Annotated in this window: 48 protein-coding genes and 1 pseudogene (2 of these 49 cut by a window edge); 29 read left to right on the top strand and 20 right to left on the bottom strand. The window is 67.2% G+C overall.

All coding sequences use genetic code 11. The annotated features are described in order from the left end of the window. Positions 1–440 carry the 5' end (the start) of a helix-turn-helix domain-containing protein gene (locus ACFQ4H_RS05165; RefSeq protein WP_377567502.1) on the bottom strand. The gene continues 1,132 nt to the left of window position 1, outside the view, so only the first 440 of its 1,572 coding nucleotides appear in the window; its start codon is at positions 438–440; the stop codon falls past the left edge of the window. A gap of 299 nt (positions 441–739) precedes the next feature. Between ACFQ4H_RS05165 and ACFQ4H_RS05160 the strand changes: the two genes are divergently transcribed. The 4 genes from ACFQ4H_RS05160 (at position 740) to ACFQ4H_RS05145 (ending at position 3,598) form a co-directional block, all read left to right on the top strand. After that, positions 740–1,000, top strand: a complete 261-nt coding sequence (locus ACFQ4H_RS05160) for a DUF6244 family protein (RefSeq protein ID WP_377567500.1) — start codon at positions 740–742, stop codon at positions 998–1,000. A gap of 312 nt (positions 1,001–1,312) precedes the next feature. Beyond that, entirely contained in the window at positions 1,313–1,753 is a 441-nt protein-coding gene (locus ACFQ4H_RS05155; RefSeq protein ID WP_377567498.1) for a hypothetical protein, read from the top strand. 301 nt (positions 1,754–2,054) lie between these two features. Then, complete coding sequence (locus ACFQ4H_RS05150) at positions 2,055–2,474, top strand: globin family protein (protein ID WP_377567496.1); 420 nt, start codon at positions 2,055–2,057, stop codon at positions 2,472–2,474. After that, positions 2,471–3,598, top strand: coding sequence for an FAD-binding oxidoreductase (locus tag ACFQ4H_RS05145; protein ID WP_377567494.1), 1,128 nt, complete (start codon positions 2,471–2,473; stop codon positions 3,596–3,598). The genes ACFQ4H_RS05150 and ACFQ4H_RS05145 overlap by 4 nt, the downstream gene beginning before the upstream one ends. Before the next feature lie 228 nt (positions 3,599–3,826). Here ACFQ4H_RS05145 and ACFQ4H_RS05140 read toward each other — a convergent pair whose 3' ends face one another. Next, on the bottom strand, positions 3,827–4,096 hold the full coding sequence (locus tag ACFQ4H_RS05140; protein ID WP_377567492.1) for a hypothetical protein: 270 nt from the start codon (positions 4,094–4,096) through the stop codon (positions 3,827–3,829). Between the two features lie 37 nt (positions 4,097–4,133). Between ACFQ4H_RS05140 and ACFQ4H_RS05135 the strand changes: the two genes are divergently transcribed. Further along, positions 4,134–4,619 carry a glycine-rich domain-containing protein gene (locus ACFQ4H_RS05135; RefSeq protein WP_377567490.1) on the top strand — a complete coding sequence of 162 codons (486 nt, stop codon included), beginning with the start codon at positions 4,134–4,136 and terminating at the stop codon, positions 4,617–4,619. 483 nt (positions 4,620–5,102) lie between these two features. Here ACFQ4H_RS05135 and ACFQ4H_RS05130 read toward each other — a convergent pair whose 3' ends face one another. Further along, on the bottom strand, positions 5,103–6,710 hold the full coding sequence (locus ACFQ4H_RS05130; RefSeq protein ID WP_377567488.1) for a CocE/NonD family hydrolase: 1,608 nt from the start codon (positions 6,708–6,710) through the stop codon (positions 5,103–5,105). Positions 6,711–6,938: 228 nt separating this feature from the next. On the opposite strand from ACFQ4H_RS05130, the gene ACFQ4H_RS05125 reads away from it, so the two are divergent. From ACFQ4H_RS05125 to ACFQ4H_RS05115, 3 genes are all read left to right on the top strand, one after another. Further along, the gene (locus ACFQ4H_RS05125; protein ID WP_377567486.1) at positions 6,939–7,430 is read left to right on the top strand and encodes a helix-turn-helix domain-containing protein; all 492 of its coding nucleotides are present in this window, start codon (positions 6,939–6,941) and stop codon (positions 7,428–7,430) included. Positions 7,431–7,726: 296 nt separating this feature from the next. Further along, positions 7,727–8,500: an SGNH/GDSL hydrolase family protein gene (locus ACFQ4H_RS05120; RefSeq protein ID WP_377567484.1), complete on the top strand. Its 774-nt coding sequence runs from the start codon at positions 7,727–7,729 to the stop codon at positions 8,498–8,500. 91 nt (positions 8,501–8,591) lie between these two features. Further along, positions 8,592–8,777 (top strand): hypothetical protein, encoded by a 186-nt coding sequence (locus ACFQ4H_RS05115; RefSeq protein ID WP_377567482.1) that lies wholly within the window; start codon positions 8,592–8,594, stop codon positions 8,775–8,777. A gap of 121 nt (positions 8,778–8,898) precedes the next feature. Here the strand turns inward: ACFQ4H_RS05115 and ACFQ4H_RS05110 are convergent, their stop codons facing one another. Beyond that, complete coding sequence (locus tag ACFQ4H_RS05110; RefSeq protein WP_377567480.1) at positions 8,899–10,341, bottom strand: M28 family peptidase; 1,443 nt, start codon at positions 10,339–10,341, stop codon at positions 8,899–8,901. Between the two features lie 452 nt (positions 10,342–10,793). On the opposite strand from ACFQ4H_RS05110, the gene ACFQ4H_RS05105 reads away from it, so the two are divergent. From ACFQ4H_RS05105 to ACFQ4H_RS05095, 3 genes are all read left to right on the top strand, one after another. After that, a complete protein-coding gene (locus ACFQ4H_RS05105; RefSeq protein ID WP_377567478.1) occupies positions 10,794–11,096 on the top strand; it encodes a hypothetical protein in 303 nt (100 codons plus the stop codon). Between the two features lie 2 nt (positions 11,097–11,098). Next, the gene (locus tag ACFQ4H_RS05100) at positions 11,099–11,497 is read left to right on the top strand and encodes a globin family protein (protein WP_377567476.1); all 399 of its coding nucleotides are present in this window, start codon (positions 11,099–11,101) and stop codon (positions 11,495–11,497) included. Positions 11,498–11,672: 175 nt separating this feature from the next. Beyond that, positions 11,673–13,289: a glycosyl hydrolase family 18 protein gene (locus ACFQ4H_RS05095; RefSeq protein ID WP_377567474.1), complete on the top strand. Its 1,617-nt coding sequence runs from the start codon at positions 11,673–11,675 to the stop codon at positions 13,287–13,289. Between the two features lie 139 nt (positions 13,290–13,428). Here the strand turns inward: ACFQ4H_RS05095 and ACFQ4H_RS05090 are convergent, their stop codons facing one another. Next, positions 13,429–15,273 (bottom strand): glycoside hydrolase family 15 protein, encoded by a 1,845-nt coding sequence (locus tag ACFQ4H_RS05090; RefSeq protein WP_377567472.1) that lies wholly within the window; start codon positions 15,271–15,273, stop codon positions 13,429–13,431. Further along, a complete protein-coding gene (locus ACFQ4H_RS05085) occupies positions 15,270–16,241 on the bottom strand; it encodes a TIGR03885 family FMN-dependent LLM class oxidoreductase (RefSeq protein ID WP_377567470.1) in 972 nt (323 codons plus the stop codon). Before ACFQ4H_RS05085 ends, ACFQ4H_RS05090 begins: the two co-directional genes overlap by 4 nt. A 230-nt stretch (positions 16,242–16,471) precedes the next feature. Between ACFQ4H_RS05085 and ACFQ4H_RS05080 the strand changes: the two genes are divergently transcribed. The 5 genes from ACFQ4H_RS05080 to ACFQ4H_RS05060 all read left to right on the top strand — a co-directional run bounded on the left by ACFQ4H_RS05080 (position 16,472) and on the right by ACFQ4H_RS05060 (position 21,489). Next, on the top strand, positions 16,472–17,662 hold the full coding sequence (locus ACFQ4H_RS05080; protein ID WP_377567468.1) for an FUSC family protein: 1,191 nt from the start codon (positions 16,472–16,474) through the stop codon (positions 17,660–17,662). Between the two features lie 77 nt (positions 17,663–17,739). Beyond that, a complete protein-coding gene (locus tag ACFQ4H_RS05075; RefSeq protein ID WP_377567466.1) occupies positions 17,740–18,255 on the top strand; it encodes a 2'-5' RNA ligase family protein in 516 nt (171 codons plus the stop codon). A 125-nt stretch (positions 18,256–18,380) separates the two neighbouring features. Continuing rightward, the gene (locus ACFQ4H_RS05070) at positions 18,381–18,905 is read left to right on the top strand and encodes an Rv0361 family membrane protein (RefSeq protein ID WP_377567464.1); all 525 of its coding nucleotides are present in this window, start codon (positions 18,381–18,383) and stop codon (positions 18,903–18,905) included. Positions 18,906–19,007: 102 nt separating this feature from the next. After that, entirely contained in the window at positions 19,008–20,414 is a 1,407-nt protein-coding gene (locus tag ACFQ4H_RS05065) for a class II 3-deoxy-7-phosphoheptulonate synthase (protein WP_377567462.1), read from the top strand. A 46-nt stretch (positions 20,415–20,460) separates the two neighbouring features. Then, positions 20,461–21,489 carry a threonine aldolase family protein gene (locus ACFQ4H_RS05060; protein WP_377567631.1) on the top strand — a complete coding sequence of 343 codons (1,029 nt, stop codon included), beginning with the start codon at positions 20,461–20,463 and terminating at the stop codon, positions 21,487–21,489. Positions 21,490–21,879: 390 nt separating this feature from the next. Here the strand turns inward: ACFQ4H_RS05060 and ACFQ4H_RS05055 are convergent. Together ACFQ4H_RS05055 and pknB are read right to left on the bottom strand one after the other, a co-directional pair. Continuing rightward, positions 21,880–22,734, bottom strand: a pseudogene (locus ACFQ4H_RS05055) (deoxyribonuclease IV); the annotation flags it as partial. Position 22,735: 1 nt separating this feature from the next. Continuing rightward, on the bottom strand, positions 22,736–24,724 hold the full coding sequence (gene pknB / locus ACFQ4H_RS05050) for a Stk1 family PASTA domain-containing Ser/Thr kinase (protein ID WP_377567460.1): 1,989 nt from the start codon (positions 24,722–24,724) through the stop codon (positions 22,736–22,738). A gap of 144 nt (positions 24,725–24,868) precedes the next feature. On the opposite strand from pknB, the gene ACFQ4H_RS05045 reads away from it, so the two are divergent. The 3 genes from ACFQ4H_RS05045 to ACFQ4H_RS05035 are packed head-to-tail and all read left to right on the top strand — an operon-like array spanning position 24,869 to position 25,900. Continuing rightward, a complete protein-coding gene (locus ACFQ4H_RS05045) occupies positions 24,869–25,219 on the top strand; it encodes an Rv2175c family DNA-binding protein (protein WP_377567629.1) in 351 nt (116 codons plus the stop codon). Between the two features lie 13 nt (positions 25,220–25,232). Continuing rightward, positions 25,233–25,562 (top strand): lycopene cyclase domain-containing protein, encoded by a 330-nt coding sequence (locus ACFQ4H_RS05040; RefSeq protein ID WP_377567458.1) that lies wholly within the window; start codon positions 25,233–25,235, stop codon positions 25,560–25,562. Continuing rightward, positions 25,559–25,900, top strand: a complete 342-nt coding sequence (locus ACFQ4H_RS05035) for a lycopene cyclase domain-containing protein (protein WP_377567456.1) — start codon at positions 25,559–25,561, stop codon at positions 25,898–25,900. The genes ACFQ4H_RS05040 and ACFQ4H_RS05035 overlap by 4 nt, the downstream gene beginning before the upstream one ends. A 32-nt stretch (positions 25,901–25,932) precedes the next feature. Here ACFQ4H_RS05035 and mptB read toward each other — a convergent pair whose 3' ends face one another. The 3 genes from mptB to ACFQ4H_RS05020 form a co-directional block, all read right to left on the bottom strand. After that, positions 25,933–27,585 carry a polyprenol phosphomannose-dependent alpha 1,6 mannosyltransferase MptB gene (mptB, locus tag ACFQ4H_RS05030; protein WP_377567454.1) on the bottom strand — a complete coding sequence of 551 codons (1,653 nt, stop codon included), beginning with the start codon at positions 27,583–27,585 and terminating at the stop codon, positions 25,933–25,935. Between the two features lie 143 nt (positions 27,586–27,728). After that, positions 27,729–28,811 (bottom strand): polyprenyl synthetase family protein, encoded by a 1,083-nt coding sequence (locus ACFQ4H_RS05025; RefSeq protein ID WP_377567452.1) that lies wholly within the window; start codon positions 28,809–28,811, stop codon positions 27,729–27,731. A gap of 164 nt (positions 28,812–28,975) precedes the next feature. Further along, the gene (locus tag ACFQ4H_RS05020) at positions 28,976–30,343 is read right to left on the bottom strand and encodes a helix-turn-helix domain-containing protein (RefSeq protein WP_377567450.1); all 1,368 of its coding nucleotides are present in this window, start codon (positions 30,341–30,343) and stop codon (positions 28,976–28,978) included. Positions 30,344–30,722: 379 nt separating this feature from the next. Between ACFQ4H_RS05020 and ACFQ4H_RS05015 the strand changes: the two genes are divergently transcribed. From ACFQ4H_RS05015 to ACFQ4H_RS04995, 5 genes are all read left to right on the top strand, one after another. Further along, positions 30,723–30,995, top strand: a complete 273-nt coding sequence (locus ACFQ4H_RS05015; protein WP_377567448.1) for a hypothetical protein — start codon at positions 30,723–30,725, stop codon at positions 30,993–30,995. A 20-nt stretch (positions 30,996–31,015) separates the two neighbouring features. Then, on the top strand, positions 31,016–31,933 hold the full coding sequence (gene metF / locus ACFQ4H_RS05010) for a methylenetetrahydrofolate reductase [NAD(P)H] (protein WP_377567446.1): 918 nt from the start codon (positions 31,016–31,018) through the stop codon (positions 31,931–31,933). A gap of 48 nt (positions 31,934–31,981) precedes the next feature. After that, positions 31,982–32,662 carry a CDP-alcohol phosphatidyltransferase family protein gene (locus ACFQ4H_RS05005; RefSeq protein WP_377567444.1) on the top strand — a complete coding sequence of 227 codons (681 nt, stop codon included), beginning with the start codon at positions 31,982–31,984 and terminating at the stop codon, positions 32,660–32,662. A gap of 224 nt (positions 32,663–32,886) precedes the next feature. Beyond that, the gene (locus tag ACFQ4H_RS05000; protein WP_377567442.1) at positions 32,887–33,267 is read left to right on the top strand and encodes a hypothetical protein; all 381 of its coding nucleotides are present in this window, start codon (positions 32,887–32,889) and stop codon (positions 33,265–33,267) included. Positions 33,268–33,420: 153 nt separating this feature from the next. After that, positions 33,421–34,314, top strand: a complete 894-nt coding sequence (locus ACFQ4H_RS04995) for a polysaccharide deacetylase family protein (RefSeq protein ID WP_377567440.1) — start codon at positions 33,421–33,423, stop codon at positions 34,312–34,314. 38 nt (positions 34,315–34,352) lie between these two features. On the opposite strand, the gene ACFQ4H_RS04990 is transcribed toward ACFQ4H_RS04995, so the two are convergent. Beyond that, the gene (locus tag ACFQ4H_RS04990) at positions 34,353–35,174 is read right to left on the bottom strand and encodes a hypothetical protein (protein WP_377567438.1); all 822 of its coding nucleotides are present in this window, start codon (positions 35,172–35,174) and stop codon (positions 34,353–34,355) included. A gap of 378 nt (positions 35,175–35,552) precedes the next feature. Here ACFQ4H_RS04990 and ACFQ4H_RS04985 point away from each other — a divergent pair, with 378 nt between their 5' ends. Continuing rightward, positions 35,553–36,407 (top strand): RICIN domain-containing protein, encoded by an 855-nt coding sequence (locus ACFQ4H_RS04985; protein WP_377567436.1) that lies wholly within the window; start codon positions 35,553–35,555, stop codon positions 36,405–36,407. A gap of 55 nt (positions 36,408–36,462) precedes the next feature. Here the strand turns inward: ACFQ4H_RS04985 and ACFQ4H_RS04980 are convergent, their stop codons facing one another. Together ACFQ4H_RS04980 and ACFQ4H_RS04975 are read right to left on the bottom strand one after the other, a co-directional pair. Continuing rightward, positions 36,463–37,944, bottom strand: coding sequence for a phytoene desaturase family protein (locus ACFQ4H_RS04980; protein ID WP_377567434.1), 1,482 nt, complete (start codon positions 37,942–37,944; stop codon positions 36,463–36,465). A 159-nt stretch (positions 37,945–38,103) separates the two neighbouring features. Continuing rightward, positions 38,104–38,529, bottom strand: coding sequence for an HflX-like GTP-binding protein (locus ACFQ4H_RS04975; RefSeq protein ID WP_377567627.1), 426 nt, complete (start codon positions 38,527–38,529; stop codon positions 38,104–38,106). A gap of 98 nt (positions 38,530–38,627) precedes the next feature. Between ACFQ4H_RS04975 and ACFQ4H_RS04970 the strand changes: the two genes are divergently transcribed. Further along, the gene (locus tag ACFQ4H_RS04970; RefSeq protein WP_377567432.1) at positions 38,628–40,169 is read left to right on the top strand and encodes an FAD-dependent monooxygenase; all 1,542 of its coding nucleotides are present in this window, start codon (positions 38,628–38,630) and stop codon (positions 40,167–40,169) included. Here ACFQ4H_RS04970 and ACFQ4H_RS04965 read toward each other — a convergent pair. After that, entirely contained in the window at positions 40,156–41,070 is a 915-nt protein-coding gene (locus ACFQ4H_RS04965) for a hypothetical protein (protein ID WP_377567430.1), read from the bottom strand. The genes ACFQ4H_RS04970 and ACFQ4H_RS04965 overlap by 14 nt on opposite strands. 1,373 nt (positions 41,071–42,443) lie before the next feature. Between ACFQ4H_RS04965 and ACFQ4H_RS04960 the strand changes: the two genes are divergently transcribed. From ACFQ4H_RS04960 to ACFQ4H_RS04950, 3 genes are all read left to right on the top strand, one after another. After that, positions 42,444–45,896, top strand: a complete 3,453-nt coding sequence (locus ACFQ4H_RS04960; protein WP_377567428.1) for a LamG domain-containing protein — start codon at positions 42,444–42,446, stop codon at positions 45,894–45,896. A gap of 202 nt (positions 45,897–46,098) precedes the next feature. Next, positions 46,099–52,629, top strand: coding sequence for an RHS repeat-associated core domain-containing protein (locus tag ACFQ4H_RS04955; RefSeq protein ID WP_377567426.1), 6,531 nt, complete (start codon positions 46,099–46,101; stop codon positions 52,627–52,629). A 1-nt stretch (position 52,630) separates the two neighbouring features. Then, positions 52,631–53,068 (top strand): DUF7919 family protein, encoded by a 438-nt coding sequence (locus ACFQ4H_RS04950; protein ID WP_377567424.1) that lies wholly within the window; start codon positions 52,631–52,633, stop codon positions 53,066–53,068. 872 nt (positions 53,069–53,940) lie between these two features. Here the strand turns inward: ACFQ4H_RS04950 and ACFQ4H_RS04945 are convergent. From ACFQ4H_RS04945 to ACFQ4H_RS04925, 5 genes are all read right to left on the bottom strand, one after another. Continuing rightward, positions 53,941–54,768 (bottom strand): class I SAM-dependent methyltransferase, encoded by an 828-nt coding sequence (locus ACFQ4H_RS04945; protein WP_377567422.1) that lies wholly within the window; start codon positions 54,766–54,768, stop codon positions 53,941–53,943. A gap of 72 nt (positions 54,769–54,840) precedes the next feature. After that, a complete protein-coding gene (locus ACFQ4H_RS04940; protein ID WP_377567420.1) occupies positions 54,841–55,338 on the bottom strand; it encodes a cupin domain-containing protein in 498 nt (165 codons plus the stop codon). A gap of 64 nt (positions 55,339–55,402) precedes the next feature. Continuing rightward, a complete protein-coding gene (locus ACFQ4H_RS04935) occupies positions 55,403–56,569 on the bottom strand; it encodes a glycosyltransferase family 2 protein (RefSeq protein WP_377567625.1) in 1,167 nt (388 codons plus the stop codon). Between the two features lie 38 nt (positions 56,570–56,607). After that, positions 56,608–57,390 carry a carotenoid biosynthesis protein gene (locus tag ACFQ4H_RS04930; protein ID WP_377567623.1) on the bottom strand — a complete coding sequence of 261 codons (783 nt, stop codon included), beginning with the start codon at positions 57,388–57,390 and terminating at the stop codon, positions 56,608–56,610. Continuing rightward, positions 57,387–57,671, bottom strand: the 3' portion of a protein-coding gene (locus ACFQ4H_RS04925; RefSeq protein ID WP_377567418.1) for a GNAT family N-acetyltransferase. Its footprint extends 267 nt past the window's final position; the window shows 285 of its 552 coding nt (coding positions 268–552); the start codon falls outside the window, past its right edge — the gene reads right to left on this strand; the stop codon is at positions 57,387–57,389. The genes ACFQ4H_RS04930 and ACFQ4H_RS04925 overlap by 4 nt, the downstream gene beginning before the upstream one ends.

Genomic DNA, 57,671 nt, shown 5'->3' with positions numbered 1-57,671 from the left:
GTCGTTTGTTGCCGATCACGGCGTGACGTCTCGCTGTCCGGATGATCGGGCAGCTTGAACCAGAGTAGGTGGGCGGGGATGCCGAGGAGTTGTGCCCAGTGGGTGAGTCGGTCGAGGTGGATCATGGGTGGGTTGTTTTCGGCTCGGCTGAGTTGGGCCTGGTTGATGCCGAGCCAGCGGGCGACGATCTCCTGGGAGAGTGGGAGTCGGCCGTGGTAGGGGTGGTGTCGGTAGGCGCGGATGACTTTGCCGAGGTGGCGTTCGGTGAGGGCCTGGCGGACGGGTTCGTGGTCCCAGAAGCTCTCCGGCACCTCGGGTGGTGTGGTCAGCTGGTCGCGTTCGGCGGCCTGGCAGGGGGCGCAGCGGCCGGTGTCGTTGTCGCGGGCCAGGCGGGTGCCGCAGCGGGGGCAGTTGGTGTGTGTTGCCGGCGTCCTCGTCATGGTCGTGCGGCTCCGTCTGTTGTGGTCTAGGGCTGAGTCCATCCATTCAACCTGGCGAGTAATGGAGTGGTATACGCATTGCGCATATCGGCTATGCTGCGACGAGATCAGAAGACGGGGTGTCACGCGCGGCATTGCCCGCAGGCGGTTGTCTTTGGCTTGAGCTGCTCAAGCGTCGTGCGGAGTCGTTCGACGTGGCACAGGGTGAGCAGCCCTCCGACGAGGGGCGCATGCGGTAGGACGAACTGCGTCGACTGATCGTGTCCGGGAGCGTCGAACGTTGGCTCGGGGGAGGGCATGTGAGCGCGGGACAGATCATTGCCCAGTTGGCCGCTGCGTCGCAGAAGTTGGACGAGGCACAGGCCAAGCTTCTGGCGGCGAGACAGGATGCCGCCGAGGCACGAACGCTTGTAGCGTCTGCGTTGCAGGGCAGCTCTGGGCAACTCGTTGGACAGATCGACGGCCTGGTTGATGCGCTGGGGCAGATCGTCAGCCGGGCACCGGCGACCAAGGAGCAGGTGCGGATGACGATTACGAAAGTTCAAGCACTGGGAAACTAGAGGGGGGTGGTGGTAGCGAATCGAGCCAGTCACCCACGACACCGCAGTTCCCTGCCCGCAATGCCTCCTCGGCATCGAGAGCACGACGTGATGCGGCTCAACGCAGCTTCATAGGTCCGCGACCAAGGCGCGAAACTGTCAGTGCGGAGGCGCTTGGGTTCGGTGCGGCAATGGGTAGTGCTTTGTGGGCTACCGTTACGGAGATCATGCCAGTGCAGGCGAAGGCAATCGTTGGAACACTCCTGGGTGTCGCCGCAGCGAGTAGTGCGGCCAAGGCATGGCTCAACAAGCTAGATGAGCAGAAGGAGCAGGATGAAGATCAGCAGCCGAGTTGAGCCGTTGGTCCGAAACGCGATTCACGCCGCAGTGAAGCGAGACTTCTTGAAGCTTGAGGAAGCGCTGAAGTCGTTCCCGGACGATCGGGCAGTGCAGCAAGGTGTGGAGCTTGCCCTGGCTGTCACGCTCTACGTCATGCGGGACATCCACCAGGGCAAGCCGAGCGACGAAGAGACCGTGGCGGTGGCTGTTGAGATTGCCCGTGCGGAGGCGTGGGCTCGACCGACGGAGGAAGAAGTCTCTACCTTCCTTCTCAGGCTGATGAACGGTCAGCGGTTCGCCGAATCGGTGCCGATAGAAAATGTGATCATCCTTGCCTTCGTGTCCGTCGCCAACCTTCTAGCCTCCTGTCATCGGGACGATGAGAATTGGTGGGACTATCTGGACCGGGCGGAAGCAGCTCTGGAGGCTGCGTGAGTGGTGACTTCGCTAGCGGCGGCTGAGCTGACCGTGTACTCGCCATGATCGCCTGGTGTGCTTTATGCGCGCCTGGATTTGGTTTCGCCAACCAACTCGCTGAGTGATGGCCCGCCACTTGGCGTGAACATTTAGATCGTCTGTAGCCGGGCATGTCGGTTTTATCTGGCCGTTGGAAAAGTGGTCCGTGGCCCGGGGCGGGTGTCGGCTCCGGTGGCGGTTCTCCCCAGATTGCTGCGCATGTCGCTGTTCCCGCCCGCTCCGGTGCCGTTCCAGTTTCCCCAGGTGCAGGAGTGTCCTTGTGATTGCTGTGGAGGGTGGGCTGCCGCCCGCTGATGGTCAGGGCCGCGCGATGTCAGGTGGTGGCGCTTATCCGGCGGGGGCGAGCGTGTTCGACCGGATCGGTCCGAGGGGAGTGGGGGATGTCGTCGCCCGTTGGCTGCGGCTGGTGGCTGCGGACACGGAGCTGTCCCCGTACCTGATAGGGGTTGATCTGCCGAGGTTGGGTGGGCATCTGGCCCTGCAGTTGACGGTGGCGTTGGGTGGTCCGGTCGGGGACATCGCCTGTTCGACGGTGGGGGTGTGGCACGGCTTCGGCCTGTCGGAGAGCCAGCACCGCCGGGTCGTTGCCTATCTGACGGGGACGTTGCAGACGATCGGCGTTCCGCAGGAAGTGGCGGAGCAGGCCGGGCGCGCGTTCACGGGGAAGGCCGACTCGTGAGCGCGGACGATCAGGATTTGTTGACCGCGTGGGCCGCTACGGTGCACCAGGCCGATGCGGCGGCCGACTATTTCTGGCACCTGATGGAGGAATGCCGTCCGGGGATGATCCCCCGTGACGACGCCGACCCGTTGTTCGCCGGTCTCGGTCGGCTGGTCAGTGGTGGTGACGATGCCGCCGGCCGGGCGGCGTTGTTGGCGGTGCTGGGTCGGGCCTATCGTCAGCTGCGCCTGTTCGCGCCGCATCACCCGTTGCTGGGCGAGGCGATGGCGGCCACCCTGGCCCACCACACCCCGGAGCTGTGGACACCGAAGCTGGCGGTGACCTGGGAGCGGCTGTATGGGGCGACCATTCGGATGCTGTCGCAGGTGGCGCGGCGGATCGCGGGTGACCCGGCCTGGGTGCCGGCCGAGGTCGTCGACTGTGACCGGCCCGCCGATGGCATCGCCATTCTCACCGTACGTCCGCAGCGGCGGCTGTCGTTCCGGCCAGGTCAGGCGGTGCCGGTGAGCGTGCCGCAGCACCCGGGACGGTGGCGCTGGTACGCCCCGGCGAACGCTCCCCGGCTGGACGACACGATCGAGATCCATGTCCGGGCGGTACCGGGCGGAAGCGTGTCGAACGCGTTGGTGCAGGCGACCCGGCCGGGACAGTCGCTGTGGCTGGGCGCACCCTACGGCTCGGGGTTGCTACTGGCCCCGGACTCGACGGCGGACCTGCTGCTGATCGCCGGTGGTACGGGACTGGCACCGCTGCGGGCCCTGGTCGAGCAGGTCGCCGCCGAAGGGGTCGACGGTCGACGGGTGACCCTGGTGGTCGGGGTACGCACCTTCATCGAGCTGTACGACGCGACCAACCTGGACAAGTTGCAGTGTGCCCATGACTGGTTGACGCCGGTGGTGGCGTTCTCCCACGACCCGACCGCCGAGCCCGGTGAGGTGGGTGACGCGCTCAGTATCGCCCTGCCGCACCATCGACCCGGGCAGAAGGTGTACGTCTGCGGGCCGCCGGCGATGACCCGGGGTGCGCTGCTGCGGCTGCTGGCCGCTGGCGTCCCAGCCGATCGGATCCACCTGCCCGACGAGTACGACAGCGCCGGTCATGGGCACCTACCGCAGCCGTAACAGCGTGACCTGTCCGCTGACCCCGGACGAGATCCGCGCGCTGGTGATCGCTCGTACCCGGATTGGTCGACGCGGTTATGAACCGGACCAGGTCGACGGCATCCTGGCCCGTGTCGCCGAGGAAACAGCGCAACGCTGTCGACAGCTCGACCAGTTGTACGCCGAGAACGAACGCATCAAGAACGCGCTACGTACCTGGCAGAGCAGACAGGCCATGGCCCGGCCGGCTCATTCACCGCCGCAGCCGCCGCCGCAGCCGCCTCCGCATCCACCGCCACAGCTGCTAGAGGAGCTTCCGCCCGCGCCACCGCCGCCACTGCCACCGCCACCGGCATCCCACTTGCTCTGATCGCGCGTTTGCTTGGTATCGACGTAGATGAACAGTACGATTCCGCTGACTATGCCCAGGCAGAGTGTTGCCTCTATGTAGTCCTTGCCGCCGATGAGTCCGCCGAGGATGAAGACACCGAGCCAGATCAGGAACGCCTTCTTCGCCATCGATACAGTGAATCCTGTTTCTGGGTGGGAGGTAAGAGTGGTCTGGTTACGCCGAAGCATCCGCATCGACCGCGTGACCCGGGCCGTCGACGACCTGGACCTGCCCGACGCCGTCTTCAAGACGTGCCCCTACCAACCCCGCGAACTCGTCGAAACCGGCCTACGGCAGTGGCTGCGCTGCTGTGGCGCGGCGATGCGCGACAACCGGATCATCGGCATGCCCTCGTACGCCGTCGACGAGGCATGGCACGGCTTCATTCTGTGCACCGCGCGATACACGGCGTTCTGCACGGCGGCGTACGGCCGCTACCTGCACCACCACCCGGAGGGCGGTGCCCCGCCAGGCACGGCTGCCGTGGCGGGACCGATGCACGATCAGTTGGGCCGGACCGTCGTCGCCTGGTCGATGGCGGCCCGGCCCGGCGAGCGGTGCGTGCTGTGGGACCTGGACGCACAGGTCGGCGTCCCCGAACCGTGGGGCATTCCGGCCGCGCGGGTCGCCGAGATCGAGGCGCGGCTCTAGACGAGTAGTTCCGGTCAGAGGTCGATGTTCGGGCATGGGGAGGGCATAGGGAGAGGGCGTCCAGTCCGGTGTCGCGTAACTGTTGTTGTTTCCGCCGTCGATGCCGGGGGCGAGGACGGCTACTGGCTGTCGAGTTGGGCGCACAAGCGGGGCAAGCCGTTGCGACATCGGTGGTCAGGATTCGCACGAGGCGGCCGACCGCTACGGGATCGAACTAAGGGCAGGCTGCTGGCGACGGCGTACGTCGTCTCGGGAAGTTCCACGTCCAGGGCGATGTCCATCCGCGAGAGCGCCGGCCAGGTGCCGGGGCAGAAAGGCGGGAGCGTAGACGAGGCAGCTCGACAGCCTCCCCTGACCGCCGGGAACTGGCCAGCTTTCGGAACTACTCGTTCAGCCGGTACCTGTATCGCTACCGATGACGTGTCCGCCGCCCGTCGTGGTGAGCCGGGCGGCGGACACGGTCGCGGTTGCTGCTGGCGGTGGCTACACCAGCGGTACGTCCAGGTACGACCCGCCGCCGATGGTGATCGTGCCGCCCGCTGCGTTTTCGTCGTAGTAGAGCGGGTCGACGGTGTCGACGACGAGGGTGAGGGAGTGGCCCGCCGGCAGGTTGTAGGCGGTCGCCGTCAGGTTGACGTCGACGCTGCGGCTGCCGGAGCCGGTGCCCAGCCAGGTGACCGGCGCGTGGGTGATCAGCTTTGCGTTGCCGAGCAGGTCAAGGTCGTAGAGGTAGGCGACCAGGGTGCCCCGGGCAGCGGCGCCGGTGACTTCGAGGTGCAGTTTCGGGATGCCGCGGATGCGTTGGGTGGTGGACGGACGCTGCGCGGCCCAGACTCCGGCGCGGAGGCGGTCCACGCTGGGCAGCCAGACCTCCGGCAGTTTGCCGGTGAACGCGGCGACCCCGTTGGTGAGGAGCACGACGCCACCGTTGGCGGTGGTGTCGCGGTCGGTCGGCAGACCCTTGCTCCAGCCGCTGCTCGGTGCCCCGCCGAGCAGACCGGTCCCGTCGATCCAGCGGATCTCGCCCAGTCCGTAGCGCCGGGTCTGCGGTGCCGGCCAGTTCGGGTACGTCTCGACAGCGGCGTTGTGCGGGCGCAGCAGGACCGGTGGTTCCTGGCTGATGCCGGTGTCGATGCCGGCCAGGTGCTGGTCGAACCAGCGGTACACGTTGGTCCAGACCTCGTTCTCCAGGCCGAGGATGCCGGTGAACTCGGCGATCGCGTGGTCGCCGGGGCGCAGTTCCAGACGTTTCGGGCCGGTTAGCCGGCCGTAGAAGTCGATGAGCTGGTTCGGTGGGAAGAACGAGTCGCCCCAGGCGTTCGCGATCAGCACGGCGGGCTGGTTCGCGTTGATCTCGTTGAGGTAGCTGGCTGCGGAACGGACGCCGGCCCAGGTGATGATCTCGTCGATGTTGCGGTTGGCGGCGAAGTCGTTCAGTTTGCCGGTAAGTTCCGGTCCGGCGTTGCCGAGTAGGTCGGCGGCGAGTTTGAGGAGTCCGCTGGACTGCTGATGGCGGGTGGAGTCGGCGTAGAGGGAGTAGGTGAGGTCGGTCCAGCCGCTCATTACGGCCACGGCGCGGATGCGCGGGTCGAAGGCCGAGCCGAGCAGGCTCAGCCCGGCGCCGTAGGAGATGCCACCCGCACCGATGCGGGTCGGGTCCGTGCCGGTGTTCGCGATGGTCCAGTCGATCACCTTGGTGAGGTCGGCCATGTCCTTCGGGCCGGCGGTGTCGATCTCACCTCCGGAGGACCACCAGCCTCGGGGCGTGTATGAGACGACGACGTAGCCCCGGGCGGCGAGGGCCTTCGCCTGGGCCAGGTATTCGAGGTCGTTGAGACCCCAACTGGCGGGGAAGATGATGGCCGGGTACTGGCCGGTGGTGGCCGGGGCGACCACGTTGGCCTTCAGGACCACGCCGACACCGGTGATGTTGACGAAGCGGACACCGGTGGTGGGGACGGCAGTGACGGTGCTCCGGGTCGATGCGCTGGAGGCTGCGACGGCGGGGATCGGGGTGGCGGCACCAGCCAGGACCATTGTGGTCAGAACCGACAGTGCATAGCTGGGCAGTGTGGATCGGCGTTGCGCCATGCGCACTCCTAGCGGGTCGCTGGTGGCGGCACTGGACAGGCGCAGCTTATGGAGCGGTTCCGAGAATTTGAAGATGATGACATTATCGTTACCGGTGGGTAACGTAGTCGGCTTCCGGGAGCGTGGACAGTGCTCTACGGCACACGAACGTCGCGTCGCCGGGACGCCCAACGCAACCGCTCGGCCATCGTCCGAGCCGCTAGCGAACTGATGACGAGCCGGCAGTCGATGCTCCCGATACTGGAGGTCGCCCGGCGGGCCGGCGTCAGCCAGGCCACCCTCTACCGCCACTTCCCGGACCGGTACGCCCTGACGATCGCCGTGATCGCCGCCCGGATGACGCGGTTGGAAGTGCTCGCCGCAGCGAACGCCGAGCACCCGGCGGCCTTCCGGGAGTTGCTGCACGCGGTGCTGCGCACCCAGTTCGAGATGCGCCCACTCGTCGTGCTCGCGCGACGCCTCGATCAACGGCTGCGTGACCAGTATCGGCAACGGGTGGTCGTGGCGCTCAGCCGTCCGCTACGCAGCGCCCAGGCTCGCGGGTACGTCCGTGCCGATCTCGTCCCGGACGACCTGGTGCTCCTGCTCGCCATGGTGCGCTGTCTCGCCGACGCGGAGCAGGAGGATGCCGTGGAGTTGGGTACGGCCACCGACCGCTTCATCGACCTGGTGCTGGACGGGGTGTTCCGTTCCGACGACCTGCGTATGGGACCTTCCTGAAAAGACGTGGCAGTTTCTGATGGCGAGTCAGATGCAGGATCGCCGCCACAGTGGAGCCATGCACCGATTGTTGTCGATTGATTCTGTCGGTGGGGGCGAAAACCGACAGGGGCTCCACAGTGTGGAGTGAGGGCTGACGATTGCTTGCTGAGCAGGGCGACCGTGGTCGTACCGGTCAGTAACCAGGCGAATACGATCTTGGTCTTTCGCTGGAACGTATTTAGTGATACCTATACGAGGCTGATCATCCCAACCCCCGGGAGGACGACGTGCGGAGATCACGTCTCGTAACCATCATGGCGGGCTTCACGGCGGCAGTCTGCGCCGTGTTCGCGTTCGCCGTACCTGCTCAGGCGGCAGCCGCAGTGCACTACGTGGCACTCGGCGACTCGTACTCCTCCGGTGTCGGTGCCGGTAGCTACACGAGCGAGAGCGGGTCCTGTAAGCGCAGCACCAACGCGTACCCGGCACTGTGGGCCGCCGCCAAGGCCCCCACGTCGTACAAGTTCGTGGCCTGCTCGGGCGCGACCACCACGAGCGTGATCAACTCCCAGTTGTCGGCGCTGTCGTCCACTACCACCCTGGTGAGCATCACGGTCGGCGGCAACGACGTCGGCTTCGCCAACATCATGACCACCTGCGTGCTCTACGGCACCAACGAATGCGTGGCCGCCGTACAGGCTGCCCAGGTCAAGGCGCAGAACGAACTTCCGGGCCTGCTGGACAAGGTCTACAACGGAATCAAGTCGCGGGCGCCGTCCGCCAAGGTGGTCGTCCTCAGCTACCCCGTCTTCTACGAGTTGGGCAGGGTCTGCGTCGGGCTCAGCGAGACGTCCCGGGCGAAGATCAACGAGGGCATCAACCTGGTCGACAACGTCATCAAGCAGGCGGTTGCCCGCCACGGCTTCAAGTTCGCGGACGTACGTTCGATCTTCGTCGGTCACCAGCTGTGCAGCGGCGACAAGTGGCTGCACGCGTTGAACTTCGCCGACATCGGCATCTCCTACCACCCGTTCGCCAGCGGGCAGTCCCTGGGCTACCTTCCGGTCTTCCGGACCGCGGCCGGCTGACCGGCGCGGATACCCGCCGGGCGGCGAAAACCCCCCTCGCGTCGCCGCCCGGCTCCTCCCCACGGGCCCCGGAACCACAGACTGTAGCTGCGTGTTACGTGAGCAGCGGATGGCCGCCTTCCCCAGGCCACAGGCGTGGAGCGTCTACCTACGTCGGGCGCTGCTGACCCTGCCGGCCGACGATGCCGAACTGCTGCACCGCGAGTCGACCCCGCTGATGGCTGCTCGGGAGGCAGCGTTGCCGAGCTACCCGTGGGCGTCCCAGACGACCCAGTGAAGTGCCTGCCACCAGCGGAACCGTCCGGCGGGACGCCGGCAGGGGCCGGGGCGGCAGGCACTTCACCGTCTTGGTCAGGTCACCTCGTACGCCCGCGTGATCCGGGCGAACCGGTGATCGTTTAGCGCTTGCCCGCCGTGGCGTACGCGGCGCAGCCGATCAGTTCGAGCGAGACCTGGAGCCGCTCCAGGCTGATGTTCTTCGCGATGGTGTCCTCCGGGCTGTGGTACGGCGGTTCGAGCAGCGCCGGGGACTCCTCACCCCGCCAGGAGAAGTTGGCGCTGGCGATGCCGACCTCCTGGAACGACTGGTGGTCGCTGGAGCCCCGCTGGGTGACCGGCGAGATCCGGGGCTCGTAGCCGAGCCGGGTGGCGGCTGCCGCGACCTCGTCGGTCGCCCGGTTCGACTGTCCGGTGAAGGAGAGCAGCCAGTAGCGGGTCGCCGGGTCCCAGCTGGTCGCGACCATGTCGTTCTGGTAGACGGCGAGGAGTCGGTCCCGCTCGGTCTGCGGGAGCTCCCGTACGTAGTGCCGGGAGCCGAGCAGCCCCTGCTCCTCCGAACCCCAGAGGGCGAACCGGAAGGTCGAGTCCGTCGGCACCTCGCGCAGCACCCGGGCCAGTTCGAGGCAGAGTACGGTGCCCGAGCCGTCGTCGTTCGCGCCCGGGGCCCCGATGACGGTGTCATAGTGGGCACTGACCATGGAGACCGGGTTGATGCCCTTGAGCTTCTTGTTCTTCGACGTCTCGGCGATCACGTTGTGGGAGGTCAGCCCACGGTGTGCCTCGGTGGTGACGGTCAGGTTGAGGCGGCCGGTGGCCAGCAGGGCGCGCAGCCGGTGCTTCTGCGCCTGCGCGATCCCGACGACGGGGATCGCCACCGGGTTCGACGCCGAGCCGGGCAGGGTCGGGTTGAAAGTACCGGCCATCCGCGGCGGTGCGGCGTCGGCCGCCATGAGGATCACCGCTGCGGCGCCCCGGGCGACGGCGGTGGCGACCAACTGCTCCCGCCGGGCCGCGACGTAGTCGATGAGCACGATCTTGCCGGTGACGTCGGTGGGGTAGTTGGCCACCTCGCCCGCAGCGACATCCACGACGTCGCCCCGGACGGTGGTGTCCAGCGCTGCGTGGGCCGAGGCCCCGACCTGCCAGTTCAGGTCGGTCGGCAGTCCGGCCGGCGAGCTGAGCTGGGCGGTGAACTTGTCGGCCACCGCGAACGGTTGCAGAACCACGTCGTAGCCGAGTTTGTCCAGCTCGGACGCGATGTAGTTGGCGGCGATCCGCTCCGACCGGGTACCGCCGATGCGCGGTCCGATGTCCTCGCAGAGCACCTTGAGGTGCTGGAGGGCGCGTTCCGCGGAGACCCGGTTCGCGACCATGCGGTCGGTGGTGGTCAGCTTGGGCTTGTTGGCTGCGCCAGGCCGGAGATCATCCGCTGCCCAGGCCGGGGCGGGCAGCGCCACGGTAGCGGCTCCGCCCAGGGTCACGGCCAGCATCCGGCGGCGGGTCAGCCACGAGTCCGTTGATTGAGCCGAACTGTCGGCGGTGGGGGTGGATTGCGGTTCCATATTGTCCTCCTGGGTTAGGGGGGAGGCCCAGAGCAGGGAATGCGCGTGATCCTGATCATGATCACCGGCTGAATCTAGCCCGAACTTTCGTCGTTCCTCAAGGGTTGTTTCGGCGCTGCACTGCGGTGATGCCGCAGGTGAGGGCGTTGTGGACAGATGGAGCGCCGGGTCGGTCACTGCCTGCGACCGTGAACCGTCACCCGGTTACCGCCGTCGTTGTCCATTCGGTCTGGGGCGGGGCGTGGGCGAGCGGCACTGCGCGGACGCGGGTGCCGGGCAACAGAGCTTTCCCTCGTGTTCGGCGAGTGAGCATTCAACTACGAAAGTGGACAGTTTGTGCGACGCCCTACGCCGTGCAACTTCTACCCTCCGAGTCTGAGGGCATTGGACCGGTCGACCAGCGCGAGCTGGGGGCTGGGCCTGGGTTGGTCGACAGACATAGGAGATCTGCCATGAGCATGATCGCTTCTGAGGACGCCATGAGCGCCGAAGCTGATCCGATCGGGGCCGTGCTGGGGGAGTTGCCGGTGTTGACGCCGGTCCGGACCGAACATGTCCCACTGGCGGTACGGGCGGTGGTGGTGCATGCCCGGCAGGAGTGGCCGGCCGGCGTGGTGTGTCGCAACGATCGAGCACCGTATCCCTGTCGATTGGCGCGCTGGGGGCGGCGAGTGCTCCTGGCCGCCGGTGTCCCGGACGAGCGGATCAACCTGCTCGTCGCCGCAGGCAACCCGTACGCCTCGCCGTGGGGGTGACCATGAGCAGCACGGTGATGTATCCGGCGGTGGACCTCGCCCCCCGGGAAGCCCTCGGTTGCTCGGGGTTCGGCCTGATCGGCGGGCCGGCGGGGGTGCGTGACGCGGTCGGACGGTGGCTGCGTCTGGTGGCGGCGGATGTCGAGCTGGCGCCGTACCTGGTGGGGGTCGACCTGCCGCGACTCGCCGGGCACCTCGCGTTGCTGCTGACGTCGGCCCTGGGCGGCCCGGCGGGAAACATTGTCCGCCCGGTCGTCGGTGCCTGGCGGGGGCTGGGGTTGACCGAGGCGCACCATCGGCGGGTGGTGGACTACCTGACCGGCGTGTTGTGGGCGATGGAGTTGCCGCCCGGGGGCATCGCCCGGGTCGGGCGGGCGTTCGCCGACGAAGCGGCCTGGTGACCGAAATCGATGTGCGCCATCGTGTTGTCCCTGTCGAGGCTCGACCTACCGTCCGCCCGAGGGTGACGGCCATCGACCGAAGAAATCGATAGATGCACATCTTGACGAAGTGATGTCGGCGTGAGTAGCGTCTCACTAACTTTTTGGAAACTTTCCTAACTAATTGGGGAGTCACATGAAGAGATCCCTTCGCCAGGCCCTCTGGGCAGGCGCCGCGATGGCGTTGGCCATCGCGGCCGTGCCGGTCACCGCGGCGCTCGGGGCCGGCAGCGTGACCACCGCATTTGCCGTCGCTTCCGACTGGGGATCGGGGCACGAGGTCCGTGTGACCGTCGCCAACGGCACGGACGCCCCGGTCAGCACCTGGCGGGTCGAGTTCGACCTTCCTGCCGGCACCACCATGAGCAGCTTCTGGGACGCCGACGTGACCCGTACCGGCGACCACTACGTCGCGGTGAAGAAGAGCTGGGCCGGCGCGCTGGCTCCCGGAGCCACGGCCAGCTGGGGCTACATCGGCAGTGGCGGCTACCGGGCCCCGTTGAACTGCACGGTCAACGGTGCACCGTGCGGCGGCGGCACCCAGCCGACCTCGTCCCCGACCGATCCGCCCTCCACGACAGCCCCGCCGACCACCCCACCACCCACCACGCCGCCGCCGACCACCCCGCCGCCGGACCCGAACGCCAAGGTCGTCGGTTACTTCGCCGAGTGGGGCGTCTACGGCCGTAACTACCACGTCAAGAACATCCACACCAGCGGCTCGGCGGCCAAGCTGACCCACATCAACTACGCCTTCGGCAACACCACCGGCGGGCGGTGCACGATCGGTGACAGCTATGCCGCGTACGAGAAGGCGTACAGCGCCGCGGACAGTGTCGACGGTGTCGCCGACACCTGGGACCAGCCGCTGCGGGGCAACTTCAACCAGTTGCGCAAGCTCAAGCGGATGTACCCCAACCTGAAGGTGATCTGGTCCTTCGGCGGATGGACCTGGTCCGGCGGCTTCACCCAGGCCGCGCAGAACCCGGCCGCCTTCGCGCAGTCCTGCTACAACCTGGTCAAGGACCCGCGTTGGGCGGACGTGTTCGACGGTATCGACCTCGACTGGGAGTACCCAAACGCCTGTGGCCTCACCTGTGACAGCAGCGGGCCGAACGCCTTCAAGAACCTGGTCGCCGCCGTACGGGCCAAGTTCCCCGCGCCGAACCTGGTGACCGCCGCGATCACGGCGGACGCCAGCGCCAACGGCAAGATGGACGTGACCGACTACGCCGGGGCGATGGCCAACCTCGACTGGATCATGCCCATGACGTACGACTTCTTCGGTGCCTGGGCCGCGCAGGGACCGACCGCCCCGCACTCGCCGCTGTACTCGTACAACGGCATTCCACAGCAGGGCTTCTGGACCGACGCGGCGATCCAGAAACTGAAGGACAAGGGCATCCGGCCGGACAAGATGCTGTTGGGCATCGGCTTCTACGGTCGGGGCTGGACCGGCGTCACCCAGGCCGCCCCGGGCGGTACGGCCACCGGCCCGGCACCGGGCACCTACGAGCAGGGCATCGACGACTACAAGGTGCTGAAGAACTCCTGCCCGTCGACCGGCACCGTGGCCGGCACCGCGTACGCCAAGTGCGGCAGCAACTGGTGGAGCTACGACACGCCGAGCACCATCAACGGCAAGATGGCCTACGCCAGGACCCAGGGACTGGGCGGATCGTTCTTCTGGGAACTCTCCGGTGACACCAGCAACGGCGAACTGATCAGCGCCATCAAGAGCGGTCTCGGTTGAGCCGAGGCTGACGCAACACCCACGCGGGCGGGGGTCGGGCAACCGGCCCCCGCCTGTTGCGTCGACCGGATCCGGCCAGGTCGTCCAGGTCAGGGACCGGCCAGGTCGTCCAGGTCAGGGACCGGCCAGGTCGTCCAGGTCAGGGACCGGCCATGCCCCCGCGCTCGGCCCAGGCGTGCAGCGCGTCCCGGTCCCCGGCACCGTCCAGGTTCATCGCGGCTTCGATCAACGCCAGGTGGGTGAACGCCTGGGGGTAGTTGCCCAGGGCGGTGCCGTCGGCACAGAGCTGTTCGGCGAACAGGCCGAGCGGGCCGGAGTGACGACACAGCCAGTCGAAGATCTCCCGTGCCTCGTCCCGCCGACCAGCCAGGACCAGGGCCGAGACCAGTTCGAACGAGGAGATCAGGAAGGCCCCTTCCGTACCGGCGAGACCGTCGTCCACCTCGCCGACGTCGTACCGCTTGATCAGGGCCGGACCGACCCCGAGCCGCTGCTGGATCCGCTCGACGGTGGAGACGACACGTGGGTCGTCACCGGGCAGGAAACCGACCAGCGGAATCCGCAGCAGCGAGGCGTCCAGGGCCGTCGACCCGTACGACTGGACGAAACTGCCCACTCCAGCGTCGAACCCTCGGCTCAGGACATCCGCGTGTATCTCGTCCCGGGTCGGTCGCCAGCGCAGTGCCGCTGCCCGGTCGCCGAAGATCTCGGCGAGCCGGATCCCCCGGTCCAGGCAGACCCAGAGCATCACCTTCGAGTTGACGTAGTGCCGGCACTCGCCACGGATCTCCCACGTCCCGTGGTCCGGCTCCCGCCACCGGTTCGCCGCCGCGTCGACGTGCCGGCGCAGCGCCGCCCACTGGTCGGCTTGCAGATCCCCGGTGAGCTGCTGGTACGCCAGGGCAGCGTCGAGCACGTGCCCGTACGTGTCGAACTGTTCCTGGTCGAAGGCCTCGTTACCGATCCGTACCGGCCGCGAGTCGGCGTAGCCGCCCAGGGATTCCACCACCTGCTCCTCGGCCCCGGAACCCTGGATGCCCGCCATCGGGGTGAGCCGGTCCGCCGAACCGGTGCAGATGTTGATGAGGAACCGCAGATAGCGTCCGCCCTCCTCGCTGTGCCCGAGTCGGAACAGGGCGATCAGCAGCAGTGCGGCGTCCCGGTGCCAGGTGTAGCGGTAGTCCCAGTTGCGCTCGCCGCCCAACTCCTCGGGCAGTGACGTCGTCGGGGCGGCCAGCAGGGCCCCGGACTCGTCGAACGCCAGACCGCGCAGCACCAGGGCGCTGCGCCGTACGTCCCGGTGGCCAACACCGGCGTAGTCGCTGCGCCCGGACCAGCCACGCCAGGTGTCGCACGTCTCCCGGAACAGCCTCTCGGCCATCGTCGGGTCGAGGTGTGCCGGCGCGGACCCGCCGTAGCTGAGGGCGACCGTCGCCGTGTCGCCCTCGGTCAACTCGACCTCGACGCGTGGCGCCGAGTCCACCAGTCGGAACGGCAGATCGGAGACGAGACACAGCCCGGCTCCGGGAAGCAGCCAACCGTCGTTACCGGACGTCCAGTCGGGATGCTGCCGACCGTAGTCGGGGCGGGCGTCGACGGTCGCGGTGAGCCGGATCGTGCCGCTGTCCACCCGTACCCGACGGACCAGGAGTCGGTCCGCGTGGATCGGCACGTCCTGCTCGGTGGCCGCCCCGGCGCGTACGGCGAGGAAGTCGTGCACGGTGACGGTGCCGTCGGGGGTGGTGAACTCGCTGGCCAGCACGAGCGTGTCCGGCAGATAGCGGCGGGCTGGCGTGGTGTCGCCAGCGATGTGGAGCGAGAACGCGCCGCCCGTTCGCCGGTCCAGCAGCCGGGCGAAGACGCTGGGGCCGTCGAAGTGCGGGACGCAGAGCCACTCGATGGTGGCGTCCGGCGCGACCAGGGCGGCGGTATGCGTGTCCGACAGGAAACCGTACGAGTCGATCGGTGGAAAGGCATCCGTCACGACAGTTGCCGTTTCAGTTCGGGAAGTACCTCGGTGCCGAACACGTCGAGGAACTCCTCCTGGTCGCGGCCCACGTGATGCAGGAAGATCTCGTCGACCCCCAGGTCGGCGTACTCCCGTAGCCACTGGGCGTGTCGGGCCGGATCCGCGGCGACCAGGACGTGCGTACGCAGGTCGTCCGGCCGGACGTAGGCGGTGGCCTGCTCGAAGTCCTCGGGCATCGCCAGGTCCCAGCCGATGCCGCTGCCCAGGATCGCCGGTCGCCACTGCTCGTACGCCAGGCGCAGCGCCGTCTCCTCGTCCCGTGCCCAGGACAGGTGGACCTGGAGCCGTACCGGTTTGCCCTTCCCGCCGCCGTCCCGGAACGCCTCGATTACCGGACGCAACTGATCCACCGGCTGGTTGATCGTGATCAGTCCATCCGCCCAGCCTCCCACCCAGCGGGCGGTTTCGGCGCTCACCGCCGCACCGATGATCGGCGGGGGCTTCGCCGGCCTGGTGTAGAGCATCGCCCGGTCGACGGTCACCCGGCCCCGGTGGGTGACGCACCCGCCGTCGAACAGTTCCCGGATGATCTCGACCGACTCCCGTAACCGGGCGTTGCGCTCCGGCTTCGGCGGCCACCGCTCGCCGGTTATGTGTTCGTTGAGGGCCTGACCGCTGCCAACCGCCATCCAGAACCGGTCGGGGAACATCTCGGTCAGGGTGGCCGCGGCCTGTGCCACGATCGCCGGGTGGTAGCGCTGCCCGGGGGCCGTGACGACACCGATCGGAAACTCGGTCACCGCCAGCGCCGAACCCAGCCAGGGCCAGGCATGACCGGACTGGCCCTGGACGGTGCCGAACGGCGCGAAGTGGTCCGAACACATCGCTGCGGCAAAGCCGACCTCCTGTGCCCTGCGTACGTGTCGAAGCAGGGCACCCGGTGCGATCTGCTCGTGTGACGCGTGAAAACCGAACCTGGTCACCACGACCTCCCGTAGCGCAGGAGCGGTTGCCGGGTCACGGGTGCCCGATTACGTCCGGGACTAACGCCACCAACCGGATACGGTCGGTCGGCGGAAGGGGTCGTGGGCGGTCTGCGGGAGGGGTCGTGGGCGGTCTGCCGCTCTGGCGGCTGGTAGTACCAGGCCCGGTGACGGGTACTACCCGGCATGGTGACGGGTAGTACCGGGCATGGTGACGGGTAGTACCGGGCATGGTGTCCTTCAGAGCGCCTCGGCGGGTCGCGGACCTGTCGATCGACGTCGACACCCAGCGCATCCAGGACGCCCTCGAAACCCTGCGGCGGCGGGGCAGGGCGACCGGGCGCGACCGGATCCGACGGCTGCGGATCTACCTGTTGCTGGCCGTGCAGGCGGGGGTGGCGGCGGCACTGGCGTGGACCATCGCACACGAGGTGCTGGGCAATCCTGAGCCGGTGTTCGCACCCGCCTCGGCGGTGGCCCTGATCGCCGCGTCGGTGGGGCAGCGGCTGCGCCGTACGGTCGAACTGATGGCCGGAGTGGTGATCGGCATCGCGGTCGGTGACGTCCTGATCGAACTCATCGGTACGGGACCGTGGCAGACCGGGCTGATCGTCTCGCTGGCCATCATCGTCGCGATCCTGCTCAAGGGCAGCGGGTCCCTGATGACCCAGGCCGGTGGAACCGCCGTACTGATCGCCTCGCTGTCCCCGTCCGTACGGAACCTGGAGGTCCCCAGGTTCATCGACGCGACCGTCGGTGCCCTGGTCGGTATGGTCGTCGTTCTGCTGCTGCTTCCGCTGAACCCGCTGCGGCTGGTGGAACGGCGGGCGTCCCCGACGCTCGACCTGCTGGCCAACCAGTTGGCGGCGGCTGCCACGGCACTCAGGGCACGGGAGGGCCCACGAGCTGAGCGGACCCTCGGCCGGCTCAACGGCGCTGATCCGGCCCTCGGTCACCTGAGTGAGGCGGTCCAGGGGGCGAAGGAGGTCGTGACGCTCTCCCCGGTGCGGTGGCGTCGACGCCAGACCCTGGCCCAGTACAGCGACGGCGTCGAACACATGGAACGGGCATTCCGGGACAGCCGGGGAATGGTCCGGCGAATCGCGACCATGATCCGTGAAGACGAGTCCGTACCCGTCGGTCTGCCCACCGCCCTCGACCGTCTCGGCGAAGCTGTCCGGATGCTGCACCGGGAGTTCCTCGACGGGAAGGAACCCGAACGCGCCCGGGTGAAGGCACTCCAGGCGGTCGGTAGTGCCGGGGCCGCGTGCGCCGAGGGGCTCGGATTCCACGGCACCGTGGTAGCCGCGCAGATCCGTACCATCGCCCACGACCTGCTCCGGGCGACCGGGCTCGACAGAGCCGACGCCAGACGGCTCGTCCGTACGGAGTTCCGACAGGCACAGCGGGCCACGGCCTGAACGTTGACACAGCAGGCCACGGCCTGAAGGGTCCGGGAGCCGGCCGGACGGTCGTAGCCGGTCTCTAGGGTGGGCCGATGGTCGCGGCGCTGGAACTCTTTCTCGACACCGACGCCACCCGTCGTATCCGGGTGCTGTGGAACGCACTGGAATCCGAAGGCGTACAGAGCATGCGCTCGCTGCTGGGGCAGCGACACCGACCGCACGTCTCGTTGACGGTGGCCCCTCGGCTGGACCCCGTACAGGTCGCCGAGGCCCTGGCCGGGACGGTGGTCGCGCCGCCACTACGGCTGTCCTTCCAGTACGCGGGCCAGTTCGTCGGTCGGGTGCTGTGGCTCGGCCTGGTGCCCACACCCGAGTTGCTGGCCCATCACGCCACGGTGCATGCCAGCCTGGTCCGGGCCGGCGTGGCGCTGTCCGAGCACTACCAGCCCGGCCGATGGGTGCCGCACTGCACGCTGTCGATGCGGGTGCCCAACGTGCTGATGGGCAGCGCGGTGCGGCGGTGCCTGGAGGTGTTGCCGATCGAAGCGACGGTGGTGGCGGCGGCCGTCACCGATCATGCCCGCGACATCGCCCACCCGTTGCCCTGACCAGGGGCGTCGGTGACCCACCCGGACTGCCACCGACGCGGCGTCATGCCCGGCGAAGCCGGCTGATTCCGGTACGGCATGCTTGAGGCTGCTTCGGCGACGGCGGTTCCTACGAGGGGAGCGAGATGGCTCGGCTGCGTCAGATCGTCCTGGCGGCGACTCTGGTGGTACTGCCGCTCGGCATGACCGCGTGCGGCTCCGACGACGGGGACGAGGGAGGCCGGGCCGCCGAGGACGCGGCGCAGAAGGCACGCGAGCGGGTGCAGGGCTACCTCGACGCCATGGTGGCCAAGAACGTCGATGCCGGTCGCACCCAGCTCTGCCCGTCCCTGCACGAGACCTTCGACAAGGCGGCAACCGGGCCGAACGGTGACTTTGCCAAACATTTCACCGTCTCGGCGGCCAGCATCACCGACGTCCGGGCTGACAACGGCACCCAGAAGGTCAGCACGGCGGTCACCGTGGTCGGCGAACGTACCAGCCAGGTCGGTTTGCTCTTCACCGTCGTCAAGTCCGACGGTCAGTGGTGCATCGCCAGGGAGGAGGCGGGAGGCAACGTCACCCCGTCACCAGCCGACCCCTCACCGGCGGGAGGCAACGCCCCGGTACCAGCCGACCCAGGAGGGGGACCCAGCCCCAGGCCGAGTTAGGCAGCGGGCCGTGGGGGGCGGGCTGACCAGCCCGGCTCCCACGAACCGGAACGCTCCCCCTCGCTGCGTACCTGCGCAGCTCGTCGCCGTACGCTTTCTCTCATGCGCCAAGAGTGGCACCAGTTGAGCTACCCGGGAGTGGACAATCCCGGCCTGCAAACCAGCCGTCCGACCATCGACTCGGCCGAGGACGAGGCGTTGGGTCTCGATCGCTGGCGTGATCTTTCCCGGGCTCAGACCCCGCCGTGGCCCGACCCCTCGGTCGTCGCCGAGGTGTGCAAGATCCTCGACAACGTCCCGTCGATCGTCGCGCCGTACGAGGTCGACCAGCTCCGTCAGCGGCTGGCCCTGGTCTGCGAGGGCAAGGCGTTCCTGTTGCAGGGCGGCGACTGTGCCGAGACGTTCACCGACAACACCGAGAGCCACCTGCTGGCCAACGCGCGCACCCTGCTCCAGATGTCGATCGTGCTCACCTACGGCGCGTCGCTACCGGTGGTCAAGGTGGCCCGGGTCGCCGGGCAGTACACCAAGCCGCGTTCGCTGCCGACGGATGCCCGTGGCCTGCCGGCGTACCGCGGTGACATGATCAACTCGCTGGAGGCGGTGCCGGAGGCGCGGATCGCCGACCCGCAGCGCATGATCCGGGCGTACGCCAACTCGGCAGCGGCGATGAACATGCTCCGGGCCTACCTGGCCGGCGGCCTCGCCGACCTGCACGCCGTACACGACTGGAACAAGGGCTTCGTCAAGGCGTCCCCGGCAGGGGAGCGCTACGAGGCGATCGCCCGGGAGATCGACCGGGCCCTGGCCTTCATCCGGGCCTGCGGCATGACCGAGGACGAGGCCCTCCGCACGGTCACCCTCTACTGCTCCCACGAGGCGCTGGCGCTGGAGTACGACCGCGCCCTCACCCGGGTCTCGGCCGGTCAGGCGTACGGCCTGTCCGGGCACTTCCTCTGGATCGGTGAGCGCACCCGGCAGATCGACGGCGCACACATCGACTTCATCTCCCGCATCGCCAATCCGATCGGCGTCAAGCTCGGCCCCACCACCACCCCTGAGCAGGCGATCGAGTTGTGCGAGAAGCTCAACCCGGACAACATCCCCGGTCGGCTCACCCTGATCAGCCGGATGGGCAACCACCGGGTACGCGACGCCCTGCCGCCGATCGTGGAGAAGGTCACCGCCACCGGGGCGAAGGTGGTGTGGCAGTGCGACCCGATGCACGGAAACACCCATGAGTCGTCGAACGGCTACAAGACCCGGCACTTCGACCGGATCGTCGACGAGGTGCTCGGCTACTTCGAGGTGCACCGTGGCCTGGAGACCCACCCCGGTGGGCTGCACGTCGAACTGACCGGCGAAGACGTCACCGAATGCCTCGGCGGGGCCCAGGGCATCGAGGACCTCGACCTGCCCGACCGCTACGAGACCGCCTGCGACCCGCGACTGAACACCCAGCAGTCCCTGGAACTGGCCTTCCTGGTGGCGGAGATGCTGCGTGGCTGACCCGACCGCCACCACGCCCCTGGTCGACCTGCGGTCCACCACGCCCCTGGTCGACCTACGGTCCGACACGGTCACCCGACCGACCGCCGGGATGCGGGCGGCCATGGCCCAGGCCGAGGTCGGTGACGACGTCTACGGCGAGGACCCGACCGTCAACGCCCTCGAGGCCGAGGTGGCAGCGCTGTTCGGGCACGAGGCGGCGCTGTTCGCCCCGACCGGTTCGATGGCCAACCAACTGGCCATCCAGGTGCTGGTGCCACCGGCCAACGAGCTGCTCTGCGACGCCGACGCGCACGTGGTGACGTACGAGATCGGGGCGGCTGCCGCGTACGGCGGCGTGTCGTCGCGGACCTGGCCGGCGGTCGGTGCGGACGTCGACCCCGAGTTGGTGGCCAGCATGATCCGGCCGGACGGCTACTTCGCCGTGCCGACCAGGGCGATCGCGGTCGAGCAGACCCACAACCGGGGCGGTGGTGGGGTCATCCCGCTGGCGACCCTGCGTGAGCTACGCCGGGTCGCCGACGCCGCCGGAGTGGCCCTGCACTGCGACGGTGCCCGGATCTGGCATGCACACGTGGCCGACGGGGTGCCACTGGCCAGCTACGGAGAACTGTTCGACACCCTCTCGGTCTGCCTGTCCAAGGGGCTCGGCGCACCGGTCGGCTCGCTGATGGTCGGCAGCGCCGAGAAGATCGAACGGGCCCGGTGGATCCGCAAGCGGATGGGCGGTGGAATGCGCCAGACCGGCATCCTCGCCGCCGCCGGACGGTACGCGCTCCAGCACAACATCGACCGGCTGGCCGAGGACCATGTTCGGGCCGCCCGGCTGGCCGAGGCACTCGCCCCGTTCGCGGTGGTGGCCGGGGACGGCACCGTACAGACCAACATCGTGCCGTTGGACCTGACCAAATGCGCGCTGGACGCGCCCACGCTCGGGGCGGCAGCCCGTGAGCAGGGGGTGCTGGTCTCGGTGCTCGGTCCCCGTATCGCTCGACTGGTCACCCACTTCGACGTCGACGACGCCGCCGTCGACCGGGCTATCGAGGTGCTCACCGGCATCTTCGCCCGCTGCTGAGCGGTACCGGCCCGTTTCGGCCGGTACGACAGCGCGGGCCAGGTGGACCGGTTCGCCGTCGGTGCCACCGAGAGCAGCCGGCTGACCCTGCCCGGGTGCCTGCAGCACCCGGGCACGGGTACCTGTCGTGGAGGCTGTCGAGCTGCCCCGCCTGGGCTCCCGCTGGTGTGTCCAACTCGGCAGCCCGACCGGGCTACCCTGCGCGGAGCGCACCCCTACCTCGACCGTGCGTGGACCCGAGTTCTCGACCGTGCACCCGGGCTCCCGACCGTGCGTGCACCCGGGCTCTGGACCGTGCGCGGACCCGGGCGGCGTCGAGCGTCAGGTGCCGGCCGGCTCCAGGGTGGGCTCGGCAGCCTCGGCAGAAGCGCCGGTCTCGGCGGGAGCGGGCCGCAGCCGCTTGAGGGTGGCGATGTCCGCCGCGTGGCCGACGTGCCCCTCGGTCGGGGTCTCCACCAGCACCGGTACGCCGTCGAGGGCCGGATGGGTCATCAACTCGGCGAAGGCCGGCTCGCCGATCGTGCCCTTGCCGATCGTCTCGTGCCGGTCGCGGGTCGACCCGCACGGGTCCAGTGAGTCGTTGGCGTGCACCAGCCAGATCCGGTCCGTCCCGACCGTGGCCACCAGGGTGTCGATCGTCTCCGTCATGCCACCGGTCGTGGCCAGGTCGTGACCGGCCGCCCAGGCGTGGCAGGTGTCGAGGCAGACACCGACCCAGGGGTGCCAGTCCACCACGTCCAGGTACGGGCCCAGGTGCTCGACGCGGGAGGCCAGCGAGCGGCCACCGCCCGCGCTCGGCTCCACCAGCAGTTTCGGTCCACCGGCGTTCGCCGCCTCGTCCAGCAGCGGCAGCAGCGCCTCGCGTACCTGGATCATGGCTGCGTCGGCGTGCCCGGCGTCGACCGCGCTGCCGGCGTGGAACACCACTCCGGCAGCGCCGATGGCCGCCCCCCGACGGAGCGCATGGGCCAGTGTCGCTGCCGACTTCTCCACCGTCGCCGGCGTCGGCGAACCGAGGTTGACCAGCAGCGAGGCGTGGATGAACACGGGGACGTCCCGTTCGGCGCAGCCTTCGCGGAAGGCGGCGTCCTGGGCCGGGTTGCCGGCCGGCAGTGCCCAGCCCCGGGAGTTGCCCACGTAGACCTGCGCCACCTCGGATCCGGCCGCGTCGAGGTAGGGCAGGGCCGCCTTCGCCAGTCCACCGGAGGTGGGCGTGTGTGACCCTACGGGCCGGCTCGGCGGCATGTCAGATACATCCGATCGTGATCGGGGTGCCCGGCGGCACCTGGGAGTTCTCGTTGGGGTTCTGGAAGCGGACCGTACCGGCGGGGTTGAACTGGATGTTGACCGGGAAGTTCTGGCTCTCCAGTAGCGCCTTGGCGTCCATACACGGCATGTCTACCACGCGGGGTACGACCACCGGCGGCGGGCCCTTGCTGACCTCGAGCTTGACCTCGGCGCCCTTCTCCACGCCGGCGCCGTCCTCCGGGCTCTGGCCGATCACCTGGTCCTTCGGCTTGTCCGAATCCTTGTACGTCTCCACCGGCACCAGGCCGAGTCGCTGCAACGCGGCCCGTGCGTCGGTGATGCTCTTGCCGACCAGGTTGGGTACGGACAGCGGCGCGCGTCCCTTGCTGACCGTGACCGTGATCTTGGCGCCCGGCTTGACCTCGGTGCCGACCTTCGGATCCAATGCGATGACCACGCCCGCCGGCAGGTTGTCGTCGTACTTCTGGGGGCCCTGCACCACGACCAGGTTCGCCTGCTCCAGTTCGAGCTGCGCCAGTTCCAGGGTCTTGCCCATTACGTCCGGCACCGGGAAGCGCTCCGGCCCGAGGGACAGGATCAGGGTGATCGTCCCGCCCCTGACGATTCGGGCGCTGGACGCCGGATCCTGGCTGACCACCGTGTCCTTGGCGGCCTTCGCGTCGTAGCGTGGCTGGCCGTAGACCAGGGTGAAACCGCCCTGCGCAGCCTTCGCCTCGGCCTGGGCCTTCGACATGTTGACCAGTCCAGGGGCGTCGGTGTAGCGGCCGACCCCGAACCACCAGCCGGTCAGGGCGGCGATCAGGCCCAGTACGACGATGCTGGCGGCCACGGCGGTGCGACCCCGGCCACCGGACATCAACTGGTCCCAGAACTCGCGTAGCTGGGCCCCGGGGCCGGACGGCTGCACGGCCGCCCGGCGGCGGCCCGCCCGGGACTGGGTGGGCTGTCCGTGCAGACGTGACCAGGATGGCCGGTCGGTCGGCTGTAGCGCCGAGACCACCATCGTGGGCTGGGCGATCGGCATGGTCGCATCGGTCACCCGGCGGAGCACCGTGGTGCTGTCGCCGGCGTTGCCGAGTTCCTCATGGGCCGCCTGGGCCTCGACCAACAGCATTCCCGCATCGGTCGGTCGGGCGGCCGGGTCACGGCGGGTCGCCCGGCTGACCAGCCGGTCGAGGGCGGGCGGCAGGGTCGGGACCAGCGTCGAGGGGGCCGGAACGTCCCGGTCGACGTGCTGCCAGGCCACGTCGACCGGCCGGTCGCCGTCGTACGGAACCCGGCCGGTGAGCATCTCGAACAGGACGATTCCGGCAGAGTAGACATCGGTACGGGGATCAGCCCGCCCGTCGGTGACCAGTTCTGGGGCGACGTAGGCCACGGTCGCCAGCAGTTGGCTCCCGGCCTCGTCGTCCGCGCTGGCCTCCACGGCCTGGGCCAGGCCGAAGTCGGCGACCTTCACCACACTGTCGACGAGGTTGCCCATGCCACCGCTCGGCGCCTCGGCGACCAGGACGTTCTCCGGCTTGACGTCCCGGTGCACCAGCCCGGCCCGATGGGCGGCGGCGATCGCCGCCAGCATCTGTTCGAGGATCGCCAGCGCCTCGTCCGGGTTGAGCCGGTGCCGCTCGGCCAGGATGTCGCGCAGCGTACGGCCCCGCACGTACTCCATGACCAGATAGGGCAGGCCGGCGTGGGTGCCCTGGTCGTAGACGGCGACCACGTTGGGGTGGGTCAGCCGGGCGATCGTCTTGGCCTCGTCGGTGAAGCGCTCCAGGAACCTGCCCAGCTGCTGCTGGACGTCCCGCGCCTGACTCGGGTGAATGATCTTCAGAGCCACCGTGCGGTCCAACCGCTCGTCGGTGGCCGTGTACACGGTCGCCATGCCACCACGGGCCACGCGACCGCTAATGCGGTAGCGCCCGTCGACCAGCGAACCCAGCAACGTGTCGGCGACCTGAATGTCCATCGGCAGGCAGTCTATGTGTCCGGAGGGTGAAGGCAGAACAGGATGCCACAGCTGGTGTTCCCGATGGTCATGGACGCGCCGTCGGGGACGTCGGTACGGGGTGCCCGTTGGCCGGGGTTCGGACCGGCGTGGCAGGGTGAGCGGGTGACCGAACCCGTACCTGTTGAACCGGCCGGCTGGCTGACGCTGCCGGATGTCGCCGAACGCCTCGACGTGTCCATCAGCAAGGTGCACCAGATGATCCGCGAGCGGGAGCTGTTGGCGGTCCGCAGGGACGGCGTACGGCGGGTTCCCGCCGAGCTGGTGGCGAACCGTACCGTGCTCAAGCACCTGCCCGGGGTGCTCAACCTGCTGCACGACGCCGGCTATGCCGACGAGGAAGCGCTGCGCTGGCTCTACCTGGCTGACGACACACTGCCCGGCACGCCGGCCGAGGCCCTCGCCGGGGATCGGGCGAGGGAGATCAAGCGTCGGGCCCAGGCGCTCGGTTTCTAGTCAAACGGGCGTTATGGGAAATTACGCCTATCTTGCGGTACTGGCCGGTTGCGCTGGCTGCGCCCTGTGGCTAGAGCCGGTACTGCGGGTCAACGTGCTGCGTCGCTGGCGGCGGTTGGCGCTCACCCTGCTGCCGGTCGTTGTGATCTTCGTAATGTGGGATCTCGCCGCGATCGCCGCCGGACACTGGACCTTCGATCCGGAGCAGATCACCGGGATCCTGCTACCCGGTGGGCTACCCCTGGACGAACTGCTCTTCTTCATCGTCGTACCGGTCTGTGCCGTGCTCGGTTTCGAGGCGGTACGGGCCGTGCGCCGCTGGCCAGCCGGGGACGAGCAGTGACGTACACCACGGCGGCGGTGCTGGGGGTGGTGGGTGCCGTACTGGTCGATCTCGTGGTGTTGCGGACCCGACTGCTGGGCCGGGCGGTCTTCTGGGCCGCCTATCCGATCATCGTCTTCTTCCAGTTGCTCTCCAACGGCATCCTGACCGGTCGGAACATCGTCCGGTACGACCCGGACGCGATCATCGGTCTGCGCCTGGTCCACGCCCCGGTGGAGGATCTGCTCTTCGGGTTCGCCCTGGTGCTGACGACCCTGTCGGTGTGGGTCTGGCTCGGCCGGCGTGGAGTGCAACGCACCCCACGGGCCGGTGACCGTCGCCCGCGGAACCGGTTCTGACGTCCCCTTATCGGGGCTGCTCGCCATGCTGATCAGGTGCCGGTCGGCCGCCGTCGCGCCCGGCGGACCAGCAGGACCACCACGGCGACGACGAGCACGACGTCGAGCAGTGCGCCCGGCACCTTGGTCAGGGTGGCCAGGCCGAGCCCGTTGGGCAGCACCAGGAAGCTGAGCACCAGCACCGCCCCGGCCAACCGACGCTGCCACCGCACGTCGGCCACCGCCACGGCCAGTACGGCCAGCGCGGTCAACCCGTACCAGGGGTAGAAAACCGGGGACAGCAGCGCCAACGCGACGAAGGCGGCACCGCAGGCCGCCAGCACCCGGCGCCGGGCCAGCGTCGGCGGGTCGCCGGTCGAGCGCCAGGCGCGTACGACCAGGACCGCCATCGTCGCGACCAGCGTGCCGAAGCCCAGGGCCCGGGCAGCGGTGACTGCGGTGTCGAAGGTCTCCGGCCAGCCGGCCAGCCGTAGCAGGTAGCCGACGGCCATGCCCACACCGCTGGGCACGGAGGTCCACTGGACCAGGTTCCCGGTGTCCCGCAGCGCCCGGATCCACCCCAGGTCCAGCCCGGTCACCAGGGACAGCCCACCGAACGCCACGGACAGTCCGCCGAAGGCCAGGACTCCGCCGGCCACCACCCGCCCAAGATCCCGATGATCAGGGAGTACGTCCGGCGAGTTGTCGGCGTGTCGTGACGACTGCTCCCTGACCACGGGGATCCTGACCACGGCCAGCAGGACGACGAACGGTGCCGCGACCAGCGCGGTGACCTTGATCGCAGTCGCCAGACCCAGCGCTGCTCCGGCAGCCATCAGTCCCACCGGTCCGGACATCAGTCCCACCGGTCCGGAAATCGGCTCTACCGGCCCGGACATCAGTCCCACCGGCCCGGACATCGCGTTGCTCAGCCCGGTCCGGCTGCGCATCGCAAGTGCCAGCGCGGCCAGGACCAGCCCCACCATCAGTGCGTCGTTGTGCGCCCCGGACACGGCATGCACCGCGACCAGCGGAGAGACGAGGCCGAGGCAGAGTGCGGCCACCGGGTCGACGCCGCAGGCCCGGGCCAGCCTCGGAGCGTACGCGGCGATGAGCAGCCCACCGACCAGTGCGATGACCCGGAACAGGCTGATCGAGACGAGCAGTTGGCCGTCCCCGGAGTCGGTCACCGCCCGGGCGACGGCGACCACCGCGCCGGCCAGCGCGACCGCCAACGGCCCGTACGGTGTCGTGGTGTCCCGCCACAGCGGTGGCACCGTCTCCACCCACGGGCAGCCGCCAACCGCCACCCCGACCCGGTACGGATCGAACCCGTCCAGCCACACCGCGCCCTGGCAGGCGTAGGCGTACACGTCCCGACTCGCCAGCGGCGGGGCCAGCAGCAACGGTGCGGCCCAGACCGCGCCGGTCACCAGCAGCCAGCGCAGCGAGATCCGGCCCGGATCGTGGCGTATCGCCCGGCCCAACCGCCACCAGGCCACGGCGAGGACGACCAGGCCGGCCAGCGAGGCGAGGAGGCCCAGCCAGTAGACCCAGGAGTCAGCCAGTGGCTCGGCGGGGCGCACACTGGGGGTGGCCGGGTCGGCGTCCGGCAGCGCTCCGGCCCCGAAGGCGCCAGCGGCCAACAGTACGGTCGCGGCGAGCCCCGCCACCCGTAGCCGTACGTGGTGAAACGGGCCAGGCACGTTCTGATGATCTCATGGGCCGATCGACCCGGCCGGCTGGTCCGGTCAGCGCCAGTTGGGATCGGTCGCCATCCGGCCCGGACCGGTCCTGATCCGCCGGACCGGTCCTGATTTCGCCGTGAAAAGGTGCGCCTGCCGAAGGGTCAGTCCTTGCGTCGGGTGGCCGCGATCGCCAGGTCGACCAGAACCTGCCGGGACTCGCTGTCCAGTCGTACCTCGGCCAGGGAGGCCAGGGCGGTGTCGGTGAGCGTGGCGATCCGCCGTTCGGTCCGGTCCAGCGCCCCGCTGCTGACGATGATCTCGCGTAGCTGGTCCACCCCGGCGGCATCGAGACCCGGGTCGCCCAGCCGCCGGGTCAGCAGTGCCCGGCCGGCCGGATCGGTGTCCTCGAAGGCTGCCGCGACAAGATAGGTGCGCTTGCCCTCACGCAGGTCGTCACCGGCCGGTTTACCGGTCTGTCCCGGGTCGCCGAAGACCCCCAGCACGTCGTCGCGCAACTGGAAGGCCTCACCCAACGGCAGCCCGTAGCCGGAATAGGCGGTACGGATTTCGACCGGCGCCTCGGCCAGCGCGGCGCCGAGCAGCATCGGCCGCTCGATCGTGTACTTCGCCGACTTGTACCGGGCCACCTTGCTGGCGCGCTCCACCGACGTGACCCCGGTGGCCTGGGTGAGCACGTCGAGGTACTGCCCGACGGTGACCTCGGTGCGCATCTCGTCGAACACCGGCCGGGCCCGGGCCACCGTCTCCGGGCTGAGGCCGCTGCTGTGCAGCAACTCGTCGGACCAGACCAGACACAGGTCGCCGAGCAGGATCGCTGCCGCGTCGCCGAAGCCGTCGGGATCGCCACCCCAACCAGCCGTACGGTGCTGGAGGGCGAACCGACGGTGTACGGCCGGCTCGCCCCGCCGGGTGTCGGAACGGTCCATCAGATCGTCGTGGATCAGGGCGCTGGCCTGCACGAACTCCAGCGCGGCGAGGCTGGCCACAACCTGGTCGGAGTCGACCCCGCCCGCACCGCGGTAACCCCAGTAGGCGAACGCCGGCCGCAGCCGCTTGCCCCCGCGCAGTACGAACGCCTCAACCGCCTCGGCGACCGGCAGCAGGGCGTCGTCGATGGTGGTCAGCCAACCGCGTTGCCGGGACAGGAAGTCGGCCAACGCCTTGTCGATCCGTTGGCGCAGGCCGGCGCGGTCCAGCGGCGAAACAGGAGCCTCTTGGGTCACGCCATGACGCTAGCTGCTCGTCCTGGCTGAGGTGGTTGCGGCCCCGGCGCGTCATGACGACAGACGGCGTTACGACACTGGTCTTCCCGTGGAACGGGGCAGGGCGCGGGCCCGTGTGCGTGGGTGATGGGCAGTCGCTGGAGCACGTCCGGGGCGGGCGGGGGTCACGATCGACAGGCGATGGTGGGCAGGTAGGGCGTCGCGGCCGTGACCAGGGCGGCATGCCGTCGTACCGCCGGCTCGTCATGGTGCGCGGCCAACTCCCGACGTACGGCCGCCAACTCGACCGCTGCCCGCGCGGAGCCGGCCGCCACGGCGTCGAGCAGCGCCGAGTCCGCCACCTCGCAGGCCTGTTCCACCTCGCCGAGTTGCAGGTAGGTGCGGGCCAACCAGGAACCGTAGAGCGCCGAGGCCCGTCGGGACGTGGCGCGCTGCCGGGCCTGGGCGAGGATCGGTTCGGCCCGCATCGGCCGACGCAGGGCGGCCAGACACCGACCGGTCATCGCGGTCAGTTCCGCGTCGTCCAGCCAGTAGAGCCACGGCGGGTCGGCCCCGGGGTTGCGACGCTCGGCGGCCTGCTGCGCCGCGGTGAGCGCGGAGCGGGCCGTACGGTGCCGACCACCGACCGCCGCCGCGAGCGCGGCCCGGTGCAGTAGTAGCGCCCGGAGACCTGCGGATGCTCGCTGCCGGGAGCCGAGCCGGCCGGTACGGGCGAGGATGAGTGCCCCGTCCGGGTCACCGGTGGCGGTGAGGAGGTGGCTCGCCGACCCGAGGATGTGCGCTGCCAGGGCCCGGTCGCCGGCATCGGCCGCCGCGATCAGGGCGGTCCGGTAGGTGGTCAGCGCGGCGGCGGTGTCCCCGGCATCCGCCGCCAGCCAGCCGGCTAGTTGCGCGGCCTCCGCGACGAGCGGGAGCACCCGACGCCGGGTGACGCGTCCGGAATCCGCCAGCGAGGACAGCGCCCGGGCCAGTTGCAGCCTGCCGTGGTGGATCAGGTCGAGGCCGCCGACGATGTCGTCCAGCCGGCGTAGGTCGGCGAGATCGGCCGTGGAAGCCCCGGGGCTGGGCGGGCCGGGGTCGTCGGCGGGCGGCCCGAACGGACCGAACCGACCGAGGTGTTCGCCGACCTGCCCCAGGTGTTCGAGGCGGCCGAGCGCGCCAGCCGGATCGGTGACCCAGGCGTGGGCCAGCGTCAGCAGCGCCTGTCGGGCCCGTCTGATGTCCGGTTCCGGTCGGTACCGGGGGCTGCGTCGGGTTCCGTCGGTGCGGACGGCTTCGGTGGCTGCGGCAAGTCGGTCGAGGGGCGTTTCCAGCACGGTGGCCAGCCAGCCCAGCCAGAAGTCGCCCGGGATCCGCTGCTGACGTTCCCACCGGGAGACCTCGTGCCGGCTGATGGTCGGTACGCCGGACGCCTCGCACAACCGTTCGGCCAGTTGGAGCTGGCTCCATCCGTGGGCCAGTCGTAGCTTCGCCAGGATCGGACCGAGCGGCGTCGGTGCGGCAGTGCAGGGGTACGGGTCGAGCGGCGGCATCGGAGTCCTCCGGCTGACGTTCGTTGTCGGATCTGACCCCCGGACCGCTCGACACCGTGGGGCGGCATCAGGCGACGTGTGGTGTCCTGCGACTGGACGCGACCCCGGTAACAGGACACCGACCCCCACGCGGGACCCCCAGGCAGCAACCGGCCTGTCCGCGCTGGCCCATTCCTATCGCAGCGGTACGACACTGCCACCCCGTCGGTTGATGACCGATGGCCGGAGCGGGGTGATCGCGTCCTTTCGGTGGTTGCTGGCCCCGGGGCCAGCACCGGCTGGCCCCGCGCTGGCTCCTCCTGGTCGTACCGCTCCGACGGTTTGCTGGCGGTTGTCGTGGAAACCCACGTCATCTGAGCGAGCCGCGAGGAGCGAGCCGATGAGCGAGTTGCCGTTCGACCCGGAAAACCCGCCCGACGAGCCACCCGCCGGGGTGCCCCGGCCGATGGCCTGGCGACTGGCCGTACGGCTGTTCCGCGACCATGTGCCGGTGGTCTCCGACCCGGGAGGGCTGGACATCTGCCGTACCTGTGGCGAGACGTGGCCGTGCTACGGCCGGCGGCTGGCCGAGCGAGGGCTGCGGGCGGCGTACCAGGACATCCCCCGGCCCACCGGTTGGGACTCCCGACGGGAATACGACGAGCTCGAGTGATCGGTCGGTAAAGTCGTAGGGTGGCGCTCGGTCTTCCCTCGGTTCTCCCCAACTCGCATCCGGCGATCGGGGACCTCATCCAGGCCCCCAATCCGACCTTCTCGTTCGAGTTCTTCCCACCGAAGACCGCCGACGGGGAGCGGCTGCTGTGGCAGGCGATCCGGGAGTTGGAGTCGCTACTGCCGTCGTTCGTGTCGATCACCTACGGTGCCGGCGGGTCGACCCGGGACACCACCGTCTCGGTGACCGAACGGGTCGCCACCGACACGACGCTGGTGCCGATGGCCCACCTGACCGCGGTCAACCACTCCGTCGCCGAGTTGCGGCACGTCATCGGGCGACTGGCCGGGGTGGGCGTACGCAACGTCCTGGTGGTGCGGGGTGATCCGCCGGGTGACCCGACCGGGGAGTGGGTCAAGCACCCCGAGGGGGTGCTCTACGCCGAGGAACTGGTCCGGCTGGTACGTGAATCCGGTGACTTCAGCGTCGGAGTGGCCGCCTTCCCGTACAAGCACCCGCGCTCACCCGACATTGCTACTGATACCGACTACTTCGTACGTAAGTGTCGGGCGGGAGCCGACTTCGCCATCACCCAGATGTTTTTCGACGCCGACGACTATCTGCGGCTGCGGGACCGGGTCGCGGCGGCCGGCTGCGACACGCCCATCGTGGCCGGCGTCATGCCGGTGACCCAGATCGGCACCATCGAGCGTTCCGTGCAGCTCTCCGGTGCCCCCTTCCCGGCCCGGCTGGCCGCCCGGTTCGAGCGGATCGCCGACGATCCGGAGGCCGTACGCCAACTCGGCATCGAACAGGCCAGCGAAATGTGCCGACGCCTGCTCGACGAAGGCGTACCGGGCATCCACTTCATCACCCTCAACCGGTCGACCGCCACGCGTGAGGTCTGGCAGAACCTTCGGGTCAGCACCCGGGGGTAGACCCCGGCCGGCCCAGCGCTACCTGAATGGCCGTTCGCCGGTTGAATCGTGGTGGGCACACGGCTGAAGTGGGACGACTACGCGGTCATCTGGGCGAGGCTGCACGGGGGGTTCGACCCCCGGCTGGCCGCTCCGACGGTGCGCGGCTGGCTACGCATGGCGTACCAGATGGGGTATCTCCTCGGCCGGCTGCGGGTGTCCCCGACCGCGGTGACCGTGGTCGGGGTACTGCTGTCCGTCGCGGTGCCGGTGGCGGTGTTGCGTACGCCGACCGGCCCGATCGTCGGTGCGGGGCTGGTGGTGCTGGCCGCGGTGGCGGACAGCGTCGACGGCGCGTTGGCCGTGGTCACCGGGCGCACCAGCCGCCTCGGGTACGTCTACGACTCGCTGGCGGACCGGTTCGGTGAGGGATGTTGGCTGGTCGCCTTCTGGCTCGTGGGCGCGCCGGGGATCCTGGTCGTGGCGGCCGGGGCACTGTCCTGGTTGCACGAATACGTACGGGCCCGGGCCGTCTCGGCGGGAATGAAGGAGATCGGTACGGTCACTGCCGGGGAGCGCCCGACCCGGGTCTCGGTTGCGCTGGTCGGGCTGCTGGCCGCCGGGGTGACCGGCCTGATCCAGCCGGATCTGGCGGCCGGCACGATCACGGTGGTGTCGGCGGTGTGGATTCTGCTGGCTGCGTTCGGCCTGGCCCAGCTGCTGACCGTCGTCCGTCGTTCCCTGGTCTGAGGCGTCACCGCCGGGAAGGCGAACGTCGCACCAACTCCCTCGACGGCACTGCAATGCCGCTATTGCGATCACGTATTGAGACGAACGAACTGGCCCGAACCGTGAGTGCGCTGGTCAAGCTGTGCGTCGGAAAAACGGGCCAGTTGTGGAGTTGACGGTCATGACTGTGTGATGCAAGATGGCGGACGCAAAACTCAAGTAAAAAAGGGGAGAAGATGCCAAAAGTGCAACGCCTGCACCCCGTGCGACGGATATTTGTCACCTTCGTAGCCACAATCGTGGCGCTCCTCGGATCCGCTGTGGTCGCCTCGCCAGCCCAGGCCTACTGCGGGTGGACTCCCACGAGAAACGGCGAAGGTTACCTCATCTCCAACCGTATGACGCACATGCGAACTGGTCCGTACGCTGAATGTCAACACAATCTCGAAATCGGCGCCGGCAAGAAGCTCTGGCTCTGGTGTGGATACCACAACTCGTACGGCAACTATTGGTACTACGCCCGACTGGACGGAACCAATGTTCATGGCTGGGTCTTCTCGGGCAACGTCGACACTTATGACTACGACGATAATGGCGATGGTATCGCCTGGCTCACGGGTTGCTGATTTTTCCGGATGTTGACCCGCTGCCGTATTGCACGTGGCCAAGCGGCAGGTGTTCCGCATGGACTGTCGTGCGGCGGCGATCCTCGTCGACCTTTTGAATCGACTCGGCCCCCGCCTCGATGAGTTGACGGGGGCCACCACTAGAGTCGGCACGTGAGTCAATCTCGCGATAGCGATGCCGGGTCAGAGCAGGGTTTGTGGCGGCGACTGCGCAGCCGTTGGTACGTGCGGATCGCGCCGGTCGTAGTCGCCGTACTGGTGGCGGTCGTGGTGGTTTCCGGGGTGCCGTGGGCACCCGTCGACCGGATCATGGCACGGGCGGTGCCCTCCGCCCCCGCCCAGTCAGGTGCCAGCGGCAGTCCGGAACCAACCGCCGCCACCCCCACCCCGACCCAGCCAACCGGCAGGTACGCGGCCCGGCTGCCACGGTTCCCGGCCCCGCCGGCCCCGCAACCGGTGACCGTGCCAGATGGACCCAGCGCGGCCTGGTACTCGCGGATCCCCACGACGCAGCCGGTGGCGTTCATAACCATCGACGACGGTTGGGTGAAACACCCGGAGGCGCGGGAACTGCTGGCGGCAGCGGGTGTGCCGGTGACGCTCTTCCTGACCATCGACTCGATCAAGGACAACCCCGGCTACTTCCGTCAACTCCAGTCGGACCGGGTGACCATCGAGGCGCACACGATCAGCCACCCGTCCCTGCGTGGCAAGTCGTACGACCTGCAACGTCGAGAACTGTGTGGCTCGGCCGACAAGCTCGGCGACTGGTACGGCCGTCGACCGGTGTTCTTCCGGCCACCCTTCGGCAACAAGGACGCCACCACCCTCAGGGCGGCTCGCGACTGTGGCATGAAGGCGGGCTTCTTCTGGACGGAGACGGTGCACGAGGGCAAGGTCCGTTACCAGCGGGGCAAGACGGTCCAGGCCGGGGACATCCTGCTGATGCACTTCCGGCCGGCGTTCGTCGAGGACTTCATCGCCGCACTCGTCGCGATCCACAAGGCGGGACTCACCCCGGCACTGCTCAGCGACTACGTACGCTGACCACGGTAGGAAGCGACGATTCGTCGAGCACGTGCGCCTCAGTCGGGTTCCCAGTTCTCCGTCGGGAGCAGCCGGGCCAACTCCTCGGCGCTGACCGGGCGCAACTTCATCTGCTGGACCAGGGGGTCGATGCTCCATGGCGACGCGGCCGATGCTCGTCGATCGAGGTGGTACGGCTGAGCGACCACGGTGACGTCGAAGGCCGGGGCGAACTGGCACAGCAGCACCACGGTTCGCGGTTCACCACGCCTCGCCTGGGGAAGAACCGGTTCGGTGGCGTCGGTGCACGCTGATGCGCGACCGGACGTGGCCTCGATCGTGACACCGATGCTGCGTTCGGCCCGGTCGCTCGACCCTGGCTGATCAGTGAGGATGACATGGATGCTGTACTCGCCGGCACCGGCCCGCTTCGGCTGGAAACCGGGGACGTCCAGGATCACCAGGGGTACGCCTACGGCACGGAAACGGTCGGCTCGCCAGGAGACCTGGCTGGCCCTTTCGATGACCACGGCACCGGCCAGCGCGACGACTGTCATCCCTGCCGCCGCCAGGCTCCGTCGGATGTCTGAGGGGCGGGCTGCCACGGCCAGCGCCGTGTGCGTCACGATCGCGACGACAGCCCACAGGAGCGCGAGCACCCAGGGACTCCGGGCCGGGCCGCCCAGCGAGATCCCGTACGGAACGACCACGATGAACCCGAGCGGCACGAGCAGGTGCGAGTTCTGACGTCGTCCCCGGAACGCCAGCACGAGGACCACTGCGGCTAGCACTGCCGTGGTGATGAGTCCGGACACCAATGCCACTGCGGCAGGTACCCCGGACGAACCCCAGTCGCTGTCGGCGACGTTCGCCACAGCCACAGCGACACCCAGCGCGGTGACCGTTCCAGCCGTGATTCCGTCGACCACACGGGTCCGTAGCGGCCTGGCGGTTATCGATGACCCGTTTGCCATCCGTCGATGATTACAGGTCGCCTGCCCTGGTTGTCCCCATCGCCCAGCTCGACCTCGGTCAGGGGGGTCGACGTTCCGGGTTCCGGCGGCCCGCCGTCGAATTGTCGGGCTGAGCGGGGCGGGTCGGGCTGCCGACAGCGGGGAATGTCCGCAATGGCCGGTACCGAATGAGTCCGGTAATCGGGACAGGGCAGGATGATCCACGTCGGCGTACGCCGGTCGCCACCGGAACCGCACGGCGTGCCGACTTGTCCAGCATCCTTTTTGCGTACAGGAGAGAAGACCGTGTCCGCTGACGACTCGGCCAGGCCCAACGAGCCGCATTCCACGACCATGCCAGCGGTGGATCCGTGGGCGGAGTCGGATCCGGCGATCACCGGCCTTGCCGGGCAGGGGACAGCGCCGGGTGTGCCCAGCGATCCCGCCGCGTCGACCACCGATCCGGCCCCACCGGCCACCCGCCGCCGCTGGGCCCGGCCGGCTCGACTGGCAACGATCGGGGTATGCGGCTGTCTGCTGGCCGGCCTGCTGGTCGTGGCCCTGCCACTGCTCAGGTCCAATGGAGCGGATGATGGCCAGGCGAACACCAGCGCCGAGCAGACGGTGACAGGTGCGCCGTCGGTTCCGGCCGGTATGCCAGGTATGCCGTCCGCTCCCGCCGGCACCTCGTCGCCCACGGCCAGCGCCGGTTCCGAGCCGGAGAGGGAAACTACCGCTGGGCCGAAGCCGACCAGGTCGGGGTCGTCGAAGACCACGAACCAGCCGCTCCGGCTCGGTCAACTGGTCAACGGAGGCTCCGGGAAGTGTCTGACCGGCGGCGGAAGCGGTGTGTCACTGGTGCTGCGGAGCTGCAACAAGTCGCTGTACCAGCGCTGGGAGTTCTGGCCCGACGGCACCATCCGTGCCGGTGGATTGTGCCTGGACCTTCCCTACGGCAGAACCGACAACCTGACCAAGGTCTCGATGTTCGACTGCAACGGTGCGCAGGGGCAGCAGTTCCATCTCAACGACGCCGACGACCTGACCAGCCGCCGAGCTGGCAAGTGCCTCGACGCCTACGACGGGCGGACCACCGACGGCACGCCGATCGTGCTCTGGCCCTGTATGGGCCAGCCGAACCAGTCCTGGTACCTCAAGTGAGCCGGACGGCACCGTCCCGGTGTTGGCCGGACCGATAGCTAGACCGGACCGATAGCTAGACCGGGCCGATCTGATCGGCGACGATCCGCGCGGACAGGGTCACCATCGGCAGGCCGCCGCCCGGGTGGACAGAACCGCCCACCAGGAACAGGCCGTGCGCCGGCCCCCGGTTGGCTGGACGGAGCAGACTGCCGGCCGTACCGTAGATCGCTCCGCCGGGGGCGGCGGTGTTCGAGGCCAGGTCGGCCGGGGTACGGATCTCCCGGAACACCAGCCGGTCGCGTACGTCGACCCCCCGGTCGGCCAGCACGTCGAGGATCCGGTCGGCATATGCCTCGGCCAGCCCCGGCCGACGCCAGTCGACACTGGACATCGTCCGCCCCTGGCGGGCGGCGTTGACCAGCACGAACCAGGACTCGTGCCCGTCCGGGCGGACCTGTGGATCGTCGGCCACGGTGACGAATACCGTCGGGTCGAGCGCCGGCCGGGCCGGGACACCCCGCCCCGGGTGGCCGAAGACCGCATCGAACTCGGCGTCGTAGTCGGCGGGGAAGAACACGTTGTGGTGGGCCAGCCCGGACGATCCACGTACGCCGAGCAGCAGGACGAAACCGGCGAGACTGCGGTCGGCCAGCCCGGTGAGTCGCCCTGGGGTGGGCAGCAGGTCCCGGTAGACGGTGACCGCGTCCACGTTGGCCACCACCACGTCCGCCCGGGCCGGGGCGGTGGCCCCGGCCAGTCGTACGCCGTGCACCCGGCCGCCGGCCGCGTCGATGCGGGTGACCGTGGTGCCCGTCTCCACGACCACGCCCAGGTCGAGACAGTAGGACAGCAGCGCGTCGGCCAGCGTGCCCAGCCCGCCGCGCAGGTACCAACCACCGAAGGCCAGTTCGGCGTACGGCACGGCGACCAGCGCGGCCGGTGCCCGGCGGGGGTCGGCCCCGGTGTAGGTGGCGTACCGGTCCAGCAGCATCCGCAGTCGGGGGTCGCGCAGGTGGCGGCGACCCAGGCCACGCAGGGTACGACCCGGCCCGATGGCCGCCAGGTCACCCAGTCGCCAGGCCAACCGGGCCAGCGACAGCGGAGAGTCGATCGGTCTACGCAGGATGTCCCGCCACGAGGCGTCCCAGACCCGTTCGGCCCGCAGCCACAGCCGTTGCCAGTCGAGCGAGGCCGCGTCGCCGAATGCCGTACCTATCCGGTCGGCGAATTCCATCGGGTCGGCGCAGGAGTCGAGTCGGGTGCCGTCCGGGAAGACGTGGCGGACGATCGGGTCGAGCGGTACCAGGTCGACGTACTCGTCCAGCTTCGCGCCGGTGGCCTCGAACAGGTCGGTGAAGACCTGCGGCAACGTGAGCAGGCTCGGACCGGTGTCGAAGCGGAAGGTCCCGACCGGCGTCTCCCGCGAACAGCGGCCGAGCTTTCCGCCGACCACGTCCGAGCGTTCGTAGACGGTGACCTCGTGTCCGGTGGCGGCCAGCCGGGCTGCCGTGGCCAACCCACCGACCCCGGCACCGATGATCGCTATTCGAGCCATGGTGCGTCTCCTTCTCCGTCGCCGACGACGGGAAGCCACCGTGACGACCGGGAGTCACCGTGCAGTCGCCGGGCGGGCCACACTCGGCAGACCATACCAGCGTACGGCCGTACCACAGTGCTTGTGACCTGCTGTTTCTCGCACGTGAGCGTCTTGGTGCTATCGGCGATGCCGGTTGGGTTTCGCCGTTCTGTCGGTGCTGAGACGTCGGGGTCGAGCCGGTACGGTCAGGGCCGAGGTTGATCGTGCCACGTCGGTCCGGGTGAGAACCGGGCGTCCGAACCGGGCCGACAGCCACCTGCGCTGGTACGCGGTCAGCTCGTTGACGAACACGATCGCGTCGATGTCAGCGGATGCGCAGGCCGCAGCGACCTGCGCCAGCTTTCCGGTGCCGATGAGGAAGCGGCGGGACAGTGGCGAGGACAACAGTCGCACCCCACCGGCAGAGACGCCTCTGCGCTGGACGAAGCGGGCATGTACCCGGACGCCAAGCGTGGTGACCTGGGCGTCCAGTGCGTCGAGTTGGTCCTGGTAGTCGCGGACCCTGGCCGAGAACAACCCGACAAGGACGACGGTGCGGATCATGGTCACCTCGTCAGTATCGTTGCGGAAAGTGACACCTGTGGTTCTACCGTCTTGCCTCGGCCGGCGATCGCGTACCGGCCATGTCGGACGGAGGACCAGTGAAGAACCCCGAAGTGATCATCGTTGGCGCCGGTCCCACCGGTCTCCTGCTGGCCGTCGAGCTCGGCCTGGCCGGGGTACGCGCGGTCGTGGTGGAACGACTGAAGCAGCGCAGCGGCCAGTCCAAGGCGCTCGGCATACAGCCCCGGTCGGCGGAAGTGCTCGACATGCGCGGTCTCCTCGATCCGCTCATGGACCGGGCGATCCAGCTGGTGCCGGCTGGGCACTTCGCCGGGCTACGACTCGACTTCACCGCCTGGGACACCAGGCATCCGTACATGATCGGCATCCCGCAGGGGCGGGTCGAAGCGCTGTTGGAGGACCGGCTCGGCCCGCTGGGAATCGAGGTGTTGCGAGGGTACGAGGTGACGGCCCTGACCCAGGACGGCGACAGCGTCGAGGCGACGCTGCACGATCCGGCCGGTGATGACGTACGGCTGAAAGGTCGTTATCTGGTTGCCTGTGACGGCGGCCGAAGCACGGTCCGGGAGCTGCTGGGGATCGGTTTCCCCGGTCTGGACGGGCGGCTGCTGTCGGTGGTCGCCGACATTACGCTGGCCGACCCGGACGGCGCCGTACCGGAGACCTGGAACCTGCCGGTGATGACGCCGGACAGGACTGGAAAGGGCTACCTGGCCCCGATCGGCGATGGCGTACACCGGTTTCTGTTCTACGGGGCCGAGCAGCAGCAACTTTCCCGGGACACTCCGATTACCGAGGAGGAGGTGGGGCGGGCGCTGCGCCACACCGCCGGGCCGGGTGTCGAACTCACCGGTATCCGCTGGGCGTCCCGGTTCACCGATGCCTCCCGCCAGGTCGAACGTTATCGGCATGGTCGGGTCCTGTTGGCCGGCGACGCCGCACACATCCACTCACCGATGGGCGGTCAGGGACTCAACCTCGGACTCCAGGACGCCTTCAATCTGGGCTGGAAACTCGCCGCAGTCATCGACGGCCGGGCGCAGGATGGCCTGATCGACACCTACCACGCGGAGCGGCACCCGGTGGCGGCGCGAGTCCTGGCCAACACCCGGGCACAGGCGGTGCTGCTCGTCCATGACGAGGAGAACCTCGCGCTACGTGACATCGTCTCCGATCTCCTACGCGTACCGGAGGCCAACCGGCTGATCGCCGGCATGATCTCCGGTCTCGACATCCGATACGAACTGCCCGGCAGGCCGCATACCCTGCTCGGGCGGCGGATGCCGGATCTTGATCTGGAAACGTCGGACGGGCGGGTTCGGGTGGGACGGCTGCTGCACGAGGGCCGAGGGCTACTGCTGACATCGGCGGACGGAGCGGAGTTCGCCACGATTGTCGATGCGTGGTCTGGACGGGTCCGGCACGTCGGTGTCCACGGAGAACTCGGCGCGGATGCTGTCCTGGTGCGACCCGATGGCTACGTCGGCTGGGCCGGTGAGGTCGGTGACAGCACCGACCTGGTGGCCGCGCTGAACCTCTGGGCCGGGGTACCCGCCAGTCGAGACGTTGGAACTATCGACGCATTCTGCGGCAATCCGTCAACGGCTAGTACTGCATGACACAGTAGACGACGGTCGGATGCGTGAACCGGTACCAGCGGTTCCACTTGTAGTTCCGGGTGCACCGGTTGCCATTGGAGGCGCCGGGCACGATGTCGATGACGTGGACCGTACCCTTCGCCTTGCAGGCCGACGCAGCGACGACCCAGCCACGACCCTTCGGGAACTTGTAGCAGTAGAAGCGCACCAGGTGAAGTTCCAGGCACATCCGGTAACCATCTTCCGTGATGTACCCGGATTCGCTGTCGGCGCAGGTGTTCTGTTCGTAGTCCACCGAAACAACCCGGTAGGTGCCACGGGTGCCGTTGCAGTTGCCGATTCCCTGGAAGGACCCGCTCTCGCTGACGACGATGCACTGCCCGATCTTCGCCGGCGGCGGGGGTGGTGCCTTGGTCGTGGTCACGTCGGCGGGTGGCGAGTACGTCGTCCTCTCGACGTTCGGCGGGTCGTACTTCGTCTCGTACGGGGTGGGCAGGGAGGAACCCCCGGCCTGATTCCGCTGGCTGTCCTTGTCGTTGAAGACGGTCACCGCGGCCACTACGACGCCGCAGATCCCGAGCAGACACAGCGCCAGTACGCCGGCGACCACGCCGATGATGAGGGGGGTGTTGCCCTTCTTCGGAGGCACCGCCGGCGGGGCCATGCTGGGGTCTGGCGGGATCGTGCCGTAACCGGGGGGTGGGACCATGTCGGGATCTGGTGAGGGCATACCCGGATAGCTTGGATAGCCGGGGGGCGTGGCCATGCCGGGATCGGGTGCGGCTGCGCCCGGATAGCCGGGCAGTGGTGCCGTGGGGTCCTGTGGGGTTGCGCCCGGATAGCCAGGAGGTGTGGCCATGCTGGGGTCTGGTGGGGTTGCGCCCGGATAGTTCGGCACGCCCGGCGGCGGAGGCAACGTCACCCAACGAGTGTCACATAGACAGACTGGTGGCTGCCAATTTGCTATCCAAGTAGGACAGATCTCCGCATCGGTGCAGCCGGCAGACAGGCAAGTAGTCGCCTCCTGCGCGAGAGGAGGGACATGGCCGGTGAGTGATCAATGGCAACTCGACCAGTGGTCGGTCCGGCCGGAAAGCCTTTCGAAGTCGTCATCCACCAGGTGTTTCACCGTTGCAGCCGGCCCTGATATGTGTCGTCGACTGCCGGGATGGATTGTCGACCTCTTCGATATCGAAGATGAGATGCAAACTGTCGACTGTCAGAACAGGGAAATTGCCGAGAAGGTGAACGGCGGCATTCTCCAGCCAAGCGTTTGCATTTGCCTAATTCGATGCAATTTCCGCCTGTGCGGCTGGCCTTGATGTCGCCGAAGTTGCGACTATCGCCTGACTCCTTTGGCAACTGATCGTTGAGGCTAGTCCGGCACCTGACTCAGTGAACGAAGATCTCTACTCTGCTGATGATTGGCCGGCCATTGGTCGGTGGGCCAACCTCGATGCGTAGGAGGTGGAGCGGCGCCATCTCCTACGCTGTCAGGATCTTCACTTTGACGAGCTGCTTATCAACGGACCAGGGTTGATGCGCTTTTTGATGGTCCGATCGCTGCCGCGCTGGCGCTACGATCAGGTTCAAGCGCAGTAATTGGGAGAAAGCAAAGAGGACTAATTAACCATGTCTTTCGATGGTTTGGGATGAGGTCGAGACGGGCCGGGTCTGCAGCGGGGGCTTCCACGACGTTGGGCCGGTTGATCCTTACCGGCGTGCTCATAGTTGGTGCCTTCATGCTGTCCTCGACGCGTGTCTCGCACGGCCATGCGGTCCCACTGGTCGGGGCGCTCTCGGTAGAAACTGGTCTCATTCGCCTTCGTGGGAGCCATTTCTAGCTCCAACTGCTCTGCGATGTTTCATTTGCGCGCAAAACGCGCGGTTTGACGAGGATTGTTTGGCCCACTGCATGTGCTACCAGGGGCGTGCTGCGCTCAGGCTCGGATGGCGGGGTGCTTGCCGAGCGGCCAATTAGATAGATGTTGGTCAACTCGCATGTCCGCGGGCTGCCTTCGGTGGGGGCGTCGGTAGTTCTCCGGTCGGCGGGCAGCTGGAGGTGGTGAATGGGGGCCTGGTTGACGTGGGTCAGCAGGTGGGCGTCCTTCATGTAACTGACTGTATCTATGGCACTCGTTGTCCCTGGTCAGATGCCCGCAGTGAATGTTGCTTAAAGTAGTTGGCGCATCACCTATTGACGTGACGATCTTCGCCTTCTACGGTCGGCTCCTTGATCGATATGGGAGGGCTGGCGTGAGAGGCCGATCTGGAGTTAGGCAAGCCCGGAGACGGGTGGTCGGTATCGGCCTTGCAGTGCTGGCCGCGATGATGAGCACGGCGGTGCAGCCGAGGCTGGTCGTATCTCCGGCTGTGGCCTCGCCGATGTCGCCAACTGCTGCGGAGGCTGCAGCGGCCGAGGATGCTGCGTTGGACGCGGCGAAGCGGTTGGGTACTCCGATCGAGGTGGTCGGATCGAAATCGGAGACCGCTAGGACTGTGGCGACGCCGCAGGGCACACTGAAGTACGAGTCGTACGCCGTACCACGTTGGACGGCCAAGAACGGAAAATGGCGTCAAATCGACACCTCGCTTCGTCAGTCTCTGGACGGAAGCGTGGCCCCAGTCGCGACCCTGGTCGATGTGGAGTTCTCTGCGGGGGGCACGGGGCCGGCGGTGATCGCGTCGGTTGGCGGTGGTCAACTGTCGATGTTCTGGCCTACGGTTTTGCCTGCGCCTCGGCTCGTGGGCGAAACCGCAATCTACGAGTCCGTGCTGACAGGTGTTGACCTGCAGCTAAGGTCGGCGACCGACGGGTTTTCATGGGTGCTGGTAGTTCGGACACCTGAGGCGGCAGCGAATCCAGCTTTGGAACGATTGGCCTTCCAGTTGTCTACGTCTGCACTTACAGCCCGCAGCCGTACTGGTGGTGGTTTTGAAGTGGTGGACCCGGCCGGCGACGTGGTGCTGTCGGCGGGTAGTGCGTTGATGTGGGATTCATCGGGTATCGGTCAGCAGACGGCTCGCACACTGGACTCGGCTGCCGAGGACCCAGTCGAGCACGCGGTGCCGGACATGTCCCGTAAGGCGGAACTGCCGACCTCCGTGCAGGGTGCTGACTTGGTTATCGAACCAGATCTTGCGTTGCTGAGGGGGGCGGACACCACCTACCCGGTGATGATTGATCCCTTCTCGACGATCAACAAAACCCGCTGGGGGTACGCGGGTTCGACCGGTGCTACCAGGGACGATGGCATTGTCCGAGTCGGCTCAAACCCGGACGGGTCAGGCATCTACCGGTCGTTTTTTGCCTTCAATCTGACTGGCTTGTCGGGCAAGACGATTTCTAACGTCAAGTTTTTGACGACGATGACGCACTCCTACTCCTGCACTGCCAGCCCGGTAAACCTGTGGCGTACAGCGGCATTGACGAGTTCGGGTAAGCAGACCTGGGACGGCCCGAACCTTCAGCAGCACCTCCAAGAGTTGTCCGGAAACGCACACAAACCACCGGCCGCGCCGAGTTGCCCTAATGATCCACAGCCAAACAAGCCGATGGAGTTCGCTGCGACTGCACTCAAGAACGACGTGATCGCGGCGCGAGGACAGACCAGCTACACGCTGGCACTGTCGACGCGACAATCTGACGGCTCGTCCGAGTCAACCAGTACGTGGTGGAAGAAGTTCGACGCAGGAGCAACCAAGCTGACAGTCGAGTACAACACTCCGCCAAGCACTCCAACGGCCGCGCAGCTCGCCATCCATGCTGATTACACCGCCGCAGGACAACCGTGTGCGACGGGTACCGACCGGCCCGTGGTCCGCTCGAAGAGCCCATGGCTCAAGGCGAAACTGACCGATCCGGACGGTACGAACGGCGGCAAGCTGTCCGGTGTATTCACGGTGCAACAGTGGGATGGATCGGCCTGGGTGGGCATAACTGGTTGGCCGCAGACCAAGTCCGGGGTAGTCCACGGGACCAATGCCGAGATCCAGTTCTCCTCCAACGTCACCGGTCGATTCCGTTGGCAGGTGCAGACCCTTGACACGTTGGGTGGAGCATCCGGCCTCTCGCCCTGGTGCGAGTTCGACAACGACGACACACCGCCCGGTGCGATCCCAAGCGTGACGCCGGCCGACGGAATGTACTTGGAGTCACCGCCACGCGGCACGAATCAGGACTTGCGTGGTGCCCTCGGATTCTCCGGCCAGTTCACGTTGGGTGCCGGCGGCGACCCAGACGTATATGACTATGTCTACCAGCTCGACGGTGGCATGGAAATGACTGTGCCTGCGGCGAACCCCGGCGGTGCGGCCACCGTATGGGTAACCCCGACGCACATTGGCGCGAACGTGCTGACCGTCCGTTCTAGGGATCAGGCCGGCAACCGATCGGACCCGTACGACTACGTCTTTCTCGTCGGCGAGGCGACCGCGCCCAAGGCTGTGTGGTCTCTGAACGAAGGCAGCGGCTGGACGCTACGTACGTCGCCGGTAGGCGGCCCGGACGTGACCCTCGTGAACGGGCCGACCTGGGCTGATGGCCGTTCGCTGGGCAACCATGAGGCCAATGGTCGGGACAGGGCGGTCTGGTTCAACGGGGTGGACGAATATGGGGCCACTGCTGTATCACCGTCAATCGACTGGTCGAGAAGCTTCAGCGTTGCGGCGTGGGCCCGTCCCTTCCAGAGTGGTACCTTTGCCGCAGTAGTCGGGCCGAGTGGCGCGCACAACGGGCCGTGGAAGTTGCAGCGCGACAAAAATGGCCTGTGGTGGTTCCACACATTTTCCGCCGACAACCTGACACATGTACGCACCTCCGTTTCATCTCCACAACCTGCCGCCATCAAAGCATGGCAACACGTTGCGGGCGTATACGATGCGGGTCTCAAGCAAATTCGCATCTATGTGGATGGTGCGCTGGTGAACACACAGCCGCTAGGTTCACTATGGGCATCAGATGCGATCATGCAAATCGGCCGAGTGCGCTACAACGACACTGAGGGCAACTATTTTCACGGCGACATCGATGACATCCGTTTGTGGGATCGAGTCATCGATCCCGATCTGGACCTGCAGCCGCTCGTTGCCCCTGTCCTAGCCGGCCAGTGGGAGATGGAAGACTACGATGAGGAGGCACCTCGGCAGGTGACGGACGACGCGCCCTATCGGCGGTCGCTTACGTTGACTGACTCGCCGTCCGCACAGTGGTGCGAAAATGGTTACAACTACTCACTGGCCCTTTGCTTTGATGGCTTGTCGGGCATGGCGCAAACTGATGGGCCGGTGTTGCGTACCGACGACTCATACACTGTCTCAGCATGGGTGAAGCCGACAGCTTTCGGGAGCTTCCCGACTGTGGTTTCGCAATGCGGGGTAGAGCGCTGCGCGTTCTATCTTCAGCGCCAAAATACGTCTCCGGCAAGTTGGGCAATCGTTCTGCCGGACACGGACCTGCTTTCAACCTCGACGTACTACACCGCTAAATGGTCCGGGACACCCAGCCTGGATGATTGGGTGCATCTGGCCGCGACATACAACGCTGTAAGGGCTGAGATAAAGCTCTATGTCAATGGTGTGCTGGTGGCCACGACGTCTGGAATTCCGACGAGGTGGCAGGCTGGCGGTACCTTCCGAATAGGGCATTCGGACAGTGGCTCGTCTGTCGAGGGTGCGGTGGACCGGGTGCGGGCATGGGTGGGTGTGCTTTCGGACGCCGACATCCTGGCGCTAGCCAATGAACCCTGATTCTTGGCCACGCTTTAGCGTGGCCCTGAGTGGCCGACCTCCCATTACAGCACCGAACCACTCGAGCGCTGCGTAGGAAACGACCAATGACGATCAGTAGTCGAGGCCGACCGGCTCGGCTCGCCCTCAAACAGGATGGAAGGCAACGATGAGAATGGTGAGGCACGGCCGGTCGGCCCGTCAGTGGCGACGTAAATCGCTGATGGACAGATCCAAGGTCGCGAGTCAACGGATTCTGGCGATCGGGACGCTGGTGGTGCTGGCTGGCACGCTTGTCGGTCAGCTGCCCGCGCAAGCTCAGGCAGCTGCACCAACTGAGCGTCTAGCTGCGCAGCGATACAACTCGGTACCGGTAAAACCGGTCAAGATTACGAAGCCGGGTCTGGATCCGGCGGATGCAGCGGCGAAGGTCAAGCGGCCCGCACCGGTGTGGCCAGCGGCGGCGGTCGCTGAAGTGGATCTGGCATCGGCGGCTACCAGTGCACGCACGGCGGAAGCCGGGACGCCACTGCAGGCCGGGTCACTGCCAGTGACGGTCCGATCGGTAGCGGCATCGGGGGCTACCCGGTCTGCGGCTTCGGCTAGCCCAGCCAAGGTGCGAGTCGAACTGCTGTCACAGGAGAAGACCGCAGCTGCCGGGGTACAGGGCCTGCTGCTGCGCGTGGGGCGTACAGATGGACAGGCCTCGCCGGGGCAGGTTGAGGTCGCGGTGGACTACGCTACCTTCGCCACGGCCTATGGCGCGGACTGGGGTTCGCGCTTGCGTCTGGTACAGGTGCCCGAATGCGTGACGACGTCGTCAGATGCGTCGGGCTGTGCGCTCGTACCGTTGGATTCTCGCAACAACGTCCGCACCCACACGGTCTCGGCGACGGTGCAGGCTGCGGCGGCCGGCACCATGATCGCTTTGACAGCAGGCACCTCCGGTGGGGCAGGTGACTTCAGCGCATCCAGCCTTGCACCGTCTTCGTCATGGAGCCATGGAGGCGCAACGGGCGGCTTCCAGTGGTCGTACCCGATGCGGGTGCCGCCCGGCCCTGGTGGCCCTGCTCCAAGCGTCGGCCTCTCCTACTCATCCCAGTCGGTGGATGGCCGGCAGGCAGCGACCAACAACCAGCCCGGTCCGATCGGAGAAGGCTTCGACTATTCGCCGGGCTTCATCGAGCGTCGCTACAAGGCTTGCAGCGATGACATGGAAGGCAGCGCCAACAACAGCGTCGAGACCGGCGACCTGTGCTGGGGCCCGGACAACGCCACTCTCTCCCTCAACGGATCCTCCGTTGAACTTCTCAAGGGGACCGACGGCAAGTGGCATCCGCGGAGGGAAGACGGTTCAAAGATCGAGCTGCTGACCACCCCGGCATACAACAACGGCGACAACGACAACGAGTACTGGAAGGTCACCACCGCCAACGGCACGCAGTACTGGTTCGGTCGGCACCAACTTCCCGGCTGGTCCACCGGGCGACCGGTGACGAACTCCGTGCTGACCGTTCCGGTCTTTGGAAACCACCCCGGCGAACCGTGCTATCAGAGCACGTTTGCCGCGTCGGAGTGTGGCGGAAAGAAGCAGGCATGGCGATGGAACCTGGACTATGTCCAGGACGTGCATGGCAACACCATGTCGCTGTGGTGGTCCAAGGAGACCAACTACTACGCCAAGAACAAAAACCTGCAAGCCCCGGTAGCCTACGACCGAGATGCTTATCTGGAGCGCATCGATTACGGCACCGACAATCGCGATGGTACCGAGTATTCAGCGACCAGCCCATATGTGCAGAACGCGCCAGCCCGGTTGGAGTTCACCAACGCTGACCGTTGCCTGTCGAACTGCAGCACCAAGGATGCCACCACTTGGCCCGACACCCCGTGGGACCAGGAGTGCAAGTCCACTAACCAGTGCCTGGTCGGCTCGCCGACCTTCTGGACTTCGAAGCGGCTGACGGTGGTTACCACCAAGGTCTGGAAGGCGTCCTCGTCTTCCTACCAGTCGGTGGATTCCTGGACGTTGCGGCACACCTTTCCGGACCCGGGTGATGGGACGCGTGCCGGACTCTGGCTTGAGGGGATTACGCACCGGGGCCTCAACGGCACAACCCTGGCAGCACCTGAGGTGACCTTCGCCGGTATTCAAAAGCAGAACCGAGTCGACGCCACAGGTGGCGACTGGGCTCTGGCGATGAACTGGTGGCGGGTCAACTCCATCAGGCTGGAGACCGGTGGCGAGATCGCCGTAGAGTACAGCGGCCCACAATGCGCCAGGGGCGGCACGATGCCGACCTCGAGCGCCCTGGACAACAACAACCTGCGTTGCTACCCGGTCAAGTGGACTCCAGCCACCTACACCGATCCGATCACCGACTACTTCCACAAGTACGTCGTGACCGAGGTTCAACAGATCGACCACACCGGTGGTTCCCAACCGCTGCGTACGGCATACGAGTACCTGAACCCGGACAACCAGCCGCTGTGGCACCACGATGAGGACAACGGGCTCGCCCCGGATGACCGGATGACCTGGTCGCAGTGGCGCGGATACCCATCGGTGGTCACCTACGTGGGTGACGGGGCGGACCGGACCAAGACGGAAACCCTCTACTTCCGTGGCATGTACGGCGACAAGCTGGCCAATGGCGCTACGCGTACGACCACGGTGCAGGGCCGCGAAGGCGGCGCAGCCAATGACTACGAACACTATGCGGGTACGCCTCGGGAACAGTTGACCTGGCTCGGCGACACGATCATCGCCGGATCGGTGCACGATATGTGGCGCTCGGACCCACCGACCGCGACACGTGCTGGAACCCCTAACGCCGAGGCGCGGTATGCCCGGGTGCAGACCGTCCGGAACCGGCTTGCCACCGACACCGGGATCAGGCGAACCACCACTACCACCACCTTTGACAGCTACGGCATGGCGACCAGCGTCGACGAGGGTGGAGACGACACCAAGACCGGCGATGAACGGTGTGTCAAGACCGAGTACGGCCGCAACACCACCGGCACCAACTGGCTACTCACTCCGGTCAAGCGCAGTCACGGATGGGCAGGCACCTGCGCAACCGAGCCGACGTCGGACAAGAAGATCACTGCGGACACCCTCTTCAGCTTCGACAAGCAGGCCTACGGTGTCGCGCCCACCAGGGGGACGCTGACCGCCGTCCAGACGATCGAAAGCTTCACCGGCGGTACCCGTACCTACCGGGAGACGTCCACCGCGACCTATGACGGACATGGTCGGGTGATCGAATCTACGGACATCGCAGGGGAGAAGACCAAGACCGACTACACCCCGGCGAGCGGTGGCCCGGTCACCAAGGTCGTCACCACCAATCCGTTGCTCTGGACCAACACCGTCGAGTTGGACCCGGCATTCGGAGTGCCAGTCAAGACCACTGATCCCAACGAACGGGTCACTGAGGCCACCTACGATGCCATGGGCCGCACGACGCAGGTCTGGCTACCTGGCCGGCTCAAGACTAGTTACCCGTCAGCGCCGTCAACGAGCTACGAATACACGCTGTCGAACACAGCGATTTCCTCGGTGACCACTCGCTCGCTCAATGCCGAGGGCGGCTACGACACGTCGTACCTTCTCGTGGACGCTGTCGGTAGGCCTCGCCAGACACAGGAAGTCGCGCACGGCGGAGGCCGTATCCTCACCGACACGTTCTTCGATGCCGCTGGCCGGCCCTACAAGGCCAATCCGGCCTATTACAACAGCGGCACCGCAGGAACGACGCTGTATTCGGGCTTGGACCAGGATGTTCCGAGTCAGACCCGGACTGTCTTCGACGCCGCTGGCCGCGTCATCCACTCCCTGCTGCTCACCTCGGTGAACGGCGTCCAGGTGGAGAAGACACGGACTTCGACCTACCACTACGGCGACCATGTGACCATCGAGCCCGCCGTTGGCGAGGCGGCCACGACCGTGTGGACCGATGCTCAGGGCCGCACCGAGAAGCTGTGGCAGTACCACGGCCGGACCGCTACTGGGACCTACGACGAGACCAGTTACACCTATCACCCGGTCGGCCAACTGGCCACGGTGCGGGATGCCTCGGGCAACACCTGGTCCTACGAGTACGACATCAAGGGCCGAAGCATCGCGGTCAGTGACCCGGACAAGGGCGCTGCCACGATGTCGTACAACAACCTGGGTGACCTGGAAAAGACCACCGATTCCCGGGCTGACACACCCGACCTGTACTACACCTACGACCGGATGGGGCGCCTGGAAACCCTGCGCGAGGGGAGCCTCACCGGTCCCAAGCGGATCGAGTACACCTACGACCTTCCCGTGAAGGGCGTGGTGAAGTCAGCCTCCAGGTGGATTGGGAACGACGAATACCGCAGTGAGGTCGTGACTGTCGACGCGCAGTATCGGCCGACCCAGACAAGGCTCACTCTGCCGGCATCCCAGGCTGCGTTCTGCGGAGCGGGAGCCACGACGTGCAGTTTCGCCACGCGTGCCACCTACCGTGCCGACGGTTCGCCGAACACTCTGATCCTGCCGGCGGCCGGTGGTCTCGCTCAGGAAACCCTGACCTACAAGTACGACTCGACCTACGCGTTGCCGAACCAACTGGCCACCAGCTACGGCGATGTCACCCACTATGTCATTGACTCGTCCTACACCAACCTGTACGAGCTGAGCAGCACTACCCGAGCCACAGCGCTGACGGGCTCAAAGATCGTGCAAACCGGACAGCAGTATGACCCGGTGACCGGTCGGGTGAGTAACAGCTCGATCCTTCGGTCGGTTTCGCCGTCGTACATCACCAACACGTCCTACGAGTACGACGCCAGTGGCAATGTGCTCAAGATCGATGACAACTCGGGTAGCCGGCCACGGGATACCCAGTGCTTCAACTACGACCACCAGCGGCGGCTTACCAGGGCCTGGACACCGTCCTCATCGGACTGCAACATCGAGCCGGCTGAGAACGCGTTGGGTGGTCCGGCCCCGTATTGGCAGGAGTGGTCGTTCGGTGCGCCGACCGACCAGAAGGGGCGCATCGGTAACCGGCTAACCCAGACCGAGCGGGCTACCCCGACCGGAACGATCACCACCAGCTACGACTATCCGGCAGCAGGGGCAGCCCGGCCACATGCGCTGACCGGCTGGACCAGGACCGACAACACGGGCACCACGACGGGGTCGTATGACTACGACGCCGCGGGCAACATGACCAGCCGCCCGGGGCCGTCTGGTCAGCAGACGATGACCTGGGATGCGGAAGGTCATCTGGCCACGCTGACCGACAGCGTGGGCACGAACTCCTACATCTATGACGCGGGCGGCAACCGTCTGATTGCCAAGGACGCCACCGGTAGCACCCTGTTCTTCGGGGCGATGGAGCTGCGGCTCACCGCCAGCAACGGTCAGGTCGACTGCACCCGCTACTACAGCTTCAACGGTGAGACCGTCGCTCAGCGGACGGTTACCGGGCTTGCCTGGCTGGCCAGCGACTACCAGGGGACTTCGCAGGTCACGGTCGCGCTGGATGCCAACCAGACGATCAGTCAGCGGTTCCAGACGCCGTACGGTTCACCACGTGGGGGGACGGTCGCTTGGCCCAACAGGCAGGGGTTCCTCGGCGGCTACCAGGATCCGACTGGGCTGACCCACCTCGGCGCCCGGGAGTACGACCCGATAATCGGACGGTTCATCTCCGTCGACCCGATCAACGACCCGGGCAATCCACAGCAGTTGCCGGCCTACACCTACGCCGCGAACAACCCCATCACCTACAGCGACCCCAGCGGCGAAATTATCCCAGAGTACACAAATCCTGATGAGACGTTGCTGCCTGCCTGTACCGCTTTGAACCTTTCTGGGTATGCGTGTCAAAACGCATCTGAGGGCACTACGGGTCTGGGGAAGGGGCCTGGAAACGGTGGAGGTAGCGGTTTCACGCCAAAGACTACAGAGCAGAAATGGCGTGAATTCCTGGACGGCTGTGGAATGTACTTGCCAATCGGCGCCGCATGCGATGTCGCAAACGCTGCCTGGTACGTGGCCGAAGGTGACTATACAAATGCGGTAATTTCCGTGCTGTCGACAGTCCCAGGAGTGGACATCGCATGCAAGTTTGCCAAGTCCGTTTGTAAGGGTATCGCTGACAAGATCGCCGGTCAGATTAAGAAGCTCATATCAAAGGCGCCAACGGGTAAGGCGCCGAGTATCAATCCGGCCAAAGAAGCTGACGAGCTAGCGAAGATCAAGTCGGATGCACGCGATGCGGCTAGACCTGCGCCTAAGACGCCTACGCCCCCACGTAAGGATCCTACGCCCACATCTAAAGGTGGTTCTGGTGGGGACGGGTCTCGTGGTAAAGGGGGGGCAGGTCCAGATGACCCTGAGTCAATTACTGTGGGTGGCCGCGCAAATGGTCAAGTTGTAGCTGGTCATGGATGGTACTTCGAGATGGATGGAGAGACGCCGCCGCTCCCGGGTGGGATATATCTTCACTTCTATGTGGAGCATGGCGAGAAGCTCCTTGACCGAATTGGGGAAATGATCGAGCGTGGTGCGCGGAACGTAAAGCCAGTCGAAACCTTTGGTCCAGGTGCCCGCGTTCCGAACTACCTTATTGGTCCGCCACGGGGATTGAATATTCTTACTGGGTCGACAACTGTAGGAAGCCCAAGGCATCTCGCGGATATGCTGGCAGATGGTACGATTCGAGGCGTCTGTCATATGGCAATATGTCGCGAGAAGGTTATGTAGCGTGTACTTCCCTGACTTGAGTTCTTATGAATATGGTCCACTCGCCTTCCCTTGTCCTGTGGCCTTTAACGTCGGGTGGCTCGATGTTTCTGAATCATTCTCTTCGGGGCCTGTGTGCGAAGGGTTCCTGGAGAAACTTGGCTTTATGGTGGAGAGTCCAATCAATGTAACCCGAGGAGCGCATCTGTGTGCCTTTTGCTTGGTGGAGGTGCAATCGAAGTGTGGCGAAAAAATGAATGGAATGCTTATGGTTCAAAGTGTTGAGCGTCTGGGGGGATTGGGGAATGGTGAGATTGTTGTGAAAGGTGAGGGTGGCGTTTGCTACTTTGCGCCAGTCCTTATCTATCATTATGTTGAGAAGCACGAGTATCAACCTCCGGATGAATTTGTAGATGCCGTCCTGAGGGGGGATGATAATTCTGGGAATTTGCCTGAATGAAGTGTGTGGGTGGTCGATTGTGATGACTTATTGATCTAAGTCAATAATTGCTGCGACTGGATTTATTGATTGAGGGATTGTTGTTAGGTGGAGGTTGATGGTGAAATGTTTGCTGGCCGGGAAAGTTTGATTGAATTGTGAGCCTGTATTGGTCGTGGAGGTAATTCAACTGGTTTTGATTGGCTTCTTTCGGCTGGGGGGCGCCGACCGGGATCAGGGGGTCTCCGAGCGGGGTTGTGATGGTGATGGCTTCGCGTAGAGCAAGTCAGTCGAGGGGCAATGCGACGATCGGCGGGGGATAATTTGCGGCTGAGGCCCTTCATTCTAGGGCTGAGCTTGATCTGTGCTGGAGCCTCGACGCGGTGCTGCATGTCGTAGCTCGGCGCTTAGGTTGATGGAAGCATCGTGTCGATCATGTGGCTAGGTTTGGTGATCTATCATCGACGATTAACCATCGATGTTTCGCACTGATGTCAAATAGGCGCTTGAAGGCCGGGAACGATTATCGCAGCTTCTGCAACAGCGGAGTTTGCCTTGCGCCCTTCAAGTGGCCCTTGTGGCGAGTGATATGAACGTCGGTAATAGCTTGCAGATGCGGGAGTATTTGGGCTTGATCTGGATAGAAGGCAAACCCGGCATTCGCCTGCACATTCTTGCTAGGTCTTCCGATGAGGCGAGGTCCCGCGTTATTGAAGAGTACGGAGAAGGGCATGTTACTTCCGTCTGGAACGAGGGAGATGCATCGAGCGCTCGATAGTGCGAGGAGTGCCAGGTCACGTCCGTGCGAAGTGTTGAGCTGATGCGTTGGTGTTGTCACCCGTGTCGGATAGTGTGCGTCGTGGCCGCCGAGCGGCGGGCACGACGAGGACCCGTCAGACCCGCTTGCGGGCCTGCAACGTGTACGTCTGCGGCAGACGCCACGGCCGATCCGCCAGCCGCCATTCCCCGTGCTCGTCACGGACCGTGGAGCCGGGCAGAGCGTCCCACGGTGCGCTGTCGTGCTCGACCAGCATGGTGATCTCGAGACCGGCGTCGAACAGCGCGGTGACGATCTCGCCCAGGCCGTGGTTCCACTCGTGGGTCACGTTGTGGGTGAAGGTCGCATCGGTGGCGACGTAGGTGCCGGGTTCGTCCCACACCATCGGCTCGGGTCGCTCGAAATAGGGATAGTCCACGGTCAACAGGTCCTTACCGCGGGCGTTGTCGATCGCCCACAGCATCGGGTGGCCCTCCCGGATGAAGAGCCGGCCGCCCGGACGTAGCAACGCGCCGACGACCTGCGCCCAGCGGCGGATGTCCGGCAACCAGCCCAGCGCACCCACCCCGGTGTAGACGAGATCGAAGCTGCCCGGCTCCAGGACCTTCGGGGCGTCGTACACCGTCGACTCGACGAAGTCGACGTCCGCTCCCGTACGGGCAGCCAGGCTGCGGGCCTGGGCCAGGGAAGCGCCGGAGAAGTCCAACCCGGTGATCCGGGCGCCGAGCCGGTGCAGGGAGAGGGTGTCGGTACCGATGTGGCACTGGAGGTGTACGGCCCGAAGGCCGTTGACATCGCCGAGGCGTGGCAGGTCGAACTGGACCACCTGGCTGAGGAAGTTCGGGTCTTCGATGAAGCGGTCGACGGCATAGTCGGGTGAGGTCGCGTGCGCGGGGGCACGCTCGTCCCAGTTCGCCCGGTTGACCGCAAGGTAGTCCGTCACGACCGGACCATTCCACACCCACACCGGCAGCTTCAACAGCATTTACCCGGGTCAGCTAGACCCGGTCATGGGTCAGATCCCGACGGCGTACTGGTCGTGGCGGGCGTACAACTCGGTCCACTCCTGGTCGGTGAGCTGACGGCCGGTGGCGACGATCTCGGCGAGTTCCTCGAAGTACGCCTCGCGGGGCGCGCCGGGCGTGAACAGCACCAGCATCGAAGCCGGAGCCCCGGAGTCGTTACTGAAGGCGTGCACACCGCCCGGCGGTACGTAGAGGAAGTCGCCCGGCGTGGCGTCGAGCCACTTCTCGCCGTCGTAGAGGGACACGGTGCCGTCCAGGACGAAGAACGACTCGGAGATCGTCCGGTGGTAGTGCGCGCCGGGCGTGTTGGGGATCCCCGCCATGTCCCATCGGTACAGGCCGAACTGCCCGTCGGTGGTGTCGCCGGTCGCCAGGTAGCCGACCCGGGACTTCACCCCGATCGTGAGGTCCGGTTCGACGGTGGCGGGCCGGTAGGTCGCGACGACCGTGCCACTGTCGGCGAAGTACCGGGGCGGAGGATAGGACATCGTCGGGTCACCTCAGTCGATCATCGGTCACGGTTGCGGAGTCGACCCTATGGACCAGGTCGGCCTACCGAGAAGATCCAATTCCGTCCGAACCAACTGGGCCAATCCGCACCGGTCGGCCCCGCCAGGACAGGCGTCCCCGTCGCCGCAGCCGGTAGGAGTGGACCACCAGCCAGCCGAGCACCGCCACCGACAGCGGATGGACCAGGGCATCCGGCCACCACCGGCCACCGGTCGACCGGGCACTCACCACCCGACCGACGAATCCGAGCAGGTAGGCGACCAGTGCCGCCAGGGCGATCACCGGCTCACCCGCCACCGCTGCCCCGATCGCCAGCACCGGCGGTACGGCGTACAACAGGAACAGCATGGACACGACGGCCGCCGCGCCGACCGGCGAACCGAACGACGCCCACAGCGACTTGCCGTAACCGTCACGCAGCCCGGGCCACGAGTCGTACATCCGGCAGCTGGCCAGCGCCGACGCGTCGGCCAGCGCGATCCGCCCGCCGGACCGTTTCACCGCCCGGGCCAGCTCGACGTCCTCCAGGATCCGGTCCCGTACCGCCGCGTGCCCGCCGGCCCGGTCGTAGCCGGTCCGGTCCACCACCAGCCACTGTCCACCGGCGGCGGCCAGCGCCGGCCGGGGTGAGCGTTCCATCGCCCGTAGCGGCAGGAACGTCAGCCACAACCACTGCAACAACGGCTGGACCAGCCGCTCGCCCACCGAGCCGGCGACGATCCGGGGGTACGGCGACAGCAGCGTCGCCGGTACCGTACGCAGCGCGTCGACCGAGGCGGCCACCGCGTACGGGGCGAGCACCACGTCGGCGTCGACGAAGACGAGTACGGTCGCCGCCGGATCCGCCAACTCGGCGAGCTGCTGACAGGCGTACGGCTTGCCCAGCCAGCCGGGTGGCAGCGGTGCTCCGGTGACCAGTCGTACCCGCGGATCACCGGCGGCGACACCGCGTACGACGTCGGCGGTGCCGTCGGACGAACCGTCGTCCAGCACGACGATCTCCAGGTCGGGTACCCCCTGCTGGGCCAGCAGGGCCCGCAGACATCCGGCGACCCGGGTGGCCTCGTCGCGTACCGGAAGCAGCACCGCGACCGTCCCGTCCACGGCGACCGGGGTGGCCGGCAGCCGACGCAGCCAGCGGGTCGCGTTGACGTACGTGTGTGCGGTCAACACGGTGACCAGCGCAGCCAGCGTGACGACGCCGGCCAGCAGACCAACCGGCCAGGTCAGCAAGTCAACGGACCAGGTCAAATCGCCGGGCCGACCCGGCGGGCCGGAACCCGCCGGGCCAGGGTGACCGCCAGCGGGACGGCGACCGTCGCCATGGCCAGGGTGCCCCAGGCCGCCGAGGCCGGCAGGCCCAGGAACACCGCGTGGGCGAGGATGCTGGCGGCGTACGTCCACAGGTAGAGGGCGTGCATCGGGCCGTCGGCGTCGGTGACGCGCGCCGCAGTCGGACCGGCGGCCAGGCGCAGCAGTCCCGCGAACGCCACCGCGACCAGCAGCCAGCCCAGGTAGTTGCCGAGTGGTACACCGGGCACCCCGGGCAGGGCGGGGGAGGGATCCTGCCAGGTCCAGTAGCCTTCCGACACCATCTGTGGATCGAGGAACACGTCCCAGGCCGCCAGGCCCAGCCCGGCCAGCGCGACCCGACCGACCCCCGAGTCGGTCAGGCGTACCGCCGCCAACCAGGCGGGCCAGGCCATCCAGGTCCAGGCCAGCGGGATCACCAGTGGCACGCCGGCCACCGCCGGCCCGAGTTGCCCGGAGTACTGGTAGATCCCGAACGGGACGCCGGTCGCGACGCCGACCACCTCCACCGCCAGACCGCCGCCGGTGGTCACCGCGACCAGCGCCAGAGCGGTACGCGGACCTCGGCTGAGCAGGGCGTGCGTGACCGACAGCAGGTAGCCCAGCAGGACCGTGGCCACGGTCAGCCGGGCCCGGTCCACCCCGCCGGTGAGCGGGTAGCCGATCTGTCCCAGTACCAGCAGACCCAGCAGCAGCCAGGGCAGTCGGTGCCGGATCATCCGCGTGGCGGGATCCACGGAAGTTCCCGGCCGAGTACGGCGAAGGGCCGCTCGTCACCGGGGAACCGGAAGTTACGCAGGACGTCGTGGAAGCCGAAGCGGCGGTAGAGCCGCCACGCCCGGGAGGTCTGCTCGTCCGCCTCTGGGGTGGACAGCAGGGTGGTGCTGCCGTTGGCCATGCTGAGCAGGGCGCTCAACTGTCGGGCACCCAGACCGTGGCCCTGGGCCGGGGGACGTACGTGCAACTCGACCACCTCGAAGCAGTCGGTGAACCAGGTCGC

The organism is Micromonospora sonneratiae, assembly GCF_042679305.1.
GTDB classification, from domain to species: domain Bacteria; phylum Actinomycetota; class Actinomycetes; order Mycobacteriales; family Micromonosporaceae; genus Micromonospora_H; species Micromonospora_H sonneratiae.
The sequence above is the reverse complement of the archived record's forward strand: the minus strand, read 5'-3'. Positions and strand labels throughout refer to the sequence as shown.

What these genes read in the sequence shown, in the direction of transcription:
- ACFQ4H_RS05155 (WP_377567498.1), top strand. Translation starts at nt 1,313, where the DNA reads ATGAAGATCAGCAGCCGAGTTGAGCCGTTGGTCCGAAACGCGATTCAC.
- ACFQ4H_RS05140 (WP_377567492.1), bottom strand. Translation starts at nt 4,096, where the DNA reads ATGGCGAAGAAGGCGTTCCTGATCTGGCTCGGTGTCTTCATCCTCGGC.
- ACFQ4H_RS05130 (WP_377567488.1), bottom strand. Translation starts at nt 6,710, where the DNA reads ATGGCGCAACGCCGATCCACACTGCCCAGCTATGCACTGTCGGTTCTG.
- ACFQ4H_RS05125 (WP_377567486.1), top strand. Translation starts at nt 6,939, where the DNA reads ATGCTCCCGATACTGGAGGTCGCCCGGCGGGCCGGCGTCAGCCAGGCC.
- ACFQ4H_RS05120 (WP_377567484.1), top strand. Translation starts at nt 7,727, where the DNA reads ATGGCGGGCTTCACGGCGGCAGTCTGCGCCGTGTTCGCGTTCGCCGTA.
- ACFQ4H_RS05110 (WP_377567480.1), bottom strand. Translation starts at nt 10,341, where the DNA reads ATGGAACCGCAATCCACCCCCACCGCCGACAGTTCGGCTCAATCAACG.
- ACFQ4H_RS05105 (WP_377567478.1), top strand. Translation starts at nt 10,794, where the DNA reads ATGAGCATGATCGCTTCTGAGGACGCCATGAGCGCCGAAGCTGATCCG.
- ACFQ4H_RS05100 (WP_377567476.1), top strand. Translation starts at nt 11,099, where the DNA reads ATGAGCAGCACGGTGATGTATCCGGCGGTGGACCTCGCCCCCCGGGAA.
- ACFQ4H_RS05095 (WP_377567474.1), top strand. Translation starts at nt 11,673, where the DNA reads ATGAAGAGATCCCTTCGCCAGGCCCTCTGGGCAGGCGCCGCGATGGCG.
- ACFQ4H_RS05080 (WP_377567468.1), top strand. Translation starts at nt 16,472, where the DNA reads ATGGTGTCCTTCAGAGCGCCTCGGCGGGTCGCGGACCTGTCGATCGAC.
- ACFQ4H_RS05075 (WP_377567466.1), top strand. Translation starts at nt 17,740, where the DNA reads ATGGTCGCGGCGCTGGAACTCTTTCTCGACACCGACGCCACCCGTCGT.
- ACFQ4H_RS05070 (WP_377567464.1), top strand. Translation starts at nt 18,381, where the DNA reads ATGGCTCGGCTGCGTCAGATCGTCCTGGCGGCGACTCTGGTGGTACTG.
- ACFQ4H_RS05065 (WP_377567462.1), top strand. Translation starts at nt 19,008, where the DNA reads ATGCGCCAAGAGTGGCACCAGTTGAGCTACCCGGGAGTGGACAATCCC.
- pknB (WP_377567460.1), bottom strand. Translation starts at nt 24,724, where the DNA reads ATGGACATTCAGGTCGCCGACACGTTGCTGGGTTCGCTGGTCGACGGG.
- ACFQ4H_RS05040 (WP_377567458.1), top strand. Translation starts at nt 25,233, where the DNA reads ATGGGAAATTACGCCTATCTTGCGGTACTGGCCGGTTGCGCTGGCTGC.
- ACFQ4H_RS05020 (WP_377567450.1), bottom strand. Translation starts at nt 30,343, where the DNA reads ATGCCGCCGCTCGACCCGTACCCCTGCACTGCCGCACCGACGCCGCTC.
- ACFQ4H_RS05015 (WP_377567448.1), top strand. Translation starts at nt 30,723, where the DNA reads ATGAGCGAGTTGCCGTTCGACCCGGAAAACCCGCCCGACGAGCCACCC.
- ACFQ4H_RS04980 (WP_377567434.1), bottom strand. Translation starts at nt 37,944, where the DNA reads ATGGCTCGAATAGCGATCATCGGTGCCGGGGTCGGTGGGTTGGCCACG.
- ACFQ4H_RS04975 (WP_377567627.1), bottom strand. Translation starts at nt 38,529, where the DNA reads ATGATCCGCACCGTCGTCCTTGTCGGGTTGTTCTCGGCCAGGGTCCGC.
- ACFQ4H_RS04955 (WP_377567426.1), top strand. Translation starts at nt 46,099, where the DNA reads ATGGACAGATCCAAGGTCGCGAGTCAACGGATTCTGGCGATCGGGACG.
- ACFQ4H_RS04940 (WP_377567420.1), bottom strand. Translation starts at nt 55,338, where the DNA reads ATGTCCTATCCTCCGCCCCGGTACTTCGCCGACAGTGGCACGGTCGTC.
- ACFQ4H_RS04930 (WP_377567623.1), bottom strand. Translation starts at nt 57,390, where the DNA reads ATGATCCGGCACCGACTGCCCTGGCTGCTGCTGGGTCTGCTGGTACTG.